The 57,671-nt window shown below is 61.0% G+C and carries 40 protein-coding genes and 2 tRNA genes (2 of these 42 running past the window's edge); 28 read left to right on the top strand and 14 right to left on the bottom strand.

All coding sequences use genetic code 11. The features are described 5' to 3' along the window. A protein-coding gene (locus IEV88_RS09305; protein WP_188481213.1) for a hypothetical protein crosses the window boundary here: on the bottom strand, positions 1-3,687 show its beginning. 4,386 nt of this gene lie to the left of the window's left edge; only the first 3,687 of its 8,073 coding nucleotides appear in the window; its start codon is at positions 3,685-3,687; the stop codon falls past the left edge of the window. Positions 3,688-4,014: 327 nt separating this feature from the next. Here IEV88_RS09305 and IEV88_RS09300 point away from each other — a divergent pair, with 327 nt between their 5' ends. The 5 genes from IEV88_RS09300 (at position 4,015) to IEV88_RS09280 (ending at position 11,893) form a co-directional block, all read left to right on the top strand. Then, positions 4,015-6,045, top strand: a complete 2,031-nt coding sequence (locus tag IEV88_RS09300) for an acyltransferase family protein (RefSeq protein ID WP_188158708.1) — start codon at positions 4,015-4,017, stop codon at positions 6,043-6,045. A 90-nt stretch (positions 6,046-6,135) separates the two neighbouring features. Further along, positions 6,136-8,136, top strand: a complete 2,001-nt coding sequence (locus IEV88_RS09295; protein ID WP_188158709.1) for a potassium/proton antiporter — start codon at positions 6,136-6,138, stop codon at positions 8,134-8,136. Positions 8,137-8,435: 299 nt separating this feature from the next. Next, positions 8,436-9,335, top strand: a complete 900-nt coding sequence (gene cysD / locus IEV88_RS09290; RefSeq protein ID WP_188158710.1) for a sulfate adenylyltransferase subunit CysD — start codon at positions 8,436-8,438, stop codon at positions 9,333-9,335. Position 9,336: 1 nt separating this feature from the next. Continuing rightward, positions 9,337-11,244 carry a sulfate adenylyltransferase subunit CysN gene (cysN, locus tag IEV88_RS09285; RefSeq protein WP_188158711.1) on the top strand — a complete coding sequence of 636 codons (1,908 nt, stop codon included), beginning with the start codon at positions 9,337-9,339 and terminating at the stop codon, positions 11,242-11,244. 127 nt (positions 11,245-11,371) lie between these two features. Continuing rightward, positions 11,372-11,893, top strand: coding sequence for a TerB family tellurite resistance protein (locus tag IEV88_RS09280; RefSeq protein ID WP_188158712.1), 522 nt, complete (start codon positions 11,372-11,374; stop codon positions 11,891-11,893). Between the two features lie 7 nt (positions 11,894-11,900). On the opposite strand, the gene IEV88_RS09275 is transcribed toward IEV88_RS09280, so the two are convergent. Both IEV88_RS09275 and IEV88_RS09270 read right to left on the bottom strand, forming a co-directional pair. Beyond that, positions 11,901-12,797 (bottom strand): MBL fold metallo-hydrolase, encoded by an 897-nt coding sequence (locus tag IEV88_RS09275; protein ID WP_206711222.1) that lies wholly within the window; start codon positions 12,795-12,797, stop codon positions 11,901-11,903. 11 nt (positions 12,798-12,808) lie between these two features. Beyond that, the gene (locus IEV88_RS09270) at positions 12,809-13,786 is read right to left on the bottom strand and encodes an ATP-grasp domain-containing protein (RefSeq protein WP_188158713.1); all 978 of its coding nucleotides are present in this window, start codon (positions 13,784-13,786) and stop codon (positions 12,809-12,811) included. Between the two features lie 179 nt (positions 13,787-13,965). Here IEV88_RS09270 and IEV88_RS09265 point away from each other — a divergent pair, with 179 nt between their 5' ends. The 5 genes from IEV88_RS09265 (at position 13,966) to IEV88_RS09245 (ending at position 24,609) form a co-directional block, all read left to right on the top strand. Continuing rightward, on the top strand, positions 13,966-14,688 hold the full coding sequence (locus IEV88_RS09265; protein WP_188158714.1) for a hypothetical protein: 723 nt from the start codon (positions 13,966-13,968) through the stop codon (positions 14,686-14,688). Between the two features lie 142 nt (positions 14,689-14,830). After that, positions 14,831-15,358 carry a hypothetical protein gene (locus IEV88_RS09260; RefSeq protein ID WP_188158715.1) on the top strand — a complete coding sequence of 176 codons (528 nt, stop codon included), beginning with the start codon at positions 14,831-14,833 and terminating at the stop codon, positions 15,356-15,358. Between the two features lie 422 nt (positions 15,359-15,780). Then, a complete protein-coding gene (locus IEV88_RS09255; protein ID WP_188481211.1) occupies positions 15,781-20,283 on the top strand; it encodes a glycosyltransferase in 4,503 nt (1,500 codons plus the stop codon). A gap of 34 nt (positions 20,284-20,317) precedes the next feature. Then, on the top strand, positions 20,318-21,430 hold the full coding sequence (locus tag IEV88_RS09250; protein ID WP_188158717.1) for a glycosyltransferase: 1,113 nt from the start codon (positions 20,318-20,320) through the stop codon (positions 21,428-21,430). 83 nt (positions 21,431-21,513) lie between these two features. Beyond that, entirely contained in the window at positions 21,514-24,609 is a 3,096-nt protein-coding gene (locus IEV88_RS09245) for a glycosyltransferase (protein WP_188158718.1), read from the top strand. A gap of 107 nt (positions 24,610-24,716) precedes the next feature. Here IEV88_RS09245 and IEV88_RS09240 read toward each other — a convergent pair whose 3' ends face one another. Beyond that, positions 24,717-25,562: a sulfotransferase family protein gene (locus tag IEV88_RS09240; RefSeq protein ID WP_188158719.1), complete on the bottom strand. Its 846-nt coding sequence runs from the start codon at positions 25,560-25,562 to the stop codon at positions 24,717-24,719. Between the two features lie 264 nt (positions 25,563-25,826). Between IEV88_RS09240 and rfbB the strand changes: the two genes are divergently transcribed. The 4 genes from rfbB to rfbC are packed head-to-tail and all read left to right on the top strand — an operon-like array spanning position 25,827 to position 29,239. Then, complete coding sequence (gene rfbB / locus IEV88_RS09235) at positions 25,827-26,882, top strand: dTDP-glucose 4,6-dehydratase (protein ID WP_188158720.1); 1,056 nt, start codon at positions 25,827-25,829, stop codon at positions 26,880-26,882. 3 nt (positions 26,883-26,885) lie between these two features. After that, positions 26,886-27,755: a dTDP-4-dehydrorhamnose reductase gene (gene rfbD / locus IEV88_RS09230; protein WP_188158721.1), complete on the top strand. Its 870-nt coding sequence runs from the start codon at positions 26,886-26,888 to the stop codon at positions 27,753-27,755. Between the two features lie 15 nt (positions 27,756-27,770). Continuing rightward, the gene (gene rfbA / locus IEV88_RS09225; protein WP_188158722.1) at positions 27,771-28,643 is read left to right on the top strand and encodes a glucose-1-phosphate thymidylyltransferase RfbA; all 873 of its coding nucleotides are present in this window, start codon (positions 27,771-27,773) and stop codon (positions 28,641-28,643) included. A 32-nt stretch (positions 28,644-28,675) separates the two neighbouring features. Further along, entirely contained in the window at positions 28,676-29,239 is a 564-nt protein-coding gene (gene rfbC, locus IEV88_RS09220) for a dTDP-4-dehydrorhamnose 3,5-epimerase (RefSeq protein ID WP_188158723.1), read from the top strand. 2 nt (positions 29,240-29,241) lie between these two features. On the opposite strand, the gene IEV88_RS09215 is transcribed toward rfbC, so the two are convergent. After that, the gene (locus tag IEV88_RS09215; protein ID WP_188158724.1) at positions 29,242-31,827 is read right to left on the bottom strand and encodes a glycosyltransferase; all 2,586 of its coding nucleotides are present in this window, start codon (positions 31,825-31,827) and stop codon (positions 29,242-29,244) included. 214 nt (positions 31,828-32,041) lie between these two features. Between IEV88_RS09215 and IEV88_RS09210 the strand changes: the two genes are divergently transcribed. The 3 genes from IEV88_RS09210 to IEV88_RS09200 all read left to right on the top strand — a co-directional run bounded on the left by IEV88_RS09210 (position 32,042) and on the right by IEV88_RS09200 (position 36,902). Further along, positions 32,042-32,863, top strand: a complete 822-nt coding sequence (locus IEV88_RS09210; protein WP_188158725.1) for an ABC transporter ATP-binding protein — start codon at positions 32,042-32,044, stop codon at positions 32,861-32,863. Between the two features lie 33 nt (positions 32,864-32,896). Next, positions 32,897-33,730: an ABC transporter permease gene (locus tag IEV88_RS09205; protein WP_188158726.1), complete on the top strand. Its 834-nt coding sequence runs from the start codon at positions 32,897-32,899 to the stop codon at positions 33,728-33,730. A 133-nt stretch (positions 33,731-33,863) separates the two neighbouring features. Next, positions 33,864-36,902, top strand: a complete 3,039-nt coding sequence (locus tag IEV88_RS09200; RefSeq protein ID WP_188158727.1) for a glycosyltransferase — start codon at positions 33,864-33,866, stop codon at positions 36,900-36,902. A gap of 30 nt (positions 36,903-36,932) precedes the next feature. Here the strand turns inward: IEV88_RS09200 and IEV88_RS09195 are convergent, their stop codons facing one another. From IEV88_RS09195 to IEV88_RS09185, 3 genes are all read right to left on the bottom strand, one after another. Beyond that, positions 36,933-37,361: a protein tyrosine phosphatase family protein gene (locus IEV88_RS09195; RefSeq protein WP_188158728.1), complete on the bottom strand. Its 429-nt coding sequence runs from the start codon at positions 37,359-37,361 to the stop codon at positions 36,933-36,935. Positions 37,362-37,370: 9 nt separating this feature from the next. Further along, complete coding sequence (locus IEV88_RS09190; RefSeq protein WP_188158729.1) at positions 37,371-38,006, bottom strand: carbonic anhydrase; 636 nt, start codon at positions 38,004-38,006, stop codon at positions 37,371-37,373. Positions 38,007-38,033: 27 nt separating this feature from the next. Beyond that, positions 38,034-38,110, bottom strand: a tRNA-Pro gene (locus IEV88_RS09185). Positions 38,111-38,239: 129 nt separating this feature from the next. Here IEV88_RS09185 and IEV88_RS09180 point away from each other — a divergent pair. The 5 genes from IEV88_RS09180 (at position 38,240) to IEV88_RS09160 (ending at position 44,452) form a co-directional block, all read left to right on the top strand. Further along, a tRNA-Gln gene (locus IEV88_RS09180) sits at positions 38,240-38,314 on the top strand. A gap of 155 nt (positions 38,315-38,469) precedes the next feature. Next, positions 38,470-39,543, top strand: a complete 1,074-nt coding sequence (locus tag IEV88_RS09175; protein WP_188158730.1) for a mannose-1-phosphate guanylyltransferase — start codon at positions 38,470-38,472, stop codon at positions 39,541-39,543. 141 nt (positions 39,544-39,684) lie between these two features. Then, positions 39,685-42,741: a glycosyltransferase gene (locus IEV88_RS09170; protein WP_188158731.1), complete on the top strand. Its 3,057-nt coding sequence runs from the start codon at positions 39,685-39,687 to the stop codon at positions 42,739-42,741. A 116-nt stretch (positions 42,742-42,857) separates the two neighbouring features. Further along, positions 42,858-43,727, top strand: coding sequence for a WcbI family polysaccharide biosynthesis putative acetyltransferase (locus IEV88_RS09165; RefSeq protein WP_188158732.1), 870 nt, complete (start codon positions 42,858-42,860; stop codon positions 43,725-43,727). Positions 43,728-43,738: 11 nt separating this feature from the next. Further along, the gene (locus tag IEV88_RS09160; RefSeq protein WP_188158733.1) at positions 43,739-44,452 is read left to right on the top strand and encodes a hypothetical protein; all 714 of its coding nucleotides are present in this window, start codon (positions 43,739-43,741) and stop codon (positions 44,450-44,452) included. Positions 44,453-44,554: 102 nt separating this feature from the next. On the opposite strand, the gene IEV88_RS09155 is transcribed toward IEV88_RS09160, so the two are convergent. Next, positions 44,555-46,183, bottom strand: coding sequence for a sulfotransferase family 2 domain-containing protein (locus IEV88_RS09155; RefSeq protein WP_188158734.1), 1,629 nt, complete (start codon positions 46,181-46,183; stop codon positions 44,555-44,557). A 199-nt stretch (positions 46,184-46,382) separates the two neighbouring features. Continuing rightward, positions 46,383-47,621 (bottom strand): DUF2793 domain-containing protein, encoded by a 1,239-nt coding sequence (locus tag IEV88_RS09150; protein WP_188158735.1) that lies wholly within the window; start codon positions 47,619-47,621, stop codon positions 46,383-46,385. Between the two features lie 282 nt (positions 47,622-47,903). On the opposite strand from IEV88_RS09150, the gene gmd reads away from it, so the two are divergent. After that, a complete protein-coding gene (gene gmd, locus IEV88_RS09145) occupies positions 47,904-48,938 on the top strand; it encodes a GDP-mannose 4,6-dehydratase (protein ID WP_188158736.1) in 1,035 nt (344 codons plus the stop codon). Continuing rightward, complete coding sequence (locus IEV88_RS09140; RefSeq protein WP_188158737.1) at positions 48,922-49,824, top strand: GDP-mannose 4,6-dehydratase; 903 nt, start codon at positions 48,922-48,924, stop codon at positions 49,822-49,824. Before gmd ends, IEV88_RS09140 begins: the two co-directional genes overlap by 17 nt. Before the next feature lie 199 nt (positions 49,825-50,023). On the opposite strand, the gene IEV88_RS09135 is transcribed toward IEV88_RS09140, so the two are convergent. Further along, a complete protein-coding gene (locus IEV88_RS09135) occupies positions 50,024-51,235 on the bottom strand; it encodes an AGE family epimerase/isomerase (RefSeq protein ID WP_188158738.1) in 1,212 nt (403 codons plus the stop codon). Positions 51,236-51,457: 222 nt separating this feature from the next. Here IEV88_RS09135 and galU point away from each other — a divergent pair, with 222 nt between their 5' ends. Further along, on the top strand, positions 51,458-52,327 hold the full coding sequence (gene galU / locus IEV88_RS09130; protein ID WP_188158739.1) for a UTP--glucose-1-phosphate uridylyltransferase GalU: 870 nt from the start codon (positions 51,458-51,460) through the stop codon (positions 52,325-52,327). Positions 52,328-52,358: 31 nt separating this feature from the next. On the opposite strand, the gene IEV88_RS09125 is transcribed toward galU, so the two are convergent. Together IEV88_RS09125 and IEV88_RS09120 are read right to left on the bottom strand one after the other, a co-directional pair. Beyond that, on the bottom strand, positions 52,359-52,991 hold the full coding sequence (locus IEV88_RS09125) for a hypothetical protein (protein ID WP_188158740.1): 633 nt from the start codon (positions 52,989-52,991) through the stop codon (positions 52,359-52,361). Then, entirely contained in the window at positions 52,988-54,070 is a 1,083-nt protein-coding gene (locus tag IEV88_RS09120) for a mannosyltransferase family protein (protein WP_188158741.1), read from the bottom strand. Before IEV88_RS09120 ends, IEV88_RS09125 begins: the two co-directional genes overlap by 4 nt. Before the next feature lie 219 nt (positions 54,071-54,289). Here IEV88_RS09120 and IEV88_RS09115 point away from each other — a divergent pair, with 219 nt between their 5' ends. After that, positions 54,290-55,285 carry a glycosyltransferase family 2 protein gene (locus IEV88_RS09115; RefSeq protein WP_188158742.1) on the top strand — a complete coding sequence of 332 codons (996 nt, stop codon included), beginning with the start codon at positions 54,290-54,292 and terminating at the stop codon, positions 55,283-55,285. Here the strand turns inward: IEV88_RS09115 and IEV88_RS09110 are convergent. Next, positions 55,282-55,758 (bottom strand): GtrA family protein, encoded by a 477-nt coding sequence (locus IEV88_RS09110; RefSeq protein ID WP_188158743.1) that lies wholly within the window; start codon positions 55,756-55,758, stop codon positions 55,282-55,284. The genes IEV88_RS09115 and IEV88_RS09110 overlap by 4 nt on opposite strands. 158 nt (positions 55,759-55,916) lie before the next feature. Here IEV88_RS09110 and galE point away from each other — a divergent pair, with 158 nt between their 5' ends. Continuing rightward, a complete protein-coding gene (galE, locus tag IEV88_RS09105; RefSeq protein ID WP_188158744.1) occupies positions 55,917-56,966 on the top strand; it encodes a UDP-glucose 4-epimerase GalE in 1,050 nt (349 codons plus the stop codon). Between the two features lie 150 nt (positions 56,967-57,116). Further along, a protein-coding gene (locus IEV88_RS09100; RefSeq protein WP_188158745.1) for a right-handed parallel beta-helix repeat-containing protein crosses the window boundary here: on the top strand, positions 57,117-57,671 show its 5' portion. 546 nt of this gene lie beyond the right edge of the window; the window shows 555 of its 1,101 coding nt (coding positions 1-555); it begins with the start codon at positions 57,117-57,119; its stop codon lies beyond the right edge, outside the window.

Below are 57,671 nucleotides of genomic sequence, written 5' to 3'. Positions count from 1 at the left end.
GGAGTATAGGCCCGACGCCTGCGTAGCTTCACCGTCATCAATCGCATCGTCGGCATCGGCATCATACCAGCCGCCAAGGGCAACGCTGTTCATGCCAAAGGACTGGGCACCCGCGCCGCCGGCGAGGCCGCCATTGCCTGCGAACGCGCCAAAGCCGAGCGCCGCGCCGCGAAGGCCGTTCACATTGCTGCCAAAGCCGACCGCAGTGCCGCCATGTTCGCTGGCCGAGGCATAGGCGCCAAGCGCAGTCGAATAATCGGCAGTGGCATTGCTGCGAGTGCCATAGGCAGCACTGAGAAGGCGTGATGCTATACTGTCATGCCCGTAGGCCGAGGCGTCATCACCGTCGGCAGCGCTGAAATATCCGGTCGCTGTGGCGTTGTCGCCTCTGGCAAAGCTGGAATACCCGATAGAAGTGGCATACGCGCCGGTCGCGGCGCTGAACGCGCCATATGATGAAGCGCCGTAAGCGGATGCATCGCTCGAATAGCCGGTGGCAGTGGCCCTTTCGCCGGCGGACCTTGAGAGTTGACCGAACGCTGAACTGAAATCGCCGCTGGCGTCTGCAGCTGTGCCGCACTGCGTGCTCTGGGCTCCGCTGCCGACAGTACAGGCCGCGCCTGCATTGGCTGCTCGCGGCTCAGTGATGCCGCCGAGATCGTTGAAGGATGCCAGTGTCGTGCCGCTAGCCGTGTCGCTTGTTGGTGTGGCGGAGCGTTGTGATGAGAAGGCGAGGGTAGAGGTTTCATCCGTAGGCGTCTGATCCGCCGGACCGCTGGCAGGACCGGTCGCGAAGGAAGACAGGACCGGGCCGCCGGACGAGAAGGCGATGCCGCCGCCCTCGAGCGCGGTGATCCGGTTCTCGTGACTGGTCAGCATCGCCTGCATGGCGCCGCCATCGGAGGCGAGATTGCCATTGGCGTCGGTCGTGATGATGCCGGTGACGGCGCCCTGCGCCGCCAGCGAGGCGGCCGACACGATGCCGGGCATGGAATAGGTCGACAACACCGTGCCGAACACGAACTGGTTGGCACGGGCGGTCGTCGCACCGACACCGAAAGCGACCGAATTGTCAAACGCGGCGGTCGCCCCGGAACCGATCGCGAGGCTGGAATTACCTGACGCCGTGGCATTGCGCCCGAACGCGCCGGAGCGGTCGCCGGACGCCGACGCCTGGCGCCCGAAAGACGTCGCCTGCAGGCCGTCGGCGCTGGCCTGGAAGCCGAACGACGAGGCACCGGCGCCGTCGGCGCTGGCGAAAAAGCCGACGGCGGTCGCGTTATTGCCGGCAGCCTCGGTGTTGAAGCCGATGGCGGTCGCTCGCAGGGCGGACGCTTCTGCATCGCGGCCGATGGCGATGGAGCCTTCGGCGAGCGCCTTTGCCGCACTGCCGAGGGCGGTCGATTGTGCCCCGGATGCCAGCGTGAACTCGCCATCATCGACGACGCCGTCCTCGTTGAAATCGACCCAGCCGCCGAGGGCGACGGCATTGCCACCGGTCGCCCGGGCTTTGGACCCGATTGCGATCTGCCGGTTATCCTCCCCGTTCTCGATGCCGGCAATGGCGGCATTGCCCAAGGCGATGCCGTCCGTATTGAAAGCCGTTGCGCGGTCGCCGATGGCGACGCTTGACGGGGCTGTCGCTTCTGTTCTGTGTCCCAAGGCAACAGCGAACTCGCCAGCCTCCGCGTCATAACCGATAGAACTGCCGAAGGGCCCGCGACCAGCGGCCAGGGAGCCGATCGCGATTGAATGCTCTGACTCGGCAAAGGCATTGAAGCCCAGGGCGGAGGAGCCGAAGCCATCGGCCTTGGCATTCGATCCGAGCGCCGTGGATGCCCCGCCTGCGGCCCGGGAGAATGGGCCGATCGCGACACCGGCATCCGCGCTGGCGACGGCTTGCCGCCCTATGCCAATGGCGTTCTGACTGCTTCCTTGAGCGGCGGCACCGAGGGCGATGGAATGCAAGCCGCTTGCCGTGGCCGCCTCACCCGCGTCGATGATACCGTCCGCGTCGGTATCGACCCAACCGCCGATGGCGATCGCATGATTTGAGGTCGCGCGCGAAAAGCTGCCGACGGCGATGCTATTGACGGCGCTCGAGCCCGCGTTAAAGCCGATCGCTGTGCCGTATTCGCCGCCTGACGCAAAGGCATCCGCCCCAACGGCGGTGCCGCCCAGAACGTTGACAAAAGTTGAATCACCAATGGCCGTGGCACGATCCGCCGCGGCATACGCAGACTGTCCGACCGCACTAGAGGAGTCGCCGAGCGCCTGCGAATCCCTGCCAAAAGCCGAAGAGCGGAAGCCAGACGCAATCGACGCGTATCCTGCGGCAATGGCGCTCGCGCCGGATGCATCGGCATAAGCGCCCAGAGCAGTGCTGAAGCCAACAGACGCGCTACTGCGATAGCCATTGGCCGTCGTTTCCAACCCCGTCGCCTCAGCCAAGGCCCCGACAGCTGTCGAGTTCTCCCCGGTTGCGTCGGTAAAGGAACCGATCGCTGTCGAGGTGTCCTCGGCCGCGTTTGCAAATGCGCCAAAGGCGGCACTGGCGCGCCCGGGCGCGTCGCTGTCATAGCCATAGGCGGACGCATCATTACCGCCAGCAGCGCTGAAATATCCGGTCGCGGTTGCATTGGTGCCGCCGGCAAAGCTGGAATAGCCGGTTGCCGTAGAGTACAGCCCGCTCGCAAAGCTGAACGCCCCGAGGGCTGAACTGTAATTGGCGTTCGCCACGCTGCTATAGCCATTTGCGAGCGCTTGCGTTCCGCTCGCCGTACTGCCGCTGCCGACAGCAATCGCAAAGGTACCGCTGCCGACAGCCCCGCTCCCCAAGGCGACCGTGTTGCTACCGGTCGACCGGGCTGACGCACCGATGGCGATGGAACGCAAGCCCGTTGCTTCAGTCGTTGAGCCCGCGTCGGGAATACCGTCGAAGTTGGTATCGCGTCCGCCGCCGATGGCGATCGCCTGGTTTGCGGTCGCATTCGAATAGCTGCCGACGGCGATGCTGCTAAGAGCAGTCGAGCCTGCAGAATTGCCAAGCGCTGTGGCATAGCTGCTGCCTGTCGCAGATGCATCCGCCCCCACGGCGGTGCCGCCGAAGCCAGTGACCGTCGCCGATTCACCGATGGCCGTGCCACTATTTGCCTCGGCATATGCATCATATCCAACCGCAGTAGAGAAGACGCCGAGTGCACTGGAATCCCTGCCAAAAGCCGAAGAACGGTCGCCAGAAGCAATAGAATTGTATCCCGCCGCAATGGCGCCCGGGCCGGATGCATCGGCATAGGAGCCCAGAGCGGTACTGAAGGCAACTGATGCGCTGCTGCGATAGCCATTGGCGGTAGATTCAAAGCCCGTTGCTTCGGCAAATACACCGACAGCTGTCGAGTAATCCCCCGTCGCGTCAGTAAAGGAACCGATCGCTGTCGAATCTCGCCCAGCCGCATCAGCAAATAATCCATAAGCCGAGCTGGAAATGCCACTTGCCGAGGCACTCTGACCACAAGCTGTTGCATTAGTGCCGGTGGCCGAAGCGCCGTTATCCGTGCCGTTGGTATCGTCCTCGCACGTCGTCGGTGCGGCGATGGCTTGCGCCATCATGACCGGCGAGGCGGTGATCAGCGCGAGCGAAGACACACCAGTGGCAAGAATGGCGTTACGAAGACGGATTGACAGCATGATATTCCCCTATGCGGCAAGGCAGCCGCATACTCTCTCTAGCAGTTCCGGGAGTGGTGAAGACAACTGACCGCTCTCCCCTTCGGTCCGCTGCCACGCTGACGGCGTCATGCGTGAAAAGATTAATTTCCGGTTAAATCTGGCGCAATTGGCCATGCCGCACAAGCAAAAGATTGTGGAACGGGGCATAAAAAACCGGTGGATCAGATCTGATTCAAGGCGATGAATTTACGGAACAATTGACGATTGATGCCGATCGCGGCGAGCGGTAGAGACTGTCGGGTGAAGGCGATCAGGCATGGTAAGCAAGCGTTTGAGGGCAAGAGTTTGAAAGGTTCAGACACTCTCGACTACAGACCGGATATTGACGGGCTGCGGGCGCTGGCCGTTGTGCTTGTTGTCCTGTTCCATGCGGGCGTGTCGCCGCTGTCGGGCGGGTTCATCGGCGTCGACGTGTTCTTCGTCATTTCCGGCTATCTGATCACGCGGCTGATCATGAAGGAGCGGGCTGAGGGGAAATTCTCCTTCGGCCGGTTCTACCTGCGCCGGATCAAGCGGCTGGCCCCGGCGCTGTTCTTTACCATCCTCGTCACGCTGGCTGTTGGCTGGTTCCTGTTTCCGCCAACCGGATATGAGCTGCTGGCGGAATCGGCGGCCTATGCGGTGATCTCGATCTCGAATTTCCTGTTCTGGGAGCAGGCGGGCTATTTCGATGTCGGCGCGGATATCAAGCCGCTGCTGCATACCTGGTCATTGTCCGTGGAGGAACAGTTCTACCTGCTCTGGCCGCTGACGCTGGTCCTGTTGATGCGGGTAAAATGGCGCCATGCCGTGCCCGCTTTCCTGGTGCTCGCGGCAATTGCCAGCGTCGGCGGGACGGAGGCGGCGCTGCGCGACGATCCTGATGCGGCCTTCTACCTGCTGCCCTACCGGGTGATGGAGCTGGCCGCCGGGGCGCTGGTCAATTTCCTGCCGCCGCTGACTGGCAAGGGGCAGGAGGCCCCAGCGCAGACGGGCACGCCGCGCTGGCGGGGCGAGGCGATGGCCGGGGCGGGGCTGCTGCTCATCCTCATACCCGCTTTCGCGCTGACCGGCGACACGCCGTTCCCGGGCATCAACGCGATCCCGCCTGTGCTCGGTACGGCGCTCTTGATATATGCCGGTGCCGGGACATTGGTGGCGCGCGGGTTTTCCGTCCGTCCGGTCGTCTATGTCGGGCTGATCTCCTATTCGCTCTACCTGGCCCACTGGCCGATCATCGTCTTCTACGGCTATCGCCAGGGCGGCGCGCTGTCGCTGGTCGAGCAGGGCGCGGTGATTGCCGCGTCGTTTGCGGTCGCGGCGGCGATGTATCACCTCATCGAACAGCCGTTCCGCGGGCGCAGCCCGGTCATCCGGCTGCCGCGCCTGCCGGGCTGGGGCGTCGGCCTTGCCGCCGGGGCCGGGGCACTCGCCTGTATTGCGGCGAGCGCGATCGTCTATTTCGGCAAGGGCCTGCCGGGCCGGTTCGATGCCTCGCCAGAGGTTGCAACCTTGCTGGCGAGCATGCGCGACGGCCTGCCGGCGGAAGTTGCCGCGGCGCAGGAGGCCCTGCCGCCGGATGCGCCGAAGATCGTCGTTGCCGGCGACAGTCACACCGTGCCGATGTGGATGGCGCTCAGCGAATGGGGGGCGGCCCATGGCGTGCGGGTGGAGAGGGTCGAGCTCGGCGGCGGCTGCCCGGCGCTTTACCGCGCCTATGTGTTCGGCGACCCGACCCAGTCCGGCCCGTGCAATTCGACCAAGGACCGGAAACTGGAAGACCTCGCCAATGGCGGCTATGACGCCATCGTGCTGTCGACCCGGTGGGGGCTTTATACCTCCGAGGTCACCGATGCCGATCCGTTCGTCGCAACCCGGCCACGCTCGCTGGCGCTTGATCCGCAGGCAGAATATGATCCTGACGGCGATGCGATTTCCCGTACGGCCTTCAAGGCCGGGCTGCGCCAGACGGTCGACCTGTTCGCGCGCACGGGCACGGCAGTGATCTTCGTCGGCCAGGCGCCGCCGGTTGGCGGACGGCTGGAACAATGTGTCGCGCTGGAGGTGACGCTTGCCGGGATCAACGCCAATTGCCGCAAGGCGAGCCATGCGGACATCCTGCGCGAGACCCAATGGGCGACACACGCTGCACAACAGGTCGAGGCGGAAAACCTCTATGTCGTCGATGCGCTGCCCCTGTTCTGCGAAGAGCGCGACTGCAGCCTGATCCGCGATGGCCGCTCCCTTTTCTATGACGACAATCACCTGTCGATCTGGGGCGGACGGGTAATGCTCAGTGGGATGACGGATTACCTGGAGCAAATCACCGGGCGGTAGACCTTTTGCGCTGTCAGGTGTTTGCCAGCATGGCGGAAATATCCTAAAGCCTGATCGAAGCCCTTTTCCCCGACGCTGACAGGAGACCCGATGCCCGACACAGGTCCGTTGTTCTTCACGCTTGCCCTGTTCGCGGCCGGTGGCATCCTGATGGGCGCGGCGGGCTCCCGCCTCGGGGCGCCGCTGCTGCTGATCTTCCTTGTCGCCGGGATGATGGCGGGGTCGGAAGGGCCTGGCGGAATCGTCTTCGAGGAATCGGTCATCACCTTTTTCCTCGGCACCGCGGCGATCGCGGTGATCCTGTTCGAGGGCGGCCTGCGCACACAACCGAAAATCATCAGACAGGGAATAAAACCGGGGTCGGCGCTGGCCTTCGCCGGGACGGTAATGACGGCGTTCATCGTCGCGCCGGTCGCCATGTGGCTGTTCGACATGCGCTTTGCCAATGCGCTGCTGCTGGGGGCGATCGTCTCCTCGACCGATGCCGCCGCCGTGTTCGCGCTTGCCGCCTCCGGCGTGAAACTGCCGGAGAAGGTGACAGCGACGCTGGAGGTGGAATCCGGCTTCAACGACCCGATCGCGATCATTCTCGTCATGGGGCTGGTGGAAACGCTGGCCGGCGAGCCGATGACCTGGTGGCAGTGGATCGTCATGCCCGCCTATATGCTGATCGCCGGCGGGGCGGCCGGCTATGGCGTTGGCTGGCTGTCGGCCTGGCTGTTCCGGCATGTGCGCCTGCCGGTCGGTCTGAAAGCGATCCTCGCCATGGTGATGGGCTTGTTGTCGTTCGGACTGGCTGACCTGATCGGCGGGTCGGGCTTCATCGCCATTTATATTGCCGGCGTGGTGATGGCGTGGAAATCGCCCAAGGCCGCGAGCGATGCGGCGCCCGGTGTCGACGGGCTTGCCTGGCTGGCCCAGACCGGGCTGTTCTTCATGCTGGGTCTCTACGTGACGCCATCGCACCTTGCCATCGTCGCGATCCCGGCGGCGCTGACGGCGATGGCGCTGTTCCTGCTGGCGCGGCCGCTGGCGAGCTTCGTCCTGCTGGCGCCGTTCAAGTTCACGATGCAGGAGAAGGGCTTCATCGCGTGGACCGGCCTGCGCGGGGCGACGCCCGTATTCCTCGGCATCATGCCGCTTCTCGGCGGCGCGCCGAACGCGTCGCTGTACCTGTCCGCTGCCCTTGCCGTGGTGCTGGTCTCGCTCGTGGTGCAGGGCTGGACCGCGCCGCTGGTCGCGCGCCAGTTGCGCCTGACGGGGGAGACCTCGGCGCCGCCGGCGCGCGGCGAATTGTTCTCCCGCCTCGGATCCATGAGCATCGTGCTGCTCGCCGGGATGTGGTTCACGCTGGTCCATTCCGATAGCGAGGAACTGCCGACCCTCCTTGTCTATCCGGAAACGACGATCGAACTGATGGGCAATATCCGGCCCGACGACGCGCCCGAGGGCGCCGACGTGATCGTCGCCAGCTTCCCGCCGGACTTTCCCGGCCAGCCGGCCGACGTGCGCCAGGCTGCCTATCCGCCGGTGATCGCGGCAGCGGTGCAGGAGGTGAACGAGGAGATCATGGCCGACCGGATGGATCTGGTCGCAATCCTCGAAAAGGAGGCCCGGGGCGAGGCGCTGACCCTCGAGGAGCAGAGCCGGGTCGACATCCTCGCCCGCAGCTATCGTGGCCGGTATCGCGAGCGCGCCGACCTGCCGGACAAGATCGACATCATTCCGCCCTCGCTCGCCGTCGCCCAGTCAATCCTGGCGACCGGCTGGGGCTCATCGGAAACGCTGATGCAGCGCAACGCCGTCTATGGCGGGCGCGGCGGCGTCAGCCATGATACCATTCTCGATGCGACACGCGCCTATGCTACCTATCTCAACACCCATCCGGCCTTTGACGGGTTCCGGCAGGAACGGGCCGGCCTGCGTGCCGCTGACGCGCCGATAACCGGGCCGGCGCTTGCCGGGGCGATCGGCCCCTATGTCGGCGGCGACAGTGCGGGCTATATCGGCGACCTGCAGGCGCTGATGACCGCGCGCGATCTCGGCGTGTTCGACGCCACCGGGGCCGACCCGGGGCTGCCTCTGGAATGACGATCCTGTCACAAAGTATCGAAAGAAAGATTGTCAGCGCCGGATCGGGCGGCTATGCTGCGGCGCAACAGGGCTGGCGAGGCAGCGCTGACACTTTAAAAAAGGGGTGTCGGTCTTTGCGGATGTCCGCTATCTGGGTATGAAGACAGGCTGATTTCGGGGGAATTCACATGATATCACCATTCCTGCAGCGACAGTTGCAGACACTAGCGGCAGTCCGATCCCGGGTTTGCCGTGCGCGATAACTTGCCTATACCGACCGAAGCCCGACACGACGTGAACCGGAGTACAGAAAGATCATGAGCCTTACCCATCTGGAATTGCTGGAAGCGGAGAGCATCCACATCATGCGCGAGGTGGCTGCCGAGTGCGAGAACCCCGTCATGCTTTATTCGATCGGCAAGGACTCCTCGGTCATGCTGCACCTGGCGCTGAAGGCTTTCTATCCTTCCAAGCCGCCATTCCCGCTGCTGCATGTCGACACCACATGGAAGTTCCGGGAGATGATCGAGTTCAGGGACACCCTGGCCACGAAGCTCGGGCTCGAGTTGCTGGTTCACATCAATGAGGATGGCGTCAGGGAAGGCGTTGGTCCGTTCTCGCATGGCTCTGCCTATCATACGGATGTGATGAAGACCCAGGCCCTGAAACAGGCGCTGAGCAAGTACAAGTTCGATGCTGCGTTCGGTGGCGCGCGCCGGGACGAGGAAAAATCCCGCGCCAAGGAGCGGATCTTCTCGTTCCGCTCCGCCCAGCATCGCTGGGACCCGAAGAACCAGCGGCCGGAACTGTGGAACATCTACAATACCCGGATCAGCAAGGGCGAGAGCATGCGCGTCTTCCCCATGTCGAACTGGACCGAGCTCGACATCTGGCAATATATCCATCTCGAGAACATCGAGATCCCGTCGCTCTATTTCGCGGCTAAACGCCCGGTCGTCGAGCGTGACGGCCTGATCATCATGGTCGACGATAACCGCGTGCCGCTCGAGCCGGGCGAGGAACCGGTCGAGAAAATGGTACGCTTCCGCACGCTCGGCTGCTACCCGCTGACCGGTGCCGTTGAGTCCGAGGCGACGACCCTGCCGGACATCATCCAGGAAACATTGCTGACGACATCGTCAGAGCGGCAGGGACGGGCGATCGACAAGGATGCCTCCGCGTCGATGGAGAAGAAAAAACAAGAGGGCTATTTCTGACATGTCGCATCAAGATAATCTGATTGCCGAGGATATCCTTGCCTATCTCGAGGCGCAGCGGAACAAGTCCTACCTGCGGTGCCTGACCTGCGGCAGCGTCGACGATGGCAAATCCACCCTGATCGGGCGCCTGCTGTTCGATTCCAAGATGATCTATGAGGACCAGCTGTCGGCGCTCGAGAGCGACTCCAAGAAATCGGGGACGCAGGGCGAAAAGATCGACCTGGCGTTGCTGGTCGACGGTCTTGCCGCGGAGCGCGAGCAGGGCATCACCATCGACGTTGCCTATCGCTTTTTCTCGACCGACAAGCGCAAGTTCATCATCGCCGACACGCCGGGCCATATTCAGTATACCCGCAACATGGCGACCGGTGCCTCCACCGCCGATCTCGCGATCATCCTGATCGATGCACGCAAGGGCGTGCTCGACCAGACGCGCCGGCACAGCTATATCGCCTCATTGCTCGGTATCCGGAACATCGTCGTCGCCATCAACAAGATGGACCTCGTCGAGTTCTCCCAGCACAAGTTCAACGAGATCGAGGAAGCCTATCGCAGCTTTGCCGACAAGCTGAATTTCAAGGAAATCGTCTGTATCCCGATGTCGGCGCTGGACGGTGACAATGTGATGAACAGGTCGGAGCGCTGTAAATGGTACAAGGGCATGTCCCTGATGCAGCATCTGGAAACCGTCGATATCTCGCCGGAAATTGCCGAGACGTCCTTCCGCATGCCGGTGCAATGGGTGAACCGTCCCAATCTCGATTTCCGTGGTTATTCCGGCACGATCGCTGCCGGGATGGTCAAGCCGGGCGACGAGATCATCGTCATCCCGTCGGGCAAACGCTCGGTGGTCGACAAGATCGTGATCCGCGACGGTGACCTGTACCAGGCCGAAGTCAACGAATCCGTGACGATCACCTTGCGCGACGAGATCGACATTTCGCGCGGCGACATCATCTGCAGCACCGACGATCCGGCCGAACAGTCCGACCAGTTCCAGGCGCATATCATCTGGATGGAAGAAGAGGAGATGTTCCCGGGCCGTCAATATATCATGAAGGTCAACAACCAGACCGTGCCGGCCACCGTCACCGACCTGAAATACAAGGTCAACGTCAACAACTTCGCCCATGAAGCGGGCAAGTCGCTGGCGCTGAACGAAGTCGGTGTCTGTAACCTGTCTCTCGGCAAGCCGATCCCGTTCGATCCGTACAAGAAGAACCGCCATACCGGCGCCTTCATCCTGATCGACCGGCAGACCAACGCCACGATCGGTGCGGGTATGCTGGAATTCTCCCTGCGCCGCGCCGCCAACGTCGTCTGGCAGGACCTCGAAGTCGGCAAGATGGAGCGGGCGAGCCTGAAGCACCAGAAGCCCGCCGTGCTGTGGTTCACTGGCCTGTCCGGTTCGGGCAAGTCGACCATCGCCGCCCTGCTGGAGAAAAAACTGTTCGATATCGGCCGCCATACCTATGTGCTCGATGGCGACAATGTCCGCCATGGCCTCAACAACGATCTCGGCTTTACCGATGCCGACCGGGTCGAGAACATCCGCCGCGTTGCCGAAACCTCGCGCCTGATGGTCGAGGCCGGCCTGATGGTTCTCGTCTCCTTCATCTCGCCGTTCCGGTCGGAGCGCCAGATGGCCCGCAACCTGCTGGACGATGGCGAGTTCATCGAAGTCTTCGTCAACACCCCGCTGGAGGTGGCCGAGAAGCGGGACGTCAAGGGGCTCTACAAGAAAGCGCGTGAAGGCAAGATCAAGAACTTCACCGGCATCGACTCGCCCTATGAGCAGCCGGAGAATGCCGAGATCATCGTCAACACGGTTGAAACGACCCCGGAGCAGGCAGTGGAGCATATCCTCGCCTATCTCGATGAGCGCGGCTATCTGAAGTCGATCTGATCGACCCGCGTCATGCCAGATTGAGAATGTAACAATTGAAAGCCCGCCACCGGCGGGCTTTTTCGTGTGAGATGACAGGGTGACATCCCGGGGTGTACCGCTAATATTGCGGCTGGAGAAAACGGTTATGCACTTCATCATCGCCCTTCTGGGCCTCATTGCCGGTGCGACTTTCTGGTTGTATCGCATCAAGCGCGGTGCCGATGCGGGCAGGGAAGTCTATGACGAAGTCAAAGGGGCGGTGCGCCGCGGACAGTGGTCGCGCAAGGCCGATGCGCGCCTGATCGAGACGCTGAGCGACCCGCGCGAGGCGGCGGCTATTCTCATGGTACAGATTGCCAGCTATGACGGCGAGGTGACGGCCAGCCAGAAGGCGCGTATCGAGGCCGTGATGCTGGACAATTTCCGGTGCGCGCCGGACGAGGCACAGGGGCTGTATTCCTTCGGCCGGATGGCGGTCGGCCAGATCAACGATGCCGCCAATTCCCTGCGCCATATCCTGCGGCCGATCCAGCAAAAGCTCGATGCGACGGAAAAGGCCGATCTCATCGAGATGCTGCATGCCATCGCCGAGGTCGAGGGCGAGCCGAATGACCGCCAGCGGCAGCTGGTCGCGGCGGTGAACCGGGCCTTGCTGACACAGGATTAGGGTTGCGTCAGGCCGGACGGTATCGCAGCGCCATCATCGTCTCGCCGCTGACACTGACAGTTCCCTCGCGGACATGCCGGTCGAGATGGGCGCGGACATTCAGCGCCGCGGCGACATGAAGCCGCTTGTCGACATCGGCATAGACGTCCGCGACTATGTCCATCAGGCCTTCATGGCCGGCGCGCACCGAGGCGAGGATCTGCCGGTCCCGTGCCAGCCTGTGATCCTTCACGGCACGGACGAATTCGGCGGGTGCCGGGATCGGTGCCCCGTGGGTCGGGTAGTAGACCGAATGTTTGCGCCCGAGCAACAGGTCCAGCGACGCCATATAGTCTTCCATGTTGCCATCCGGCGGCGCGACCACCGTCGTCGCCCAGCCCATGATGTGATCGCCGGTAAACAACGCCTGCTCGGCGGGCAGCTCGAAACACAGATGGTTGGAGATGTGGCCGGGCGTATGGATCGCCCGCAACTGCCAGCCATCGCCGTCGACCAGCTCGCCATCGGCCAGCATCCGGTCGGGAGCGAAGCTGAAATCGCCGCCTTCATCGAGCGCCGGCGGCGCCTCGTCCGGTTGGGTCGGGTGCGCGCCCCAGGCCAGGACCGCGGCACCGGTCGCCCGTTTCAGGGCCACCGCCCCGCCGCAATGATCGCGATGGGTGTGGGTGATCAGGATGTGGCTGATCTCGCGCCCGTCAGCGGCAGCGAGGAGTGCGGCAAGATGGTTTTCATCATTCGGTCCCGGATCAATAATGGCGAGACGGTCCGTGCCGACCAGATAGGTGCCTGAGCCGGTAAAGGTGAAGGGGCCGGGATTGTTGCAGATGACGCGGGTGACGAGCGGCGACAGCCGGTCCGGCCGGCCATGGACGAAATCGAATTCCTTGACGTAAGGAATGTTCACGGGGGGAACGCTCACGCGGCGCGGATGGTGTTTCCGGCCATCGGTTCAACCCAGGCGCGGAACGCGTCGGCCAGTTTCTGCATGGCGATCAGCTTTTCGGCGCGCGGCAGGGCCGTGGGCGGGCCCATATCGGTCTTGTTGACGTCGACGATATAGATCCTGCCATCATGGCGGTCGCGCAGGATGTCGAGCCCGCCGAAATCGAGGCCGATCCGCGCGGCGAATTCCAGCACCAGTGTCTGTTCGCTGGCGGACAGCTCGGCGTCGGCGCTCGACAGGCGGACGCGGAAATTGTGGTTGGAAAAGCGGGTCGCGGCGGTGCGCTGCTTGAGATAGATCGCCGGCAGGGTGCCGCCGACCACCGGGGTGCGGATATCGGTATAGATGCGCCCGTCGGCGGTATTGTCGATCAGCCGCTGGAACACTGCCCCCTGACGCGGGACGACATAGGGGCAGGGCGTGATCTGGCCGTCATGCACGCCATTGCGCTCCGACTTCATCAGCGCGATACCGGAATAGGTATACGGATCGACGCTCAGGCAATAGCCGAAGACCTGCTCGAAAACCTCCGCCACCCGGCTCTTGCGAATATCCGAACAGCGCGAATTGATCATGTATTTGCCCGGCATGACGGCGGGCATGGCGCCGGCGGTTTCGCGATCCTCGAAATAGAACAGGATGTCGGCCTGGGCGGGATCGCGAACGATATTGATACCGGCGAGGCGGCAGACCGGCCAGATCGCATACCAGACCTGCGGCGCGACCGGGGTAAAGCAGATGCGGATGGGGCGGGCGTGCGGCAGGCTGCCGGGATGGCTGAGACCGTCGACATAACTGCGCGCCGAGCGGGCTGCACGTATCGCGGTCACTTCCATGGTAAAGGACGCAACGCTCGCCACGTCCTTCATGAACCCCTGGTTAATACTGATACGCGCGCCGGTATTGCGAACGATCAGCTGCCCGTTTTCAAAACCGAAGTCACCCAACATAGTTCATCTCCGCTGCCGCTCCATCATGCCACAAATCCGTATGGTTACCAGCGGCAAATTTCGGGGCCCACGGGATCGTCAACGCGAAAAAGTCCTTTTCTGACTATAGTTTAATCGACAGTTTCGTTGCGAAAGCTGGATTTATTGTTATTTTCTGATCGAGAGACCAAAGAGGTGGAATGATGAACAAGTTTAGTATTGCGTTGATTGGGTGTGCCAGTGTTCTGGTTGCCTGTGGCGGCTCCGATAATGGTATCGAAGAAGCGCCGCAGACCGCGACCCCGTCCGAAGAGACCAGCCCGGCAGATACGACTGCCGATGGCACGATGTCCGATGGCACGATGGCCGATGGCGGCCTGGATGAGGGCATGGGTGAGAGCATGGCAGCTGATGACAGTGCCTTTGGCGATACGGGTAGTTCCGTATACGTTTACGAAGGCGTCGATCTCAGCGCTCCCTACACCTATACCGACCCCAGCTGGGCGACAGCGGATTTCCACGTGGCCGGCAGCGAATTTGTCAGCCTGCCGGAAAACGAGGGCAACGTGATGGCGGCGGGCGACGCGGTCGTGATCCAGGGCGAGTTCGCAGCTGACACCTCCCATTCGACACGCTCGGGTGCCGTCTACAGGGTCGACACGGAAGCTGAAGCGCTTTTCTCGGACTCCATGGTCGAGGTGACGGTACGCGCGCGCGGCGGTGATTTCAGCGTACTGTATTTCACCAACCAGGTCGGCAATTCCGGTATCCAGCGTTTTGAGGGCTCCAGCGACTGGCAGACCTACAGCTTCACCTACGACATACCGGCCATGATCGACGCCCAGGGCGATATGATCAGTGTCCTGCCGTCTTCCGACGATCCGGTCCAGGTGTCCGGCATCGCCGTCAACGTGATGGAATAGAGCTTTCCTGCTACAGAATGGGCCGCATCGGGACTATCGGTGCGGCTTTTTCATGGGTTGACGGTTGCTCCTTCGCAAAAGCCGTTGCAATGACCTGTGAAGGCGGTATCTTCCCGCCACCTTCATTTTTTCTGAGGACAGCATGAACAAGAAATTACTGACGTTTGCCCTGGCCGGTCTGGTTGCCGCGTGCGGCCAGCCCGAACCCGAAGTGGAAGAGGTCGTTATCGCCTCATTCGAGGCCGATCTGGCTGATTATTTCGCGGACTGGTCGCAGGCTCCCAGCATCAATGTCGACGAGACCGGGCTGACGCTTCAGGGCGACTACCAGCGCGAAGCCTCGCACCAGGTGACCTCCGGCATCGTGTACCGGCTGCCGGACGAGGTCGAGTACGCGGCCTCCGAGAACATCGCCCATGTCTCTATTACGGCCCGGGGCGGCCCCTATGCGGTGAATTATTTCACCATGGAAGTCGGCCATGCCGGCTGGCAGATGTATGAGACCAGCGAGGACTTTGCCGAGCAGGAGTTCTCTTTCGAGGTCCCGGCCATGGTCGACGGGCTGAGCGACGTCATCAGTATCGTGCCACTGAGCAGCGAGCCGGTGCAGGTCTCTGATCTCAGCGTGCGGGTCACGATGAAAGACGGCGGCGCCCAGCCAGCCGAATAATGGCGACGGGCGGGATCTTCTGCAGGTTCCGCCGCGCCAGCTCCAGGCTACTTTAAGGCTATCGGCCCGTTCCGGAAACAGACTGCTTACCGGGGCGCTTGCGTGGCCGTGACTGAATGCAAAACATTCCGCCGTTAAGGCTGCTGCGCGCTTGCAGTGGCCGGATCGCTTGCCTATAGTCCGAAGTCGATGAGACAGGCTCATTCGGGGGTTAGTGAATTGGTTTTGCGGGAATTTTCAGGTTCCAGCCCGGTCTTGCGCCACGCCTTTCCGCCGGTGGGAAATGTTGCGATGAAGCGGCATCAGAAATCCGTTTCCCCTTCCACCGGATGCTGGCAGGTTGGGGCGCCGGGTCATCGCCTTACGGGCGCCGTCCTGTTCAATCATCCGGCCGTAAAAGCGTTTGAAAGTATCGACCTGTCATGAACACGCCTGCCACTCGCAAGAAGAAACGCCCGACGACAAAACGGACCCGAAACCGCAAGAGCGCGACGACGTCCAGCGGCGTTCAGGACAAGCAGGCATCGACATCGCCTGGTGAACGGGAGGCTGAAGCCACGCCGTCGAAATCTATCCTGACTCCGGCAGAAGAGGCCACGCCGCTCGGGCGCAAGCTGACGCTCGTCAATAATCGCCTCGAGAGCCTGACCAGGCAGCTTGACAGCCAGCAAGAGATAATCAGTACCCTTCGCACATCGCTTGAGCAAGAGCGGCAGAAACGAGACCTGTCTGAAACGGCGGCCCGCAAGAAAAGCGAACAGGTCGCCTTTCTCGAGGATGAATTAAGCGGCCTCGAAGGCGATGTCAGAGACCGCGATGCGCAGATCGAGGCACTGCGCGCGCAGCTCGCGACCAGCGAGGATGCCGTCGCCCAAGCCAAGGCTGACGCCCGCGCGTTTCGTGAGGAAATGCAGATCGCGCAGGAAGCAGCGAAAGGCCGGGTTGATACCCTTGTACAGGACCTGGCCGCCAGGGACGCGCAGCTATCCGAGCTGGGGGCCGAGGTCTCGCGGCTGAAGCAAAAGGAAGACATCCTGCCGGCGCTTGAAAAGGAAACCGGCGACCTCAAAGAGGAGCTGCGCCGCGCTCACGAGGCGATCGCCGCAAGGGACCGGGAGCACGAACAAACGCGCACCGTGCTGGCCGACCTTCAGCAGCAGCTTGAGATGGCGCACGCCCAAGCCAAGGCTGACGCCCGCGCGTTTCGTGAGGAAATGCAGATCGCGCAGGAAGCAGCGAAAGGCCGGGTTGATACCCTTGTACAGGACCTGGCCGCCAGGGACGCGCAGCTATCCGAGCTGGGGGCCGAGGTCTCGCGGCTGAAGCAAAAGGAAGACATCCTGCCGGCGCTTGAAAAGGAAACCGGCGACCTCAAAGAGGAGCTGCGCCGCGCTCACGAGGCGATCGCCGCAAGGGACCGGGAGCACGAACAAACGCGCACCGTGCTGGCCGACCTTCAGCAGCAGCTTGAGATGGCGCAAAACAAAGTCTCCGAGACACAGGCGCGAAACCAGAAAACAGACAAGGCATATCACACCACCGCCCGGCAGCTGTCGGACGCCTCCCGGCTTCTCCGGGACGCCGAGAGCGGCCTGCGCCTGCGCAATGCGGAAATGGCGTTGTACCGGACGCAATCGCAGACATTGCAAGGCCAGCTTGCCGACATGCAGGCTGAAGTGGACGACCTGCGTCAGCGCAAGGGGCTCGGCAAGCTGGGCGATATTGTCCGCCGCGGTCACTTGCCCGCCTTGAATGCCGCGCACATGGCGCTGATCAATGAGAGTATCCTGTTCGACAAACGGTGGTACCTGTCCCTGAACCCGGATATTGCCGAAAAAGCGGTGCACCCGGGAGAGCATTATCTCGTCGGCGGCGGGGCGGAAGGCCGCGACCCGCACTTCCTGTTCAGCACCGAATGGTATCTCGGCCGCAACCCGATCGCGCGAACAGGCAAGCTGAGCCCGCTGGTCGACTACCTGATGGCCAAGCCGGGCACACGGATCAGTCCGCATCCGCTGTTCGATGGAAGCTGGTATCTGGAACAGAACCCTGACGTTGCCGAGAGCGGGGTCAATCCGTTCGAACACTTCCTTTCTTCCGGCTACAAGGAAGGGCGCAGCCCGCATCCGATGTTCGATCTGCAATGGTATGTCGAAAAATATGCCGACGTTGGCAGGGCGGATATCAACCCGTTGGTCCATTACATCAAGTTCGGCGGCAAGGAAGGGCGCGACCCGTCACCCTTTTTCAGCTCCCGGAAGTATCTCGAGCGTTATCCCGACGTGCAGGAGGCCGGCATCAACCCGCTGCTGCATTATGTTGTCAGCGGGCAGGCGGAAGGCCGCGACCCCTTCAACAGCGATCTTTTCCAGCGTCAGGACTGGACCAGCGGCCTGACACCGGTTGCGCTGGAGGCCGGCTCGGCCGTGGCGAAACAATCGCCCAAACCGGATTCCGCCGCCGTCAAGCCAGCTGAAGAAATGACGGACACGGAGCTTCTGGAAAGCTCATCGCTGTTCAACGCCGCATGGTATCGCAGCGAATACAAGGATATCGAGCGCGCAGGTGCCGATCCGCTGCGTCATTACCTGAAAAATGGTGCCAGGGAAAAGCGCAATCCCGGGCCGGATTTCAATTCGGCGTGGTATGTCGAGACCTATCCGGACGCTGCCGCCGCGGACATGAACCCGCTGGCGCATTATCTCAGGGTCGGGGCCGCGAAGGGATATCTGCCCAAGCCGAGCCTTCAGAAAATGCCGTGGTGGGGACCGATCAACGGCCATCTGACCCCTGAAGGCCAGAACGCCCCCGAGCCGCTCGCCCACGAAGCCGGCCTTGCGCTTGCGCGGGCCGAGAAAAATTCCGCCCCGATTGCAATCGTCATTCCCGCCTATAATGCGCCAGAGGAGCTGGCGGATTGCCTTGCCTCCGTCGACAGACATACGCCGTCGCCGCGGCGGGTGATCGTGATCGACGATTGCAGCCCCGATCCCGCCGTCGCCAAGGTGCTTGCCGGCTTCGACGGAGCGGAGGGTTTCGAGATCCTCCGTAACGAGACCAATCAGGGCTTTACCCGGACGATCAATCGCGGACTGGGCGAGGCCGGCACCTCGGATGTCATCATCCTCAATGCGGACACGCGTGTCACCCCGAACTGGGTGCGCAATCTGCGTCTTGCCGCCTATTCGCGCGAGAAGATCGCCACGGTGACGCCGGTCTCCAACAATGCAGGTGCATTCTCCGTACCCGTCATCGGACAGGAAAACTTCGTGCCGGAAGGCCAGACCCTGGACGATCTCGCCCGCGCCATCAGCCAGGCTTCCCTGCGTCTTTATCCTGAAACGCCGACGGGCAACGGCTTTTGCATGTATATGCGCCGCGATGCGCTCGACGAGGTTGGCGGGCTGGACGCGGAAGCGTTCCCCCGGGGCTATGGCGAGGAAAACGATTACTGCATGCGCGCCGGCAAGCTCGGCTGGACCCATATCATCGACGATGCGACATATATCTATCACGTCCGCTCGGCCAGTTTCGGCGGCGAAAAGGACGAGTTGATGAAGCAGGGCCGGGCCGTCGTCGATGACCGCCACCCTGAATATACGCCGTCGGTCCGGGCATTCGTGAAATCCGAAAGCCTCGTCGCCGTGCAGGATCGCGTCGGGCAGATCTATCAGTGCCTCGCCCGGGCGCAGCACGGGGTCAAGCCGCGCGTCCTGTATGTGTTGCCTGCCCTGTCGGGCAAGGGCGGTACGCCGCAGACCAACCAGGACCTGATGGGGGCGCTGGACGACCGGATCGAGACCTTCCTCCTGCGCTCTACCGGCAAGGTCGTCTCGCTGCACTATTATCAGGGCGGCAGCTATATCGAGATGGAGCGGGCCGAACTGGCCGAAGCCCTCGCCCCGTTCCCCCATGACAATGATCAATATGACGCGCTGGTTGCCGAATGGATGGCGCGCTATGCCTTCGAACTCGTCCATATACGTCATATTGGCTGGCACGGCCTTGGCCTGATGGATATGGCGAAGAAGCTGGATATCCCGTGCTTCTTCTCCTTCCACGACTTCTATACCGTCTGCCCCAGCGTTCACCTGCTGGACGAGAACAACGTCTATTGCGGCGGCCGGTGCACAGCGAGCGCTGGCGAATGCGAATACCGGATGTGGGACGATCACAAGTTCCCGCCGATGAAGAACAGCGGCGTTCATGACTGGCGCGAGAGTATCGCCCGCCACCTCAAGGATTGCGACATGCTGATCACCACGGCGAACAGCGCCCGGGATATCGTGCGTGACAACTTTCCGCAGCTTTCCGACATACCGTTCGAGGTGATCCCCCATGGCCGGGATTTCAGCGCGTTCGATAACGATGTCGTCGAGCCGGTGAAGCAGGACGAGCCTCTGCGCCTGCTGCTGCCGGGCAATATCGGCCTCGCCAAGGGCGCCCGGATCGTGGCCGACCTGGCCGAGCGCCTGCGCGGCGAACCGGTCGAGATCCATATTCTTGGCGTCTTCAAGGATGTCGAAAAGCCCGACAACATCATTGAGCATGGCCCCTATGAGCGCGAGGAATTCGCCGACAGGCTGCGCCAGATCAAGCCGCATGTCGGCGGGGTGCTGTCCATCTGGCCGGAGACCCACTGCCATACGCTGACGGAGATGTGGGCCGCCGGCCTGCCGGTGATCGGTCTCGATATCGGCGCGGTGGGCGAGCGCATCCAGTCGACCGGCGCCGGCTGGCTGCTCGGGCTGGACGATGCAACCGATCAGCTCGCGGATCTTCTCTTGCGCCTTCGCGGCGATGCCCTGGACTACAAGGACAAGGCCGACGCTGTCCAGGCATGGCAGGTCTCCGAGGGCCAGGTGCGCAGTAACGGGTGGATGGCAGAGCGCTATTTCTCGCTCTATTCGCAATACATCCGATAGTCATACCGACAATAGCCGCACGGGGAGCGCTGACATGAGCCGGACACGACCCAAGATCGAGATTGTACCGTCGAGAACCTCTGATGGCGTCACGCCTGCAGGGTCCGGCTATGTGCGGCTTCTCCTTCCTTACACGAATGATACGATCCGCCGGCATTGCACTGTCGGCGTTTCCGGTTTCGACAATCTGTCCGGCGACGTGATCATCTTCCAGCGCGAGGTGCCGAATATTTCCGCACGGGATGTTCGTGAAAAACTTGGCGTGCTGAAGAATGAGGGGGTTCGCATCGTTTATGACATCGACGACAATCTCCTCGACAAGGATGGCCTGCAGGCGCGGGGCTATTCAAGGGAAGAGGCCGACGAGGCTGGCGACAAGGTCGCCATGCTGCTGGAGGCCGCCGACCTCGTCACCGTTTCCAACGACAGGCTCGAAGCCAAGATGCGCGATGTCGCCGCCAATGTGCGGATCGTGCCGAACCGGCTCAGCGCCAGCCTGTGGCAGACGACGCGGCGCCGGCGGACCCCCGGCACGCCCGTGCGTATCGGCTATATGGGCACGCGCACCCATGAAAAGGATCTCGCCCTGATCCGCGAAGCCGCCGTCTTGGTGGAGGAGAAATTCGGCGCTGACGTGCGGTTCGAGATCATCGGCGGCTCGAGAGACGGCGCCGGGTTCGGCGAGCAGGTCGCCTTGCCCGGGCGGAATGCCTATCCGTTTTTCGTCCACTGGCTCAAGGAAGCGGCCAACTGGGATATCGGCATGGTGCCGCTGGTCGATGACGAGTTCAACCAGTACAAGAGCTTCCTGAAATATCTGGAATATTCAGCACTCGGCGCGGCGGCGATCGCCTCCAACATGAGTGTCTATAACGAGATCATTACGCATGGCGAGAACGGGCTTCTCGCCGCGGACGATCCGCAGGACTGGGTCGAGAGCATTACCTCCCTTGTCCGCGATCGCGAGAGGCGCGAGCGCCTGGCCAGCGCCGCCGCGGATCTGCTGGCGGCCGATTATGCGATCGAAGCGGCGGAACAGTACTATCTCGACAATATCTGTGCGGCGCTGGGCATGGACATGGCTGAACTCGAAAACCATGACGGCAGTTTCAGCCGCCGGCAGTATCACGCGTCGATCGACGCCTGACGGCGCTTGCAACCCTGTGTGGCTCGGGCCAGATTGGGCCTGATGCAAGCCAGGATGATGTCTTGAAGAAAATACTCGATTTTTTGTCCCGTAGCACTGCGGCCGGCACCATCGACACCGTCGATGAGGCGGGGATACAGGGCTGGGCCTTTGCATCTGACAGCGATTTTCGGCAGGCCGTGTATCTGGTCATCGATCGCGCGGTACGCCTGCCCGTCACGATCGATATTGTCCGCGAGGATGTCGTTGCGGCGGGCGCGGCGCCGGAGCCGCTCACGGGATTCCATCTTACCAGTTCCTTCCTGTCACAGCTTTCCGCTGACGATGGGGGCGCCTTTTTCGATGGCGGCAGTCACCATCTCGCCCTGGAGGTTTCCGGCAGCGAGGTCTTCGCAATGGAGACCGGGCTGACGCTGCTCGTGCCCACCGATCCCGGTATTTCAGGTTCTATCGATTGCGCCGATGCCTTCGGTGTGGAGGGGTGGGTCTTCGACGAGGCAGGCAGACACGAGACGCAGACCCGGATCTCCTTTGATCGACAGGTAAGCGTACCGGTCACGGCGTTTCATCCGCGTCCGGATGTACAGGAAGCGAGGGGGCTGCCCGGCGACAAGGTCGGATTCTCCGTCTCGTTTGACAGCCTGTCGCAAGACGACCGGGCGAGGCTGGAACCGCTTGTCCAGGGCGGGGATCTTGCCATCGCGTTGTCCGTCGCCGGAAAGCCTGTTCAGTTCCAGCGGGCCGGTTTTGCCGGATATTCGACGCTCCAGGTCAGCGAAGCGGCGAGCGGTATCATCGAGGGATGGCTCGCGGTCGAAAACATGCCGGACCGTGAGCTGTTCGTCGATATACTGACGAATGGCCATTTGCTGGGATCGATTGCGATGACGCGGGTGGACCTGGCGCGGGCACAGGCGGAGGGCAGGGCATGGGGATGCGCCTTTTCGCTGCGGCTTGCCTGTTCGCCGACGGGCCAGGCGCGCGATACGCTGCGGTTCCGGCTGCATGGGACGATAGGCCAGAAAGAGCCGGAGCTGACGCTCGCTCTGCCGCCGCGCCGTGACCCGGCGCCGGGTCTGATGCTTGCCGGTGCGCGTCTGCCGCTCCCCGGGCGCGTCACGATCGTGATCCCGGTGCACAATGCAGCGCGGCAGTTCGAGGCCTGTCTTGAGAGTATTTTCCGGCATACCACACACCCGGCCCGCCTGGTGATCGTCGATGATGCCAGCACCGACCCTGCCATCGGCGAGATTCTGGCGCGCTATCAAAGCCATCCGCTGGTCGAGATCGTCCGTCACGCGGAAAACCGGGGGTATACGGCAGCGATCAATAGCGGCATCGCGGTGCATCAGCGCGGCGATATCGTGCTGCTCAATTCCGATACCCGCGTGACCCCGCGCTGGCTGGAAAACATGGTGCTGGCGTCGCGATCGGGGCCGCGCATCGGCACGGTGACCGCCTTATCCGACAATGCCGGGGTTTTCTCCGTCAAACCCGGCGGCGGCGGCCTGCCGGCAGGGATCGACGAGGCGGCGCTGGCCCGGGCCGTGACCCGGTCTGGCGGCTTCGTCTATCCCGAAACACCGACCGGTAACGGCTTTTGCCTGTATCTTGCCCGCGAATGCCTTGATGAGACCGGGCCTTTCGATGCCGGGAGCTTTCCGCGTGGCTATGGCGAGGAAAACGATTTCTGCATGCGGGCGATCGCTCATGGCTGGCGGCATATTATCGATGACCGCACGCTCGTCTTTCACGATCATGCAGCCAGTTTCGGCGATGAGAAGCAGCCGCTGCTCGACCGGGCACGGACGATCCTCGACCAGCGCTATCCCGATTACGCCGCAAGAGTGGCAGCGTTCGTCAAGGGCCAGGAAATGCACCTGGTGCGGGCGCGGCTTGGCGCGGCGCTGGAGGCGCTGGGGCGCCGGCCCGACAAGGCGCCGCTGGTGCGCGTGATGTATGTGATCTCAGTGTCCGAAGGCGGCACGGCGCTGACCAATCAGGATCTGATGGCGCAGATGCAGGGAAGGATCGAGACATTGCTGGCCGAATGCGACGGCCGCCTGATGACCCTGTCGCGTATCGCCGGCGACGAGCGGGACGTGCTCGAGACCTATCATCTGTCGACGCCCGTCGACCCGGCGAGCCATCGATCCGCCGAGTATGACCGCGTCATGGCAGGATGGCTTGCAATCTATGGTGTGGAGTTGATCCATGTGCGCCATATCGCCTTTCACAGCCTCGGCCTGACCGATATCGCGAAAAGCCTTTCCGTCCCCGTTATATTTTCGTTCCACGACTTCTATGCAGTCTGTCCCACCGTGAAATTGCTGGACGAGACGCTGACCTATTGCGGCGGGACCTGTACGACGACGGCAGGCGAGTGCGCGGTCGATCTGTGGACGGGGCATCCGCTGCCGCCCCTGAAGGATCGCTGGGTGCATGACTGGCGCCGCAATTTCGCCAGGGTCCTGCGGTCCTGCGACCGGTTCGTCACCACGTCGCAGACGGCACGCGACGTCATCGCCCGAAACTTTCCCGCGCTGCCGGCAGAGCATCTGCGGGTCATTCGCCATGGCCGCGACATTGCCGATATGGCGCCCCCGAGGAAAACCCCGCCGGACACGGACAGGTCATTGCGCGTCCTGGTGCCCGGCCATCTGTCACCGGCCAAGGGCAGTCATCTCATCAGCGAGATCAAGGCCCTCGACCGGGAAGGGCGGATCGAGTTTCACCTGATGGGCAATGCAGCCGCTGTTCCCGAAATGGACGGCATCGTCCATCACGGGCCGTATGACCGCGCCGGTTTCGCCGACCAGGTAAGGGCGATCGACCCCGATATCGGGGCGGTCCTGTCGATCTGGCCGGAAACCTATTCCCACACGTTGACGGAATTATGGGCGGCGGGCCTGCCGGTTCTCGCCATCGACATCGGCGCCGTGGGCGAGCGCCTGTCCGAAACCGGCGCAGGCTGGCCGGTGCCCGCCGAGGCGGAGGCCCTCGCCAGTGTTCTGTTCGATCAGCTGATGGCGATTGCCAGCGAACCGGGCTGCTGGAACGGTATGGCCGACAGGGTCGCCGCGGCGCAGGCCGGGCTTATGGCGCGACCTGTTGCCGACATGGCGGCGGATTACAGGGCACTCTATGAGGACGTCCTGCAGGGCGTGTTCACCCGTTGAGGAGCAGGAGGCGCCTGCGTCCGGATGGGCGCAGTCACGCTGCGCCACGACCATGGAAACGATCGCTTCGCCTGCATTAACTTGAGGCGATTTGACCGCAGGGTGATCTAGGTGTCTGCCTTGTACCCGAACCGCTTCATATAATCGGCGCACTCCGTTTCGATCTTCTTGATCTCTTCCGGCGTCAGACGTTCCGCATAGGTCGTGCGGCCCAGCTGTTTCTGCGGCGTGGTCGGCGCGCGATAGGGGACAGGCTTGTCTCTTTCCCGGGCAAGGAAAGCGAGAGGCTCGCTGGCGTGATCGACGCCGATATGATCCTCAAGTTTCTGGAAGATCTCGTCGCCTTTTTCCAAGACAAAATCCTCATATTTGATATCCATCACCCGCTTGGGGAATTTCTGCTTCAGCTCGACCATGCTGCCGGTGTGACGGCGCCAGATATTGATGCGCCGGTCAATGTCGTCGGAATAAACCTTGATGTCCTTGTAGGACGCCGCGCAGGAGCGCGGATCGCGATGGATGTGGATAAACCGCGCCCGGCGCATGGTTTGGGCAATGAAGGTCAGGCAGTCCGGTGAATGCGTGTCGGCATAGCCAGGGTTCTTGTCGCCGAAGGCCTTGATCACCTGGTCGACCGAATTGCCGGAACCGGCAGGGCAACCGAGATTGGTCTTGTCGATCTTCGCCTTGTAGAACTTGCGGAAAAGATGTCCGGTGATCCCCAGCATCTCGTTGCGGAATTCTTCACGCATGGGATGTTCGGGCAGCATCTCCGTCGGGTGTTCGGTCCGCCGCCGCAGATCATTGAACATCGTCCACATGCGCAGCTCATTGGTGATGAGAACCTGCGGATGGCTGTTGAGGGCGGTCGTGAGGAAGGTCGTTCCGGATCGTGGAGCCCCGGCAATGATAACGGGGGTCGCATCCGGTGCAAAAGGAGTTTTGTCGGCCATATGTAAGATTAATTCGCCTGTGGGCACCTGCGTGAAGCCCCTCTTTTCAGGGAAATTCAATCACGGGTCAATTGCAAATACGTCCGCGCAGGCCATCTGCCGCAAATGCCCGGTGCACGGTGGCCATTGACGCGCGAAAGAAGGGTAAATGGCCAGATTTCCGACGACAAGTTGTTGCCGTCAGCATGAGGGCTGATTATACCTTGTGCTTGTGTTCTTCTCATGCGATGCGTCGCACAGGTTATGCTCGGGGGTCGTGCTCACATGAAACTGCTTGTTACCGGGGGGGCGGGGTTTATCGGCTCCGCCGTCGTTCGTCAGGCTTTGGACAAAGGCTTTGAGGTCATCAATCTGGACAGCCTCACCTATGCCGCCAATCTGGAAAATCTCAAAGGGTATGACGACAACCCGAAATATGAGTTCGTCAAGGCTGACATCCGCGACAAGGAATTGATGCGCGAGGTTATCAGCTCGACCAGACCTGACGCGATCATGCATTTGGCCGCCGAGTCCCATGTCGACCGCTCGATCGACGGACCGGAAGACTTTCTCGTCACCAATATCATGGGCACGTTCAACCTGTTGAACGCCGCGCGGGAATATTACGAGACCCTCGACGGCGACGCCCGCGACGGTTTCCGCTTCCACCATATCTCCACCGATGAGGTGTATGGCTCGCTCGGCGCGGAAGGGCTGTTTACCGAAACGACGCCCTATCAGCCGAACTCGCCTTATTCCGCGTCCAAGGCCTCGTCGGATTTCCTCGTGCGGGCGTGGAGCGAGACCTTCAAGCTGCCGGTAGTGACGACCAATTGCTCGAACAATTACGGCCCGTTCCAGTTTCCCGAGAAACTCATTCCGGTCGTCATTCTCAACGCGCTGGAAGGCAGGCAAATCCCCGTTTACGGCAAGGGCGAAAATATCCGCGACTGGCTGTATGTCGAGGATCATGCCGAGGCGCTGCTGGTCGCCATGCAGAAGGGCGTGCTGGGCGAGACCTATAATATCGGCGGCAATAATGAGCGCCGGAATATTGACCTGGTCACGACCATCTGTTCACTGATGGATGAGCTGGCGCCCAAATCCCACCCGCATGCCGACCTTATCACCTATGTTACGGACCGGCCGGGTCACGACATGCGCTATGCCATCGATGCCAGCAAGATCGAGCGCGAGCTTGGCTGGGGACCGAATGTGACTGTCGAGGAAGGTCTCCGCCAGACCGTCCAATGGTATCTGGACAATGAGTGGTGGTGGCGTCCGCTGCGTGAGCGCGGGGCCTCCGATCGTGTGGGGCTGGCAAGCGCGAAAGGGCGCTGAGCCATGAAGATTCTCGTATTCGGTAAAACCGGTCAGGTCGCGACCGAGATCAAGGCGCTAGGCGCCGGGCGTCCGGACGAGCTTGTGATGCTGGGCCGGGACGACGCTGACTTTGAAAAGCCGGCGGCGCTGCCCGCCGTGATCGCTGCGCACAGGCCGGATATCGTCATCAATGCCGTTGCCCATACCGCGGTCGACAAGGCCGAGAGCGAGCCGGAACTGGCCGAGACGATCAACGCAACCGCGCCGGGTCACATCGCCCGTGCCTGCGCCGGGGCCGGCATTCCCTTCATTCATATCTCAACAGACTTCGTTTTCGATGGCGAGTCCGATACGCCGTACAAGGAAGATGACGCGGTTCACCCCCTCGGCGTCTATGGCGCGACGAAGCTGGCCGGTGAACAGGCTGTGCTCGATGCCGGCGGCCAGTCGGTCATCCTGCGCACATCCTGGGTCTTTTCCGCCCATGGCGGCAATTTCGTCAAGACGATGCTGCGCCTGGCTGAAAGCCGGGACGAGTTGAACATCGTCGCCGACCAGCGCGGTCAGCCGACACCGGCGGCCTATATCGCCGACGCGATCTACACGATTGCCGACGCACTGGCGCAGGGCGGCAAGCAGTCGGGCATTTATCACTTCAGCGGGGCTGGCCCGTGCAGCTGGGCCGATTTTGCCCGCGAGATTTTCCGCGCGGCGGGCAAGCAGGTTACCGTGCATGATATTCCGGCAAGCGAGTACCCGACACCGGCAAAGCGCCCGGCATTCTCGGTGCTCGATTGCTCGAAGATCGAAGCGGACTTCGGAATTGTAACGACAGGCTGGAAGCCGGGGCTGGCGGATGTGGTGTCCGATCTCGGCGAGGCGTCCAACTAAGGGAACAGGTGTATCATGAAAGGTATCGTACTGGCCGGTGGATCCGGGACCCGGCTTTATCCGATCACAATCGGCGTCAGCAAGCAGATGCTGCCGGTCTATAACAAGCCGATGATCTATTATCCGATCAGTGTGCTGATGCTGGCTGGTATCAAGGAAATCCTGATCATCACGACGCCGCATGACCAGGAAATCTTCAAGAAACTGCTGGGCGATGGCTCGCAATTCGGTGTGCGCTTCGAATACGCGATCCAGCCGGAGCCGGAAGGGCTGGCACAGGCCTTCATCATTGGCGAGGAGTTCGTCGATGGCGATCCCTGCGCCCTGATCCTCGGCGATAATATTTTCCATGGCGGCGGCATGAGCAAGCTGTTGCAGGCGGCAGCCAGTCAGGAAAACGGCGCCACCGTCTTCGCCACCCATGTTCATGACCCGGAACGCTATGGCATCGTCGAATTCGACGCGACCGGCACGGTCAAGAGCATCGAGGAAAAGCCCGACCATCCGAAATCCCATTATGCCGTCACCGGTCTGTATTTCTACGACGCGACCGTTTGCGAAAAGGCGAAACGGGTCGAGAAATCCGCCCGCGGCGAGCTGGAGATTACCAGCCTCAACCAGATGTATCTGGAGGAGGGCAGCCTGTCGGTCCAGCTTCTCGGGCGCGGCTATGCCTGGCTCGACACCGGCACTTATGAATCCCTGATGCAGGCTTCGCACTTCATCCAGACGCTGGAAAACCGTCAGGGCATGGCCATCGGCAGCCTCGAGGAGGTTGCGTTCCGCATGGGCTATATCACCCGCGAAAAACTGGCGGAAATGGCAAAGCTCTATGCCAAGAACGATTATGGCCGTTACCTGAAGGAAGTGGCCGACGAAAAGGCCTGAGACCGTTCCGAACCGATATGAAGGGGTTGCCCATGCTAGAAGTCACCGAGCTCGACATTCCCGAAGTGAAATTGCTCAAGCCCCGCGTCTTTGCCGACAACCGGGGATATTTCACCGAGACCTATAACAAGACCCGCTTCGATGAGAAAGCGGTGCCGCTCGGTTTCGTGCAGGACAATGAATCCTATTCCAAGCACAAATATACCGTGCGCGGACTGCATTATCAGGCGCCGCCCTATGCCCAGGACAAGCTGGTGCGCGTCGTGCACGGATCGGTCCTTGATGTTGCTGTCGATGTGCGCCGGGGCTCGCCGACCTATGGCAAGTGGGTCTCCGCAGAGCTTTCTGCGGAAAACGGTACGCAGATCCTGGTGCCGGCCGGCTTCCTGCACGGCTTCATCACGCTGGAGCCCGACACGCTCGTCGTCTACAAGGTCACCGCGCTCTATTCGGCGGAAGCGGACGGCAATGTCCACTGGTTCTCGCCGGAGCTCGGCATCGACTGGGGCGTGACGGAAGACCAGGCCGTCCTGTCCGACAAGGACGCCAAGGCACCGCCCTATAGCGAGTTCGAAACGCCGTTCGACTATAGCTGATTTCAGTCCAGATCCTGACGGATCGCGGCGAGACGCTCGCGCATCCGTGTGCCGATGGCTTGGGCGGAATAGTCGCGCAGGATCGTCTGGCGCGCCTCGCGGGTCATTTCGCTAAAGGCTGACGGGTCGTCATGGACGCGCTTGAGCAGCGACGCGGCATGATCGACATCCGGATCAGCCCATTGCTGGCCGTCCGGGAAGGGATACTGGCCCTGGCCAACGGGGATCATCGCATAGTCGACAAGCAGGCTGTTGCGCGCTGTCATGTAATCCATGTTGCCGGAATAGCCGGTGGCGATGACCGGTTTCTCCCGCAGCATGCATTCGGCCATGTTCAGGCCAAAGCCCTCCGAGCGATGCAGGGACAAGAACGCATTGGCACTCATCTGCATCGCCGCCATCTCGGCGCTGCTGAGAACATCATCGACCAGCAATATGCGCGGATCCTCCCCTTTTGCCTCCGCCAGCCGGCGGCGCTGCGCCTTCATCGCCTTGTCGCCGTGGAATTTCATCAGCAGCGCGGCGTTCTGGCTATCGCCAAAGGCCTGCTTGAAGGCGGCGATTGCGGCAAACGGGTTCTTGCGGTCGATATAGGAGTTGAGATCGAATGTCGTCAGCACAAGGAAAGTGTCGCTGTCGATGTCGTGCGCCTTGCGGAAAGCCCCGGCCGCAGCCATGTCAGCGGGCCGGTCGCGCAGCGGGTGCGGCATCGCCATCACCGGCTTGCCGGTCCTGGCCTGAATGCTTTTCTCCACGAACGTGCTGGGCGTCCAGACCTCATCGACCTGGTCGAGCGCTTCGGACCATGGCTCGGGAAAGTTTTCCAGCTCCCACGCCCAGTAGCCGATATTATAGCTGCGATCGAGATAGCTCTCGTTCACCCGGCGGGAGATCGTCAGCATCTCATCGGCATTGACATGGAGCAGGTTTATCCGGCGAACCGGCGGCAGTGTGTCCTGATCATCGACATCCGCCAGGGCATCGCGAAAGATCTGTGTACGCAATGTCACCGGTGCCGCTTCAACGCCAGCCTCGCCGAGCGCGCGCAGCGCCAGCCGGGCGCCTTCGCCGAGGCCGCTTTCGGTCCGGAAATAGCCGAAAACATTGAGGCCGTCGTCAAGCGGCGCCTTCTCCGGCGCCGGCGCCGGCGGCGCGAGGCGGTTGTCTTCGCCAGCCGGGCCGCTGAAGCCTTCGCGCAGCAGCAGGCGGACGATACGCTGGCGCAATTCAGGCGAGACGTGCCGGTATAGCGGACGCAGGCGGTGGGCACCGGCGAGGACGGCGCGGCTGACCGTGGCGCGCAATGTCGGGCGGGTCCGGCCCATGGCCGGCAGGTTGAGGCCGGACTGGACGGGCGGCGTCCCCGTCTGGCTGCGGGCGGACAGGATCTCGCGGGCAGGGGCGAGCCATTTTTCCTCCAGCCTGACCTCACTGGGGGCACTGGACAGGAACCAGTTGAGATAGCCGATCCGGGACTGGTCTGTATTCAGGTCGAAGACATCCCGCAAATCGCTGCGCGAGGCCCAGACCTCGTACATCACCGTGGTCAGCGGCACGGTACAGCCGGGGCGCTGGGCGCGCCGGCTCGTCGCGTTGAACAGGGCGGGATGGTCCTGGAGAATCTCGCGCCCGCCCGGTTTGGTCTGGGGGAAATTCCGCGCATAGGCCCGGCGCAGCGGATCGGCGATGTAGCTGCCATCGGGAAAGTAATTATAGGCATACGGAATGGTTTTCCATGTCTCGTGATCATTGCCGGCAAGCCCGGCGAGATAGTCATCGAGAAGGGATTTCAGCGGCCCGATAGTCGCCGCGGTGTAACGGTTCTGGTGCTTGGAAAAGACACTGCCATCGCCGGGCACGACGCCGCTGAAATGGAAGAAATGCAGGGGCTCGCCATTCACCGTCCAGCCGTCATCGGCCGCGATCTCGCGATGGGGCATGTTCCAGTAGGCGACATTATAGCCCGGATGGCGCAAGATCGCCGTCTTGTCGACATAGCACGGGGCAAGGTCCATGAATTTCTGGTCGACGAACAGGCCGTTTTCCAGGTCGACGACACATTTGGTGCGCAGCTGCTCGCCCCACCATGTCACCAGGGCGCGGCTCGACCGGCTGCGCGAAAAGGCGCCGAAGCCGAGATTATAGGCACCGGTGCGCATCAGGCGGACATCGTCGGGGTCGCCGCCATCATCGAGCGGCGCCAGCGCGTGGGGCGTGAGAACGATGTCTGCCCCGTTTTCCAGCGCTTCGTGCACATGCGTCAGCGGCCTGACGATATAGAGATCGGGATCGAGATAAACCGCCGCATCGACCTTTGCACGGTCGAACAGGTAGTCGATGCAGAAGGGTTTCACTGCCGTGTTGAATTCCATCACCGTGTAGCGGAAGGCCATGTCCCAGAAGCCACGGATATTCATCGTTTCACAGGCGATGACGGGAAAGGGGAGATCCTGCGTGCCGTCTGGCGCATCGACCAGGAAGCAGTAGAACGCCGAATCCGGTTCCGCTTTTTTCAGGGAATGGTAAAGCGTCAGCGCATAGGCCATATAATTGCGCGAACATATCGTGAAATAAGCGGTTTTGGTCATTGAAGTATTACTGGCCCCCGGGGAATAAAGTGGGAATGACGTGCTCTCATGCAGGGGGCTTTGTGTATAAGAAGGGGTCTTGAAGTTCAAATGAATTTGCGTGGGCAGGCGCGGCATCAACCCTTTATCTGTCCCGCCATTTCGTCTATTCAGGGCTGATTCGGCCCAGCCGTCCTGTCGATGCCCTGATGTTCAAGGAATGTAGTAATCGCCTATGCCAAGTCTGATCGCCGAGAAGCTGGGCCTTACGCTACCGATCTTCAAGTCTGGCCGGTCCGGCATGAAGGGCGGCAAGCCCCCGGTTCATCGTGATCCGCGCTTCCTGACCTCGGGCAGCGGCAAGCTGACCGGGTTCAAGGTCCTGACCAATATCTCGTTCGAGCTTCGCACCGGCGATCGGCTGGGTATCGTCGGGCGCAACGGCTCCGGCAAGAGCACGCTGTTGAGCGTTCTTGGCGGCATCTACGAGCCGACCGAAGGCGAGCTGAAAGTCGACGGCAAGGTGCGCGGCATCTTCAACCTGTCGCTCGGGCTGAACAATGACGCCACCGGCTATCGGAACATCCAGATGCTCGGTCTCGTCGCCGGCCTGACCCTCGACGAAATCGAACACAAGATCCCCGAGATCGCCGAGTTCAGCGAGTTGGACGAATTCCTGATGATGCCTGTCAGCGTCTACTCGTCCGGCATGCGCATGCGCCTGCTGTTTGCCACCTTTACCGCGTTCCGGCCGGAAATCCTGCTGCTTGACGAATGGCTTGGTACCGGGGACGTCAATTTCCGCCAAAAGGCCGGGCGCAAGATGCAGGAAATCGTGGAAGATGCGGGGATCGTCGTTCTCGCCTCGCACAATCACAAGCTGTTGCAGGAAAATTGCAATGTCTCCGTCTGGCTGGAAGGCGGGCAGATCGCGATGTATGGCGATACGCAGGAGGTGATTGCGGCCTATGAAGATCAGCAGGCCAAAATCAAGAACGCCAAGCCAGAAGAACAACAGTCACCCCTGAAGGCGATCGAACAGTCGCACGCTGAATAAATTTCCGGATAATTTCCAAGAAGGCTAATTTTCATGTCGGATATGTTTGAGGCCCAAAGGCGGGCAAAGGGATCGCTGGGCCTGGGGGCTCTCGATATCATTCAGGGCTTCAAGGAATTCTATCTCTGGTCGAACCTTGCGATCGAAGACCTGCGGTCCAGTTATCACAGGACCTATTTCGGCTATCTCTGGTTCATCCTGATCTACCTGATCCAGATCGGTATATTCATCCTGATCTTTGCGCCCGTTCGCGGCATTGATACGCATACGACCAACTATCCCGCCTATCTCAGTTTCGGGTTCCTGATCTGGATGTTCATCACCTCCGGCATCACGACCGGGGCGAGGGTGTTCATCAATGCGCGCGGGTGGATATTGTCAGCCAACGTGCCGTATTCATTGTTCCTGTTCCGCAACTGCCTGCGCGATGCGATACCGCTTCTCATCAACCTGGTGGTCATACTGACGCTGGCGTTCTTCATCTGGGACATGCAGCCACTCAGCGTGCTCATCAGCCTGGCGACGCTGCCCGTGTTCTTCATCAACTTCTTCTGGGTGGGGCTGTTGCTGGGGACGATCTGTGTCCGCTTCCGCGACATCGAGCAGCTTGTCTCTGTCGCCATGCGGGTCATTTTCTTCCTCACGCCCATCATCTGGACCTATGATCCCGACGGCGCCGGTTTCCGCAACCAGATCGCGATATATAACCCGCTTACACACTTTATTGAGTTGTTCCGTCGTCCAATGCTGGGGGAATGGCCGACAGAGCTTTCCCTGCTGGTCGTGGCGGTTGTCACCGTCGTGGGCAGCATCACCGGCTTTCTGGTCTTCGCCCTGAACCGCCGGCGGATACCTTTCTGGCTCTAGGCCGGTGCCGGAAGGGAAACTTGCGCCCTTGGCCTGCGCCGTGCAATGAGGGATGATTGCAGCGCGACCAGGGGCAAAATCGCAGGGCACAGCATCAGGGCGATGCTGGCGTGTCAATTAGTCGGGAAGTTTTATGAGCTCACACAGCAGCGGTCAGTCACTCCTTATCGAGCGGGTTGCCGGCGCGGGAATGATCGTGACCGGTCCGGTAAAGGCGGCCGAGTTCAGCCAGGTTTCAGTCCGGTTCGACAATGGCGATGACCTCGCTGTTACCGGCGTTCAGCGGCTGGGCGAGGGGCGCTTCGCCCTGACCGTCGACTGGCCGGAGGACGGGTCCGGCGCTGTTCAGCTCTGGCGGGCCGGCGAGATGCTTGCGTCCCGCGACCTCGCCCTGGGCACGGTGCAGGGGCAGCTGTTGCAGGTTGGCGCTGGCAAGGCCCATGGCTGGCTTGCCAGGCCGGGCAGCGACGCGCCGGTCACGGCCAGTCTTTTCATGAATGGCGAGGAAGTCGCATCCGGCACGCCGAACGTGCACCTGCCGGACCACAGCCCGGTTTCCACACGCGGTGGCCTCGACGGCTTTGCCTTCGACCTGCCGGCCGATGCCTTCGACGGTCAGCGTCATCGCTTCTGGATCGAGGTCGATGGCAGGCGTCTCGGCGCGGAAATATCATGGGCCCATGATTATGTCCTGCGCATGGAAAAGATCTCGGCGGAGACCGTGACCGGGTGGTGTTACGATCCGGCCGCGCCGGACCTGCCGCTCGACCTGGCATTGTATGCGGGCGATAGAAAGCTGCTGATGGCGACGACGCAGCCGCGTCCGGACGTTCTCTCCGCCAAGGGCGCGAAATATAGCGGCTTTTCCTTTGTCCTGCCGCAGCCGGTAGAGCGGTTCAGGATCGGGCCTGCGCAGACCGGTCCGGATAGTCCGTCCTATGAGGAGTATATCCCGTTTTCGCAGGGCAGGCTCGTGCAGCTGGTGCATGAGAGCATCCGGGCGATGCGCACCCAGTCGGGCGACCGGCAGACCGATCTGTTGCTGAAGAACCTGCAGGCCGGCCTTGGCGCGGCCCGGGCAACGCAGGACGTGTCGTCGGCCAGGGTTCTCACGCTGGCCGAGCAACCGGTCGAGGCAGAGACCTGCATCGCCGTGCCCGTTTACATGGGCTATGATCAGGTCGTCCGCTGTCTGGAAAGCATCGTTGCCAATACCAGAGAGCCATATCATCTCGTCATCGTCAACGATGCCAGCCCCGACCCGGAAATTACCCGCTACCTGCGCGAATTTTCCAACCGGCATTTGGCGCATGTCATCGAGTTGAAGCAAAACCGGGGTTTTCCGGAAGCCGTCAACCAGGCGTTCGCCATCGCCGGACGGCGCGATGTCGTCGTGCTGAACGCCGATACGGCGGTGCCGGAAGGCTGGCTTGGCCGCTTGCGCAAGGCAGCCTATAGCCGCCCGGACATAGCCAGCGTATCGCCGATGTCCAACAACGCGACGATCCTCAGCTATCCGCGCATGAATATCGAGAATGCCATGGCCGGTATGACCCTCGCCGAGATCGACGGCATGTTCCGTGATCTTCCCGATGCGGACACGGTCATCGACCTGCCGACGGCGCACGGATTCTGTATGTATATAAAGGGCAATGCCCTTGCCGAGGTCGGCCCTTTCGGCACCGAATGGGGCCGCGGCTATGCCGAGGAGGTCGACTGGAGCATCCGTGCCAAGGATCGGGGTTTCACCCATGTCGTCCTGCCGGGACTTTTCGTCGAGCATGAGGGCCGCGTTTCGTTCGGCAAGGAAGAAGGCAAGGAGCTGTCCCGCGAGAACGGCAAGAAGCTGGCCAAGAAGTTTCCGGAATATCGCTGGACGGTGCAGGAATTCATCCAGCGCGATCCCCTGCGGCGGGCGCGCAATGCCGTTACCCGGCAACGATTGCTGGCCGACGACAAACCGCTGTTCATCCACATGGCGCTGCGCTTTACCGGCGGGATCGGACATTATCTCGAGAGCCTCGAAGAAGAGATCGAGGCCGAGGGCGGGATGAGCCTTCGCCTGACGCCGCGCGAGATTTCCTCGCCCTACGATCCGGCGACCGATTGCGACCTGGTGCTTGAGGACGCGGAGGGAAGGTTCTGTCTCTACCTGACGCAGCAAGAAGCGCTGGACCTTCTGGAGGAGCTGGCCACGGACCGGCCGTCAGTATTGCACCTGCACGGGACCATCGGGTTCAAGCTTGCTTTCGCGAAGGATGTCGTGTCTGTCTTCAGGCGCAACAAGCGCCATTGCGTCAGTACGGTGCACGACTATAGCTGGTTCTGTCCCCGCGTGCAGATGCTGCTGCCGAGCGTGGAGTTTTGTGGCCAGCCGCCAGTCAGCGAGTGCGAGAACTGTATCGCCAAGAAGGCGCTGGAATTTGCCATCGACCAGGACGTGCTGCGGCTTGGCGGCGTTCAGTCCTATATCGATCAGCATGCTGATATTCTGGCAATGATGAACACAATCATGGCGCCAAGCATGGCGGCCGCCGATTACATGCAGGAGCGCTTCCCCTCGATCAGGGTCGAGCATGCGCCCCATCCCGAACAGCGTACCCAGGTCGAACTCAAGCCCGTTCCGAGGGGGGCCGAGCAAATCCATATCGCGATCGTCGGCGCCATCGGCTATCAGAAAGGCTTTCACCTGGTCGAGGATTTCCTGCGCGCGATCCGCCGCGACAGCCTGCCGATCAAGGTGACGATTTTCGGATACAGCCGCGATGACAAGGCGCTCAAGGCCATCAATCCCGATATCGAGACGACCGGCCGATATGAACAGAGCTATATCGAAGGCCTGATCAGGAGCCGTAATGTCGATCTGATGCTCTTCCCCAGCCTGTGGCCGGAAACCTATAGCTACACGATCTCCGAGGCCTGGCGCGCAGGCATCAATGTCATCGCGCTCGATATGGGGGCGCAGGCCGAACGCATCCGCCTGATCGGCGGCGGGGCGGTGGTGCCGCCCAACCTGCCATGGCGGCGGCTGGGAGACTGGATCCTGGAAAAAGTGCGCAATGGCGCCTTTGACGAGAAGAAATCCTTCACCTTCCCTGAGGCGCCGGCCGACTACGCCAGGCTGTATGGCCCTGTCACCGCCAAGGCGCGCTCAGAAGAGCCGGTGTCTTGACATCGCACGCCCGGGTCGGTTGAAAAGAGGTCAGCGCGCCAGCGCCGAAAGTGCCGTGCGCTGGGCTGACAGGTCGTAGCCGCCATTGGCCGCCTCTGCGAGAACCTGATCGACCGGCTCGCCCGCCCTGGCGCGGGCCATCGAGCGCACGATGGTTGAGCGCGTGCCAGTTCGGCAAAAGCCCAGCACCTTGGTCTTGCCGGCGGTGGCAGCATCGAACCGGTCCAGTGCCGCGCCAGAAACACCGTCCCGGCCGATCGGAATGTCGACATAGTCGATGCCGGCGTCCTGTGCGGCCTGCCGGATCCGTTCTGCCTCCGGCTGGCCGGATTCCTCGCCATCGGGGCGGTTATTGATGATGAGGTCGAACCCGTCTTCGGCGGCGGCGGCAATTTCCGCCGGCAGGATCTGCGGGCTGGCGTAGAAACTGTCTGTGATCTTGTTGAATTTGGGATTCATGGATTGGCCTCAAGCGTCAAGAAGATTGAAGTCTCCGGTGTCCGGGTCGAGCAGGCGCAGATCGCCTTCATAGACGGAATACCACACGCCGAAGAGCGACAGGTCACCCTTTTCCAGCCGGTTGGCGACGAACGGGAATGTGCGGATATTGTCCAGCGAGACCTGGATCGTACGGTATTCGCCAAGGCGCTGGCGTTGCTCGGGATTGCCGTCCGGCAGCTCGCGGTTGACCGCGGCACGTGCCGGCGCGGCCAGTTCCACCCAGGGGTCGATGAATTCGCCGGCGGAAGAACCTTCCGTCTTGCTGAGGCATGCGTTGACCCCGCCGCACAGGCCGTGGCCCATGACGACGATGTTCGACACGTTCAGCGCGGTGACGGCGAATTCGAGACCGGCCGAGGCGCCGTGCAGGCCGCCATCGGGCTGATAGGGCGGGACGAGGGCAGCGACATTGCGCATGACGAAGATCTCGCCCGGCCCGGCGGTGAAGATGGTGGTCGGATCGACGCGGCTGTCGGCGCAGGCGATGACGAGGGTGTCGGGGTTCTGACCCTCGGCAAAGGTCGCATAGCGCTTGGCCAATGGCTCATACTGCTCCTTGCGGAACGTCTGGTATCCATCGATCAGCGATTGCGGGAAATTCATGCCGTATCAACCTTGTTGAAGTTGAAATGGTCGGAGTGGCGAGATTCGAACTCACGACCCCTGCCTCCCGAAGACAGTGCTCTACCAGGCTGAGCTACACTCCGTTGAACGGCTCTAATATACCTGCGTGGGCGGCTTTGCAACGGCTTTTTCCGGTATTTTACAGGGGCCGAATTTTCCGGAAAAAAGACGTTGAACTTTGAAAAACGAGCGGCTATTACCTCGCTTCTCGCTGGGGCGTCGCCAAGCGGTAAGGCAGCGGTTTTTGGTATCGCCATGCGGAGGTTCGAATCCTCCCGCCCCAGCCATCTCGATCTGGTACACATTCTCATTGTGCGCCTGCGGGAAGAAACTGAATTTTCTGCGAAATTTTTCATTACCCTACATTTACTAACCGTCTTATTCGGTTTAGTAGTTTTTTTGTTGTTGGGGAGAGTTGCCGAGACTTGGGCGGCGTTAGCTTATGTCAAATTCGCTGATTACACCGATTATCATGGCCGGTGGGTCCGGGACCAGATTATGGCCGCTGTCGCGGCCTGATCGTCCCAAGCAGTTCCACAAGATTCTCAGTCACCGGACGTTGTTTCAGGAAACCGTCTTGCGGGCGCAATATAGCGATGACCAAATCACCTTCGGTCCACCGATCATTATCGGCGCGATGACGTTTGGCGACCTCATCGCAAAGCAGCTCGAGGAGATCGGGGTCACGCCCCAGGCGATTATTCTGGAGCCCTTCGGGCGCAATACGGCAGCGGTCGCGGGCATTGCCTCGCTGGTCGCAAAACAGAACAGCGAAGGTGACGTTCTCGGTGTGCTGATGCCATCCGATCAGCATATTGACGATCCTGCAAGCTTCTACGCGGCGATCGCAAAGAGTGCCGCCAACAGCCACCATGCCTGCATAACCACCTTCGGCATTGCCGCCGACAAGCCGAAGACCGGCTATGGCTATATCCGGCGCGGCGAGGAGATGGACAGCGGCTATTACAGGATCGAAGCCTTCGTCGAAAAGCCGGATTATGCAACCGCCCAGGCCTATGTGGCCGATGGCGGGTATATGTGGAATGCCGGCATCTTCATGTTCGCGCCCGATCTGATGCTGGCGGAGCTGGAACGTTTCGAGCCCGAGATTCTCCGCCACAGCGCCCTCGCGCTGGAGCACTGCGAAAAAGAGGGTGTTGTCTACACGCTTTCGCCGGAACATTTCTTTCCCTGTCCGGACCAGTCCATCGACTATGCCGTCATGGAGAAAACCAAATGTGCGGCGGTATGCGGACCTGTGCGCTGCGGCTGGAGTGATATCGGCTCGTGGGACGAGATCAGTACAAATTCACCGGACGATGAAGTCGGCAATGTGATCGCCATAGAGACGACGAACTGCTATCTGCGCGGCGATGACAGCGTCAAGGTCGCAGCCTATGGCGTGTCGGACCTCATCATTGTCGCCCATGAGGGTTCCGTCCTGATCCTGCCGAAGGGTAAATCCCAGAATGTGAAAAAGATCGTCCAGAAGATGAAGGAAAATGATGATCAGTAACAAGATCATAGCTTCACTGGCCGGCCATTCCTATCCCCGCACCCGGACGCGCACGCCGCATCCAGAAGTGACCTGCAGGTTCCCTGCTGAAATTTTAACATCCCGACCTTCTTTTCCGGGTACAGATATTCAGGTAAGTCTATGACCCAGCCTTTCGATTTGAAAGAAGCGATCAAGCAGACAGGTATTTTCCACGAGGCCTGGTATCTGCTGATGTATCCGGATGTGCGAAATTCCGGCCAGCCCGCGCTGGATCATTATCTGCAGAACGGCATCAACGAGGATCGTTGCCCCCATCCATTCTTCATTCCGGCTTATTATTACGCCCATTATCCGGATGTCGTGGAGCGCAAGCAGAATGCGATTTCGCATTATCTGCGGCATGGTGGCCGCGAGCGGCGCAAAACCTCGCCGCTTGTGGATGTTGACCAGTATTACAGGCTTTACGGCGATCTGGTACTGAAGACGTCCACCCAGTCGGTGCTGGAAGATTTCGTCAAGTCCCGGGACCGCCACAAGGCATTCGTCTTTCTGGATGCTGATTATTATCGCGACCAGGCGAGCAACGACAACAAGCACTTCAACCGCTTGCTGGAGCATTTCCTCACCGAGGGCCTTGAGAACCTTCATGATCCCCATCGCCTGCTGCAGTTGAAGATGATCGGACTGGGCAAGATTCACAGCGAGCGGTTCGAGAATTTCTGCAACCTGTTCCAGGCCGGGAACAGGTTCAGCAACGTCAAGACCCATCCCCTGGCTGAGCCGGAATTCTTCATCAAGAAGCACGGCCAGCCCCTGGTGAACCCGACCATCGAATTCCTGAAGACCTGGCGCAAGCAGAAATCGTGGCTCAATCCGCTGTTCGACGTGGCGTTCTACATGCGCCGTCACAAGCTGAAGGGCGACCAGCCTGATCCGTTCTCGCACTACCTGCAGGACGAGGAAAGCCAGATGGGCGAGCCCAACCCCTATTTCGATCCGAAATTCTACACGAAGCATTGGGGCGACAGGCTCGAGCCCGGCCAGCATCCGATCGAGCACTACGTTAAGAACGGTCACCTGCCATGGTTCCAGCCAAGCGAGCGGTTCGGCCAGCGTTATTACTTCACGCGCCATCCGGAGGTCGCGACGTCGGGCGGATCGGCCCTGTTGCATTTTCTTCATGCCGGTCTCGGTCAGGGCGAAGCGCCCAAGCCGCCAGAGCCGTTCTTCGACGATACGCAGGGGCTCACAGATGACGAGATCGTCGCCCTGATCAAGGCGCTGCCGGAACGCGAGGGCGAGCCGGAAGTCTCCGTCGTCATCCCGGTCTACAAGAACCTCTATTACACGCTTCGGTGTATCTATTTCGCCCTGAAGTCCCGCGACGGGACACCCTTCGAACTGATCGTGGCCGATGATCAGTCACCTGACGGGTCCGGCGAATACCTGATGGAAAAGCTCGACGGCATTCCCGGTATCACGGTACGGATCAATGAGGAAAACCTTGGCTTCCTCCTGTCCTGTAATGCCGCTGCGGCGAGCTGTGAGGCGCCTTACCTGTTCTTCCTCAATAACGACACCGTCGTGCTCGACGGATGGCTCGACGAGCTGATGGACACGGTCGGGCGCGAAAAGGATGTCGGCCTGGTCGGCTCCAAGCTGATCTATCCCAACGGGCTGCTGCAGGAAGCGGGCGGCATCATCTGGGAAGATGCCAGCGGCGCGAATTTCGGCCGCATGGATGACCCGACAGCGTGCAAGTATAACTACATGCGCGACGTCGACTTCATCTCCGGCGCCGCGATCATGGTATCGCGCGAGAACTGGGAAAAAGTCGGCGGTTTCTCCGAGGAACTGGCACCGGCCTATTACGAGGATGTCGATATCGCCTTCAAGCTGCGCGACGAAGGCCTGCGGGTGATTTACCAGCCGCGCTCCGTCGTCGTCCACTTCGAGGGTATTTCTTCGGGTACTGACATCACGACCGGCGTGAAGCGCTTCCAGGCGGTCAACAAAGAGAAGATGCAGGAGAAGTGGAAAGAGAAGCTCAAGGGCCTCGGCACGCAGGGCGATTACTCTCTCGAAATCATCGACCGCCGGCCCAAGGGGCGTATCCTGATCTATGATGCGGAGATTCCGCAGACGGACAAGGATGCCGGGTCGCTGCTCGCCTATTATTACATGAAGATCTTCTGCGAGCTTGGCTACAGGGTCACCTTCATCGGGTCGAACCTGGTCAAGGGCGGGCGCTATGCGACGCAGCTGCAGAAATTCGGTGTGGAGGTCATTCACACCCCGTTTGCGCAGAATGCCCGTAAATATGTTCTCGATAACGGCCACGACTTCGACATGTTCCTGCTGTCCCGGGCACCGGCCGGTGGCGAACTGTTTGCCGAACTGAAACAGAGCTTCCCGGAAAAACCGATCGTCTTCGACACGGTCGACCTTCACCATCTGCGCCTGATGCGCCAGTTCGAGCTGAGCAACGACATCAAGTATCTGCATGAAGCAAACAAGATGAAGGATCTCGAATACAAGCTGATCACGTCGGCTGACGCGACGATCCTGGTCTCGGATTTCGAAATCGATCTGCTGCGCAGCGAGATCGGGCCGTTCCCGAGTGTCGTCATTCCGTTGATCTACGAAAAATACGACCGCATTGCCGGCTTCAAGGATCGCATTGACATCGCCTTTGTCGGCAATTACCGCCACACGCCGAATGTGGATGCCGTGCGCTATCTGGTCGAGAAGGTCTGGCCGCGTTTCCGCGAATATGGGCTGGATGCACGGCTGCATATCATCGGCAGCCATATGGGCCAGGAATTCGACGAGTTCGTCGAGGACGACATCAACCTGGTCGGTTTCGTCGAGGATCTCGACGGCTACCTCGCCGACATCCGCATGACCGTCGCACCCTTGCGCTATGGCGCAGGGGTCAAGGGCAAGGTCGGTAACTCGCTGCGCCTGGGCGTGCCGACGGTTGCCTCGCCGATCGCGGCGGAGGGGATGGCCCTGAAGCACGAGGAGACCCTGCTGGTCGCCAGCAGCGCAGAGAGCTTCGCCAAGGAGATGAAGCGTCTCTACACGGATGAAGACCTGTGGGAAAAGCTGTCCAGAAACGGACAGGAGCATGTCATCAGCCAGTTTGGTGTCGATGCTGCAAGGAAAAAGCTGGCCGCCCTGTGCAAGACCCTTATCGACAGCCGGAAAAGCTGAGGCATGTGGCCGCGCACATTGATCCGGCTTGTGCCATCTATCGCGCCTGCAGGCGGCAGGTCAAAAAGGGGGTCATGCGCTAGCCGGCGCATGGCCTGAAAAAAGACGGGAACGGTATGAAAGTACTTGTGATAGGCAATTGCCAGGCACGACCGCTGGGGGCGATCCTGTCCCGCTTGCATGAGGATATCGAGTTGCTCGATCCGGTCATCGTCCATCTTTCCAAGGATTCGGACCTGCCTGAAGTCGAGCCGCGGATGAAGGAAGCCGATCTCATCCTGGCGCAAAGTGTCAACGATAATTACCCCTGCCAATTCGTCCGTACCCAAAATTTGCGCGAGGCCCATGGCGACAAGGTCGTTATCTGGATCAACCTGTTCTATACCTTCTATAACCCGGAACTGCGCTATGTCCGGCGACGCGGGCAGCCAACGCTTTCAGGGCCGATGGGCGACTATCATATCGAAACGGTTCTGCACGGGTTTCAGAATGGCCACTCGGTCCAGGAAGTTGTCAGCCTGCTCGGCGATGAAGCCTGGAATGCCGATCGCTACAAGGGTCGAGCCGAGGCGTCTCTCGATGAACTCAAACGGCGCGATGAACTGACCGATCTGCGCATCTGCGATTTCATCGAAGAGAGCCAGTACGATCTCAAGCTGTTTCATACTTTCAATCATCCCGCCAAGTCACTGCTCAGGGAATATGCCCGCCGGGCGCTTGACCATATCGGCAAGCCGCCAAGCCGCGATCCTGAGTTGGATAAAATGGGTGAGCCTCTCGGCAAATTCCTGTGTCCGATCAATCCGATGGCGGCGCGCAAAGTGCGCTTTGATACAAGCGCCGATACGGGATACCGGGGGGTCAAGTTCACGATAGAAGATGGCCGGGTAGTCAATCAGCGGGATTTCAAGTTTTACTCACCCCTGGAGCTGGTTGAAGCCTATTATCGTGTTTACGAAGCCGTCGATCTGAGCGATATCAACTAGGGGTCTGTAGAATGATTTTTGGCAAGAACTATCTGTTCATTCACACGCCCAAGACGGGCGGCATGTCAGTATCCAGATGGCTGCTGAACAATGCCGATGGCCCTCTCAATGTCTGTACCCCTGCCAGCAGTTTTGACCATACCCGCACCTCCATCGAATTCGACGATGTCGAGCCGCGCCTGACCCTGATCGATGGCAAGCGTCACGAAGTGGTGTCAGAGGCCGCCGACGTGCTGGAGGCGCAGGGGATCGATCCGGAAACGATTCCGCTGGTGTTCTCGGTGACACGCGACCCGGTGCAATTGCTGCTGTCCTACTATAAGCATGTGCGCAAGCCATGGGTGGTGAAGTTCAGACATGGTGCCGATGGCAAGCTGACCGGCGATACGCTGCTGGCATCGGAGGGCAATTTCTCCGAATTCGCACGCAACTGCCAGTTCTACAACAAAAGCGCCGACTTCATGCGCGATTACTACGTGGATAATTCCGGGCGCATCAAGAAAGTGCATTATGTGCCGCTGGAATTCCTGAACGAATTCCTGACCGAGAGATTCCGCAATCACAAGCGTTGCGGGCGGTTCCCCATGCAGGTGCGGAACAAGTCGGCGGAAAGCTTCCCGGAATCCGAAATCGACAAGGATACGGAAGACTTCATCTATGACAGATATGCCTTCCTTCATGAGATCCATGAAAAGGCCAAGCAGCGCTACATGAAGGACGCCTGAGACCCGAACGAAAAAACGCCAACCCGATCACGAAAGACGCCGCGCCGGTAAAGACCCGCGCGGCGTTTTCAATCAAACAGGGTTGAGCCCCGGTCTCCCGGGTCAGGCCATGCCGTAGCGGGCGGCCACCGTGTTATAGATGTCCATATCGATCCCGTTGGCATCTTCGAGACGCTTCATCAGGTCATCGCCGATCGACTCGCGCATGCGGGCGAGTTTCTCGTCCATCGTGGCGCCGGACGATTCGGTCACGTTTTTGCGGGTGCTGAAGGCCTCGAAATCCGGGAAATTGGGTTTCAGATATTCTTCGAGCCTTTCCATCGAGGCATCGAAATTCTCGACCAGGCCGACGAAGGGCAGGCTTTCGAGCGCGCGCTCGGAATCGATGCGCAGGTTCATGACCGTGCGCGAGACCTGGAAGGCGAGGCGGCGCGCCTGGAAGTTGTTGAAGGCAAGGTCCGTCGGCGTATCGAGCCGCATCTGGATATAGCCGGCAAGATCGGTTTGCTTGGCCAGCTTGGCGCCGGCCGTCTCTGCATCCTGCTTGCGTTCGAAGGAATAGGCCGACTGAACGCGCAGGATCGGATGGCGTACAAAGATGATCGGGTGCACGGTAATCGAGGGATCGTCATATCCGGTCCACCAATTGCCGGTGTGCGATGATACGGCGCGATATTTCGCCTGTGTCAGCACGAAACTGCGGACAAGGTCTGCATAGGAACGGAAATTGCTCGATTCGAATTCCACGTTCGTCCATTCATCCTTGAAATTGCTCTTGAGGATCTCGTCGACGGACGTGCCGGCATTCTTGAACAGGTGACAGTGAAAAATCACGTGCCTGTGCTCCTTTGGCGGTCGGAAGGAGCCCTTCCTGGCTTCGCCAACGGCATAGGTGTTGTCTGTCAGTTCGTCGCTTGTCAGCGTTTGCTGATTAAGTGCGCGAATTACTTTTTCGCGTTCTTCCATAGGGGGCATCGTCTCATAATTGCGAATGAATTTGTCAAGTATAAGCGCTGGATAGGGCAATTCCCGCGGCGCTAGTGCCATCTGGTCATTTTTCTTCTTGTCTGGAACCGCAAGGAATTCCTCTAAATCACTTGGGTCGTCTGGCGCTTCAATCCCGGCCTTTTTCAGCTCTTCTATCGGTGAATTGAAGAAATCATGATGATGGATTATAGGCGTATTTTCAGGCAAGTCATTAAGACTTGAGAGAATGTAACGAACCCACAGGCTGGTCGCCTGGCCGAAGGGCATCCGGTTGCGCTTGTACAGCGAGCGAGCAACCTCGATCAAGGATCGATAGACGAACACGCAGCGCGGCTGCAGCCCTTTTTTCTCGGCAATATCCAGCCAGAACGGCAGAAACAGGCTGATGCGCGGATCCTTGATGACATAGGGTCCGTCCACACCGTCAAAAGTCTTGTCCCACATGCGCTCGCCGAGGGCAGAATAGGTGGTCTTCACCCATTCTTGGACATCGGCCCGTTCGCGCCTGTTCGGGGTAACCCATTGGGGCAGGCTGTCCCACCGGGCGCCCAATGTGTGCAGCATCATGTTGTTGAGATTGACGAAGCGCGCCTGTTCCCAGAACCCTTTGACATTATCCGGGGCCGCCTCCAGCAGATCATGTCCGTGAGAATATCCGCAAAATTGCAACGATCCGGAAACTGCCGATGTGCCGGAACGATGCATGCCAATGACGAACAGCGCTTCATCAGGGGATTGAGTCATAGACCTGGGGACTTCTCTTTTCGTTTAGCGGTGCCTGCCGTATCAGTTAGCGGTGCCTGCCGTATCAGTATGTAATACCAGCATGTGCCCTGTTAACACCATCCTGCGAAGGTGACGAGAGTATAATGATATCGTGTGCTTGTCCTTTGAAAAGGTATCAAAATTTCAGATTCAACTGATTTTTTCAGTCATTTTCATATCAGGCTATAACTGCCCTGTCGGTTGACCGGCGCCAGTCGGTGCCGTCGGAGTACGCCAGCACAGCGCCGCCGGTCTCATCGCTGACATAAGCGATGGCGCCAGCTCCTTCGGCCGCCGCATCCGGCAGGGTGGCGACAGTATAGGTTTTGCCCCTGATCGTGCCATCGACCGTCAGTTTGGCTGTGCCTGTCATGCCGGTCGGACCAATGACGGTGTTGCCGCCATCGAGGAAAATATCGCCCTGTTCCTGGGTCTGGATACTGAACTGGGTCTTCAGCGTGCCGGCATTGCCGGGTTTGATGTTGAAACGCAGGTCGGTCGGGTCCGTCTTGCTGGTGTATGACCAGAAAAAGCTGAAGCGCGGATAACGGGTCGCTGCGCCCTCATTCACGGCGGTGCAGGCATATTGCACACCCTGCCAGAACGGGCTGGCGGTGTTCTGGCAGCCGGCAGCCTCGAAGACGAATCGTGAGCCACTGGCCAGATCGGTATCGCTGGTCTTCTTGCTGAAATAGAATTGATCGTTACTGGCATAGATGCGGTAGGGAGGTGTGGAAAACAGGTCCGGTACCTCAAACTGCAACTTGCGTCCGTCACTGACAATGGTATCCGCCGTGATTGCTGACAGGCGCAGCCCCTCGCGAAATGTCGCGCCGTCGCTGCTGGTCTTTACCGAGACATCATGGGACCCGGACAGACCGATTTCAGCGTGGGTGACATAGCCGGTCTGAAAGACTTGTGCTGCCGTGTCGCCGGTGCCCGCCCTGTTCAGGGCGAGGCGGATATCGCCGGAGCCGGGCGTGATGTCGTCATGGGAAAAAAGCACGGCGTCGGACTTGACGGTCAGCCGGTTCGTGGTGTCGGCAGTGGCGTTGATACCGGCACGAGGCAGGCCCTGGGCCGTTTCGCGCCAGCCCGTGCCGTCATGCACAAGCTGCACGGCCTCGTCCTCGATGAACACCTGCCAGCCGGCCGCCGGCGCATAGGCCTGCCACGCGCCGTCCTGATAGGCGGCGAGGGTGCCCGTGGCAAAATTTTCCCAGGCAGCGCCGGTGGCGCCGGGCGGCAGGACATAACCGTCCCCCTCGGCCGGGGCGACCGGCTCGGCGGGGACAGTTCGTGACCGGGCCATGGCCTGAACCACGGCGTCGAGACGGCGGAAGGTCTCGTTGACGGTCACATGTTTCCCGGCCTGATCGGCGGCGACATAGGACAGGTCGAGGCGGGGCGATTTCATGGCATTCTCCTCAAGCGAAACGCCGCCTTACGCTAGAGGCACCGGAGAAAGCGGGGATAAATTTTTATGATTGTATTATCGTCACATACTGACAGAATGACCCTCTAAAGCAAAAAAATCCCAGGGCAGAAACATTCGGAGGGCAGCGGTAATCGGGCAGATTGACGTGCATGCGGATGCGGGTCGATTCGTGCTTCCAATGGAGAGGCTGATGGGGTATCGAACCCTGCATCTATTATTTTGTAGCGAGCGCCGCCAGCGCGTGTCTGAAGGGGGAACTTCATGAAAAAGGCTATTATCACCGGCGTCACCGGACAGGACGGCGCCTATCTCACCGAGCTGCTTCTCGAAAAGGGATATGAGGTCTACGGCACCTATCGCCGGACAAGCTCCGTCAATTTCTGGAGGATGGACAAGCTCGGCGTCGCCAGTCACGACAATCTGCACCTGGTCGAGCATGACCTGACCGACGCAGGCTCCACCGAGCGTCTGATCGACCGGGTCGAGCCGGACGAGATCTACAACCTCGCGGCGCAGAGCTTTGTCGGCGTGTCGTTCGACCAGCCGTCGACGACGGCGCAGATCACCGGCCTCGGGGCGCTGCATATCCTCGAATCGATCCGCCATATCAATCCGAAGATCCGCTTCTACCAGGCGTCGACGTCGGAAATGTTCGGCAAGGTCCAGGCGATCCCGCAGAAGGAAGATACCCCTTTCCATCCGCGCAGCCCTTATGGTGTCGCCAAGCTCTATGCTCACTGGATCACGATCAACTATCGCGAATCCTTCGATATTTTTGGCACCAGCGGAATTCTCTTCAACCATGAATCGCCGCTGCGCGGGCAGGAATTCGTGTCGCGCAAGGTGACCAATGCCGTCGCCCAGATCGAGCTGGGCAAGCTCGACAGCCTGTCGCTGGGCAATATCGACGCCAAGCGCGACTGGGGCTTTGCCAAGGAATATGTCGAAGGCATGTGGCGCATGCTGCAGGCGGACGAGCCCGACACTTTCGTTCTTGCCACCAACCGGACCGAAACCGTCCGTTCGCTGGTCGAGCTTTCGTTCCAGGCCGTCGGTCGCGAGATCGAATGGAAAGGCGAAGGCGTTGACGAAGTCGGGATCGACACCAAATCCGGAAATACAGTCGTTCGCATCGACCCGAGATTCTACCGTGCTGCCGAAGTCGATCTGCTGATCGGCGATGCCAGCAAGGCCAAGGAAGTTCTCGGGTGGGAAGCGAAAACGACCCTCGAGGAGCTTTGCTCCATGATGGTGGAGTCGGATCTGGAAATGAACAAGAATGGCTATTCCTTCTAACAGCCGGGTTCTGGTTACCGGGGCAGGCGGGTTCACGGGAACCCACCTGCTGCACGAACTGCGGAAACTGGATTGCGAGATACATGCAACGGGCCGCGACACGGGTGCCGGCGTGCCTGCCACCTGGCACACGCTGGACCTGCGCGATGAAGCGGCAGTCACGGCTCTCGTCAAACAGGTGCAGCCCGATTACGTCTTCCATCTCGCTGCCATCTCTTTCGTCGCCCATGACCGGCCTGTCGAGATCTATGAGGTCAATGTTCTGGGTACGGAGAACCTGCTTAAGGCACTTGCGCAGGAATGTCCGGATTTGCACAAGGTGCTGGTCGCCAGCAGTGCGAATATCTATGGCAATCCGGCCACCGATCCGGTGAGCGAGGAAACGCCGCTGGCGCCGGTCAATCACTATGGCTGCTCCAAGGTCAGCATGGAGTTCATCGCCCGCACCTATGCCGATGATGTGCCGATGGTGATGACCCGTCCTTTCAACTATACCGGCAAGGGCCAGAGCGAGAAATTCCTCGTGCCGAAGATGGTCAAGCATTTCCGGGAACGCCAGCCGACGATCGAGCTCGGCAATACGGATATCATTCGTGACATCTCCGATGTGCGCGATGTGGTGCAGGATTGCCTTTCGCTTGCCGCCTCGGACAGCCGGGGGGAGAGCTTCAATCTGTGCCGCGGCGAAGGCGTCGCCCTGAAGGAAATCATCAGTATACTGCAGGATGTGACCGGCCATCAGATCGAGATCCAGGTCAATCCAGCCTTCGTTCGTGCCAGTGACATCAAGCGGCTGGTCGGTGATCGCGGCAAGCTCGACGGCGCGATCGGCCAGCGCGACCGGATCGCCTTTGAAGAGACGCTGGCCTGGATGCTCGAGGGCTAGATCGTTTCAGCATTCTGTGGAAACGCTGAAACGACCCAGACCCCTTGTTTGTCGCGTTTCCTGACGGTGAACCGGTTTCCACTTCACCGGGAAGCGCTATAGATCAGCCTGCCTTCAGGCGGATCAATTTAATCCGGATCCGTTGATCGTTTTCGGTGTCTTGCAGCACCCTATCCGCGCCCATCAGGACCAGTCTGCGTCAGGCCGGCACGGCCATTGCGTCGCGGCCGTCCAGCGCGTCGGCCAGTCCATTCAGCTCGGCGCAGGCGCACAGATAATGATAGAAGGTGCTGGCCTCCATCGCATCGGTGATCACGCGCCCGTCGCCGTCATACTGGTCATGCCAGCCGCCCGGTATGGCAGCGTCCAGATAGGTCGAGAACAACAGCCCGGTCAGCCGCGGTATATCGCGCGCCGCCGTCTCGTCGCCAAGACGGGCGAGGGCGATCGAAGCCTTCAGATATTCCGTCAGCGACCAGGAGCGGTGGGTCGGCTTGGTCACCTCGCCGGCGATGGTCAGCTCATCCCACATCAGGCCGGTGACGGGATTGACCCCGCGCTCGATTGCCTGGGCGTAAAGGGTTCTCATCTCTGCACCGAGATCGAGGCCGCGCAGCCCGGCATAGATCGACAGCAGCCAGCACCATTCGACCATGTGACCGGGCTCGATCAGCGTGCCTCTGGCAGGATCGGGCTGCCAGTCCTCGGTGAAGAACTCCAGCAGCACGCCGTGCTGCGCGTCGAAGAAATGGTCGCGGAACAGCGCATAGATCTGGTCTGCGCGCTCCAGATACCATGCGTCTCCGGACGCCTGGTACAGCGCCATGAAGGCCTCGAACAGATGCATATGCGGGTTCTGGCGGCGCGGCAGGCGTGCCGGGATCGCCTCGATCCAGCCGCCTTCGTCCGAGCCCATCCTGTCGTCGAGGAACTCGCAGGCGCGCCGGGCCATGGCGAGCGCCGGACCGTCGGGATCGGCGCGATGGCACCAGGCGGCCGCCAGCAGATAGAAGGCCTGGGAATACAGATCGACCGTGTCGTCGATGATCCGGTGTTGCGGCGACAGCATGTAGCCCATGCCGGGGAACGGGCCCGTCGCGTCGAAGCCGGTGGCCAGCAGGCAGTGCCGGTTGATGAAATCCAGCCCGGAACGCGCCACGTGCCGGCCGTCGGGATACCAGCCAAGGGCGGCAGCATGAGCATAGACATAGGTCTGGCGCGCCTCGACCCGTATGCGGATATTGGCGTCGTGCTGCGGGTTGCCCTGCGTATCCAGTTTCTCCAGGAAGCCGCCCCCGGCATTGCGCCCCGCGGCCGCCCACAGCGGCAACGCATCATCCACGCACCACTGGCGGAAACGGTCCGCACACTGCCGGATTGATCCTGTAATGTCAGAATTGAATGCTGTCATTTCCGTGCCCCCCGCAACTCTGGAAAACTGAACGGTGTCTGAATAGGAACAAATTGGCGCCTGCACAAGTTATCTTCTTGATCACGGTATCTTCCTGATCATTGGGCAAATGCGCCCGACGGGCCGAATTATGGCCGAAAGCGCTGGCCGCACTATGCTAATAGACGGTATACAGGTTTCCCGCCCGGCTGCAGAGCCGCGATAAACGAAGTTGGAGATGTCATGAATACGATCAGGAAAGTCGTCATTCCTGTTGCAGGCCACGGAACCCGCGTCCTGCCCGCCACGAAATCAACGCCGAAGGAATTGCTGCCCGTCGTCGACCGGCCGCTGCTCGACTATGTCGTCGATGAAGCGCTGCAGGCAGGTATCGAGCATGTCGTGATGATCACCAGCCGCGGCAAAAGCGCGATCGAGGACTATTTCGACCACGCCTACGAGTTGGAAGACGCCCTGCGCAAGAAGAAGAAGGACGATATCCTGGCAAGCGTGCTGAAGCCGGTGCGCAACCCGGGGTCGATGTCCTATACGCGTCAGCAGGTGCCGGCGGGTCTCGGCCACGCCATCTGGTGCGCCCGCGATATCGTTGGCAACGAGGCCTTCGCCATTTCGCTGCCGGACGTGCTGATCCAGAACAAGGTCGGCGCGCTGAAACAGATGGTCGATGAGTATGAAAAGGTCGGCGGCAACATCGTTGCCGTGGAGGAAGTGCCCCGCGACAAGGTCTACAAATACGGCGTCATCGCGCCCGATGGCGAGCCCGACGGCAAGCTGGTCAAAATGACCGGCATGGTCGAGAAGCCGCCGGTCGAGGAAGCACCGTCAAACCTCGCCATTACCGGCCGCTATATCCTGCAGCCGGAAATCTTCGACCTGCTGGCCGAAACGGAGCGCGGCGCGGGCAACGAGATCCAGCTGACCGACGCGATGGCGGCGCTGATGAAAAAACAGCCCTTCCATGCCTATCGCTTCGATGGCGTGAGCCATGATTGCGGCGACAAGCTGGGCTGGCTCAAGGCGAACCTGGCGATGGCGAAAGAGCGCGAGGAATTCGCCGGCGATCTCGCCGACTACGTCAAGACGCTGTTCTAGAGCCATTTCGTGGCTCCGGCGCGTGCTGGCGTCAGGCCGGCTGTCGCGCCAGCAGGCGGGCAGAGCGGATGAACAGGGCGAGCGGGCGGCCATCGGCGCCCAGCCCCGCCTGCGCCGGGGAGTGGGCGTTGGGCAGGTCGAGGTGGATCACCGCCAGCCCGTCCTCGCCGATGACCCGGGCCGGGATCACAACTGTCAGCGTCACGCCCTCGGCCGTCAACAGCCGCCAGTCGGCCAGCCTGTGGCCATTGACGAACAGCGTCACCGGCTGGGTGTCGTGCACCGCCGAGATGAAGACGCGCGAGACCTCCACTTCCAGCCAATAGCTGTCGCTGTCCTGCGGCGCCGGTGCGGGCAGGATCAGATAGGCGTCATTGGCGATGGTCCACAGGCCTTCCTCCCTGCCGCCGGCCTCGAACCCTGCGCCGATGCGCGGGTCTGCATCCGTGCGCAGCTCCAACGGCGTTGTGGGGAGGGCCGAAAGCGTGTCGCCGGGCCAGTCGGACAAGGCCTGTTCGAAGTAGAAAAGCCGATAGGCTGCACCCACCTGCGGGTTGGCGGCAAGATTGAGCACGTAGAGATAGAACGCAGCGAGCAAAGCCAGAAAAAGTCCCGCCCAAACCCTGATCATCAGGGGGCTGACCAGAAGGGAAGGCCGCTTCATATTACCCACCGCGCCTGTTCGATCCAGCCCATGACAAAGAAATACCAGCCAGCCAGCATCAGGGCGAGGATTCCGGCCCTGAACATTCGTCCGTTCAACGGCGCCGGCAAGACGGCGAGGGCGAGATAGGGCAGATAGGACGTGAACAGATAGCGGCCGAGCGAGAACAGGCCGGTCGATAGCGGGATCAGGATACTGACGAAATACGCGGCCCCTTCTGCGAACCGATTGCGCCAGAACAGTATGCCTGTCAGCAGGAGCCCGGCCAGCGCGCTTGCGGCCCAATAGAATTCCTTGCTGGCGAGAGGGTAGCCGAAGCCGGTCGACAGAACCTCGAGCGGGCTGTCGCTGCCCCTTTCCCAGGCGACCTGGACGCTGCGGAAGGCCAGGGCATCACCGACATGATGATAGAGAAACAGCATGTAGACAAACGCCCCGAGGGGGGCAACGGCGATCGCCAGCACCGGCTTCAGCGCTGCCACATCTGTCAACACTTGCCGCCAGCTGAACTGCCGGAGCGCGATGATCGCGAAGGGCAGGACGATGAACACCCCCGTGACGCGGGTCGCGCCGAGCAGGATCGCCGCCGCCGCGGCGATGATCCAGCGCCGGTCGAGGGCGGCGGTCACGGCAATGGCGAGCAGCAGCCCAAAGAGAGCCTCCGTGTAAAGAACGGTTCCGTATAGTCCGAAGGGCGTCACCGCGACGGCGGCGGCCAGGAAGAGGGCATTGTCAGGACCGATGATCTTCTGGTATCCGGCATACAGAACAGGCGCTGTCGCCGCATAGGCGAACATCGACAGCGCCGCCCCGGCCATTACCGGCCCGACCGGGAGGATCGACGAGACCAGCCTGACCAGCAGCGGGAAAAGCGGGAAGAACGCCCAGTTGGCTTCCGCCCCGTTTGTGCCCCGGCCCGGCTCGATGTCATAGCCGTTCTCCACGATCGACCGGTACCAGCCGCAATCCCAGCGGCAAATGCCATTGGCAAAGCCGGTATCGGCGCCGGCATTGACGATGGTGAGGAGGGCGAAAAACAGCAGCCGTGCCAGCAGCGCGGCGAGGAACAGGGTCAGCATGCGCCGCTGCAGGCTATCCGGCCATACCAGAGCGGCAGCGCCATGTATGGGGGGTCGAAGGCTCAAGGTCAGGTCTCGTCAATTTCCGGTTGGAGGGTGCGCCGCGACACCCCTGAGTTGCCGACATTACAGATGCAGGGTACGCATATTTGGCGGACAGGAAACCTTCTTGCGGCGAATGAATGGCCTGGAAGGCCAACCGGATCGGAAGGCACGAAAATGATATCGAGGTCGACGCAGGCGCGAGAGGATGTCAGGCATGATGCCGGCAGGAGCCACCCGGTGCCGCTCGTGTCGATCATCGTGCCCTGCCACAATGAAGCCGACGTCCTGTCCGAGACATACAGGCGCATCACCGCCGCAGCAGACGCGGAGGTCGGCGCCAGATATGAGTTGATCTTCATCGACGATGGCTCCTCCGACGATAGCTGGGCAATGATCGAGGCGCTGCAGCAAGAAGATGGCCGGGTCGTCGGTATCAAGCTCTCGCGCAATCACGGCCAGCAGCTTGCCAACACGGCCGGGCTGTCGGTATCGCGCGGTGACACCGTGCTGCTGATCGATGCCGACTTGCAGGACCCGCCGGAACTGCTGGGCCAGATGCGGGCGGTCATGGCCGAGACGGGCGCTGATGTCGTCTATGGCCGGCGCCTGTCGCGCAAGGGCGAGACATGGTTCAAGAAGGCGTCGTCGAAGGCCTTCTACCGGCTGCTGGCCCTGAACAGGAAGACACCGTTTCCGCCCGATGTCGGCGATTTCCGGCTCATATCGCGGCGCATCGCCGACATTCTGGAAACCATGCCGGAGGAAGACCGCTATTTGCGCGGCATGATATCCTGGCTGGGCTTCACCCAGGTCGCCATCGACTATGAACGCGACGAGAGGGCGGCGGGGGAGACCAAATATGCGATTGGCGGTCTCATCTCCCTTGCCCGAAGCGGGATCATGGGGTTCTCCATGCTGCCCCTGCGGCTGGCCGGTCAGCTCGCGGCCTTTATGCTGTTGGTCATGCTGTGCGTCATGATTTATTCCGTGGTGCAATGGCTGTCGGGCGAGACCGTGCCCGGCTGGACCAGCCTCGTCCTGATCATTACACTGACGAGTTCGATACAGCTCGCCATCCTGTCGATCATGGGGGAGTATATCGGACGGATCTACATGACCTCGAAGGCGCGCCCGCTGTTCATCATCGACAGGATCGTCGGGCGGGACTAGCTGTCCGCCCCCCCGTCTGCCGGCCCCTCGGGCAGCGGCCGATCGGCAGGGTGGCCGGCAAAGACGACCAGCTTGTTGAGCAGGAAAAACACCAGCGTGTAGGACGCCATGGCGATGAGCTGGACGATACCCGGATGCCAGCCGGACAGGGCGTCGACGCCCCACAACACCGCCTGATTGACCACGAAGGCAGCCGCAAAACATGCAAGGAAAAGCGCCACGCTGCCCTTCACGGCAATCTGGTCGGAGAAGACGAAAAACCTGTTGAGCAGATAGGCAAGGACAAGCGACAAGGCATAACCCGCCGCATTGGCAAGCGCGATGTGCCAGCCCAGTCCCTGATTGGCGATCCAGAAAACCAGAAAGCCGAACACGGTATTGGCGATGCCGGCCACGACGAAGCGCACGAATTGCGGTCCTGCTGCGGCTGCAGGACCCGTCAGGAGTGTTCTGTGGAGGGACCGTAACGGCATTCATCTCTCTTCCGGCGATCGCTGCGAGATCGCTCGAAGTCTGTCCTACCCCGCTATTGTTTACTACCCCGTAAAGCCGCTCAGCATGGGCGGCCCAGCCGCTTTTGCCTTGGACAACCGGGGCGGGTTTGCTACCACCGGCGTAAAGGAAACCGCAGATGACCTCGAAAACGATCCTCCTGACCGGCGGGGCCGGCTATATCGGCAGCCATGTCGCGCTGGTGCTTCTGGAGGCTGGCTATGAGGTCGTCATCCTCGACAATTTCGCCAATTCCTCGCCCGTCGCCGTCAGCCGCATCCGGCAGCTGACGAACAGGGAAGTCCTCCTGATAGAGAGCGATCTGGCGGACAAGGGCAACAATGACGCGACGATAGACCGGCTGAAGGAGATCGGCATTGCCGGGGCCGTTCACCTGGCCGGGCTGAAAGCGGTCGGTGAGTCGGTCGAGAAGCCCGACATGTATTACGATACGAACCTCAATTCGACGCTCAATCTCGTGGCCATCCTCGCCGAATGCGATGCCAGGACGGTCGTTTTTTCTTCGTCTGCCACGGTTTATGGCGACCGCAACAAGAGCCCCGTGGACGAAAACGGGCTGACCGGGCCGACAAACCCCTATGGCATGACCAAGTTTTTCAACGAGCGGATCCTCGCCGACCAGTATGGCGCGGACGAGCGCTGGAAAGTCATCAATCTGCGGTATTTCAATCCGGTCGGCGCCCATCCCACGGGCCAGATCGGGGAAGACCCGCTCGGCACTCCCAACAACCTGTTTCCGTTCATCGCCCAGGTCGCTGTCGGCAGACGCGAGAAGCTCAGCGTTTTCGGCGACGATTACGACACGCCAGACGGCACGGGTGTGCGCGACTACATCCACGTGATGGACCTTGCGGAAGGCCATCGCGCCGCCCTCGACTATGCCCTCGGGCAGGACAGAGGCTTTGTACGGAATATCAATCTGGGGTCGGGGTCGGGCCATTCGGTACTTGAGGTGATCACGGCATTCGGCGCCGCTGCAGGGCGTGAGATACCCTATATGATCGCCCCGCGCCGCAGCGGCGATGTCGCCGAAATCTATGCCAATGCCGCGCTGGCAAAGGAACTGCTGGCCTGGCAGACCACCCGCAGCCTCGAGGATATGTGCCGCGACCACTGGGCCTGGCAGTCGCAGAACCCGCAGGGCTATCGCGACGCCGAAGAAAACTGAGCGGCAGACCAGACCGGACCGGACCGGACAAGACGGGGCGCGCGACCAAAACACGTACCGCCCGGCCAAGGCGGGAACGCAAGGGTGCAATCGGCTTGCTCTCGGTCCGTTCTGGAGATATTCCGTATTCCGGGAATTGAGGAGATCACCATGGCAGGGCAGTCCAGATCGCGCACGGGTTCAGCACTGGCCCGAGCCGGTTCTTTGTCGACAGGGCTGGTCATTGTGGCCGCGTCCGCGCTGCTCTCCGGCTGCGGGCAGGGGGAGGTCAGGGCGGTCAATGGCGCTGCGCCGGAGCTGCGCGATGCCAGGGCCATCAATGAGCGCCTTGGCAGTGACGACCCCGCGCTGGTCGAGCTCCCCGCCGGCACCATCAATCTCAGCGAGCCGCTCAACCTGGACTCGCGCAAGACATTGCGCGGCGCCGGGGCCGGCGTCACGGTGCTGAAGATGAGCGGCGGCATGGAAGAGTTCGCAGTCGGAAACCTTTCTGTCGAGGACGGCGAGACGGATATCACCATTTCCGACCTGACCATCGACTGCAACAGGAAAGCCGGCATGGGTATTTTCATGACCCGCGTGTCGAACCTGCGGATCGAGAATGTCGAGACCATGAACTGCCTGCGCGACGGGCTCCGGGTCAGCGGCAAGGGCGTACCGACCCGGGGTACCTTCATCGACAATGTCTCTTCACACCACAACAAG

Origin of the sequence: Aquisalinus flavus (assembly GCF_014640095.1) — a bacterium.
Lineage (GTDB): Bacteria > Pseudomonadota > Alphaproteobacteria > Caulobacterales > Parvularculaceae > Aquisalinus > Aquisalinus flavus.
Note: the sequence above shows the minus strand (reverse complement) of the source record. Positions and strands in the feature narration are given on the sequence as shown.

Excerpts from the sequence above, each read along its gene's own strand:
- IEV88_RS09295 (WP_188158709.1), top strand. The coding sequence starts at position 6,136 with ATGCCCGACACAGGTCCGTTGTTCTTCACGCTTGCCCTGTTCGCGGCC.
- cysD (WP_188158710.1), top strand. The coding sequence starts at position 8,436 with ATGAGCCTTACCCATCTGGAATTGCTGGAAGCGGAGAGCATCCACATC.
- cysN (WP_188158711.1), top strand. The coding sequence starts at position 9,337 with ATGTCGCATCAAGATAATCTGATTGCCGAGGATATCCTTGCCTATCTC.
- IEV88_RS09280 (WP_188158712.1), top strand. The coding sequence starts at position 11,372 with ATGCACTTCATCATCGCCCTTCTGGGCCTCATTGCCGGTGCGACTTTC.
- IEV88_RS09270 (WP_188158713.1), bottom strand. The coding sequence starts at position 13,786 with ATGTTGGGTGACTTCGGTTTTGAAAACGGGCAGCTGATCGTTCGCAAT.
- IEV88_RS09265 (WP_188158714.1), top strand. The coding sequence starts at position 13,966 with ATGATGAACAAGTTTAGTATTGCGTTGATTGGGTGTGCCAGTGTTCTG.
- IEV88_RS09260 (WP_188158715.1), top strand. The coding sequence starts at position 14,831 with ATGAACAAGAAATTACTGACGTTTGCCCTGGCCGGTCTGGTTGCCGCG.
- IEV88_RS09255 (WP_188481211.1), top strand. The coding sequence starts at position 15,781 with ATGAACACGCCTGCCACTCGCAAGAAGAAACGCCCGACGACAAAACGG.
- IEV88_RS09250 (WP_188158717.1), top strand. The coding sequence starts at position 20,318 with ATGAGCCGGACACGACCCAAGATCGAGATTGTACCGTCGAGAACCTCT.
- IEV88_RS09240 (WP_188158719.1), bottom strand. The coding sequence starts at position 25,562 with ATGGCCGACAAAACTCCTTTTGCACCGGATGCGACCCCCGTTATCATT.
- rfbB (WP_188158720.1), top strand. The coding sequence starts at position 25,827 with ATGAAACTGCTTGTTACCGGGGGGGCGGGGTTTATCGGCTCCGCCGTC.
- rfbD (WP_188158721.1), top strand. The coding sequence starts at position 26,886 with ATGAAGATTCTCGTATTCGGTAAAACCGGTCAGGTCGCGACCGAGATC.
- rfbA (WP_188158722.1), top strand. The coding sequence starts at position 27,771 with ATGAAAGGTATCGTACTGGCCGGTGGATCCGGGACCCGGCTTTATCCG.
- rfbC (WP_188158723.1), top strand. The coding sequence starts at position 28,676 with ATGCTAGAAGTCACCGAGCTCGACATTCCCGAAGTGAAATTGCTCAAG.
- IEV88_RS09215 (WP_188158724.1), bottom strand. The coding sequence starts at position 31,827 with ATGACCAAAACCGCTTATTTCACGATATGTTCGCGCAATTATATGGCC.
- IEV88_RS09210 (WP_188158725.1), top strand. The coding sequence starts at position 32,042 with ATGCCAAGTCTGATCGCCGAGAAGCTGGGCCTTACGCTACCGATCTTC.
- IEV88_RS09205 (WP_188158726.1), top strand. The coding sequence starts at position 32,897 with ATGTCGGATATGTTTGAGGCCCAAAGGCGGGCAAAGGGATCGCTGGGC.
- IEV88_RS09200 (WP_188158727.1), top strand. The coding sequence starts at position 33,864 with ATGAGCTCACACAGCAGCGGTCAGTCACTCCTTATCGAGCGGGTTGCC.
- IEV88_RS09195 (WP_188158728.1), bottom strand. The coding sequence starts at position 37,361 with ATGAATCCCAAATTCAACAAGATCACAGACAGTTTCTACGCCAGCCCG.
- IEV88_RS09190 (WP_188158729.1), bottom strand. The coding sequence starts at position 38,006 with ATGAATTTCCCGCAATCGCTGATCGATGGATACCAGACGTTCCGCAAG.
- IEV88_RS09175 (WP_188158730.1), top strand. The coding sequence starts at position 38,470 with ATGTCAAATTCGCTGATTACACCGATTATCATGGCCGGTGGGTCCGGG.
- IEV88_RS09170 (WP_188158731.1), top strand. The coding sequence starts at position 39,685 with ATGACCCAGCCTTTCGATTTGAAAGAAGCGATCAAGCAGACAGGTATT.
- IEV88_RS09165 (WP_188158732.1), top strand. The coding sequence starts at position 42,858 with ATGAAAGTACTTGTGATAGGCAATTGCCAGGCACGACCGCTGGGGGCG.
- IEV88_RS09160 (WP_188158733.1), top strand. The coding sequence starts at position 43,739 with ATGATTTTTGGCAAGAACTATCTGTTCATTCACACGCCCAAGACGGGC.
- IEV88_RS09155 (WP_188158734.1), bottom strand. The coding sequence starts at position 46,183 with ATGACTCAATCCCCTGATGAAGCGCTGTTCGTCATTGGCATGCATCGT.
- IEV88_RS09150 (WP_188158735.1), bottom strand. The coding sequence starts at position 47,621 with ATGAAATCGCCCCGCCTCGACCTGTCCTATGTCGCCGCCGATCAGGCC.
- gmd (WP_188158736.1), top strand. The coding sequence starts at position 47,904 with ATGAAAAAGGCTATTATCACCGGCGTCACCGGACAGGACGGCGCCTAT.
- IEV88_RS09140 (WP_188158737.1), top strand. The coding sequence starts at position 48,922 with ATGGCTATTCCTTCTAACAGCCGGGTTCTGGTTACCGGGGCAGGCGGG.
- IEV88_RS09135 (WP_188158738.1), bottom strand. The coding sequence starts at position 51,235 with ATGACAGCATTCAATTCTGACATTACAGGATCAATCCGGCAGTGTGCG.
- galU (WP_188158739.1), top strand. The coding sequence starts at position 51,458 with ATGAATACGATCAGGAAAGTCGTCATTCCTGTTGCAGGCCACGGAACC.
- IEV88_RS09125 (WP_188158740.1), bottom strand. The coding sequence starts at position 52,991 with ATGAAGCGGCCTTCCCTTCTGGTCAGCCCCCTGATGATCAGGGTTTGG.
- IEV88_RS09120 (WP_188158741.1), bottom strand. The coding sequence starts at position 54,070 with ATGCTGACCCTGTTCCTCGCCGCGCTGCTGGCACGGCTGCTGTTTTTC.
- IEV88_RS09115 (WP_188158742.1), top strand. The coding sequence starts at position 54,290 with ATGATATCGAGGTCGACGCAGGCGCGAGAGGATGTCAGGCATGATGCC.
- IEV88_RS09110 (WP_188158743.1), bottom strand. The coding sequence starts at position 55,758 with ATGCCGTTACGGTCCCTCCACAGAACACTCCTGACGGGTCCTGCAGCC.
- galE (WP_188158744.1), top strand. The coding sequence starts at position 55,917 with ATGACCTCGAAAACGATCCTCCTGACCGGCGGGGCCGGCTATATCGGC.